This window comes from Rhizorhabdus antheiae (genome assembly GCF_049889055.1).
Lineage (GTDB): Bacteria > Pseudomonadota > Alphaproteobacteria > Sphingomonadales > Sphingomonadaceae > Rhizorhabdus.
In genome coordinates this window covers 169,453-222,852 of record NZ_JBLTWO010000008.1, presented here as the reverse complement: position 1 = coordinate 222,852, position 53,400 = coordinate 169,453, and the positions used below count along the sequence as shown (strand labels likewise).

At 65.2% G+C, this 53,400-nt stretch carries 59 protein-coding genes and 1 pseudogene (1 of these 60 only partly in view); 27 read left to right on the top strand and 33 right to left on the bottom strand.

Annotated elements, in window-relative coordinates:
* Window positions 1–118: 118 nt before the first annotated feature.
* The 3 genes from ACNI3R_RS15975 to ACNI3R_RS15965 all read right to left on the bottom strand — a co-directional run bounded on the left by ACNI3R_RS15975 (window position 119) and on the right by ACNI3R_RS15965 (window position 3,456).
* On the bottom strand, window positions 119–2,491 hold the full coding sequence (locus tag ACNI3R_RS15975) for an HAD family hydrolase (protein ID WP_426185107.1): 2,373 nt from the start codon (window positions 2,489–2,491) through the stop codon (window positions 119–121).
* A gap of 75 nt (window positions 2,492–2,566) precedes the next feature.
* On the bottom strand, window positions 2,567–3,040 hold the full coding sequence (locus ACNI3R_RS15970; protein WP_426185105.1) for an NUDIX domain-containing protein: 474 nt from the start codon (window positions 3,038–3,040) through the stop codon (window positions 2,567–2,569).
* A complete protein-coding gene (locus ACNI3R_RS15965; RefSeq protein WP_426185103.1) occupies window positions 3,037–3,456 on the bottom strand; it encodes a secondary thiamine-phosphate synthase enzyme YjbQ in 420 nt (139 codons plus the stop codon). The genes ACNI3R_RS15970 and ACNI3R_RS15965 overlap by 4 nt, the downstream gene beginning before the upstream one ends.
* A gap of 201 nt (window positions 3,457–3,657) precedes the next feature.
* Between ACNI3R_RS15965 and ACNI3R_RS15960 the strand changes: the two genes are divergently transcribed.
* Together ACNI3R_RS15960 and ACNI3R_RS15955 are read left to right on the top strand one after the other, a co-directional pair.
* The gene (locus ACNI3R_RS15960) at window positions 3,658–4,551 is read left to right on the top strand and encodes an iron-containing redox enzyme family protein (RefSeq protein WP_426185101.1); all 894 of its coding nucleotides are present in this window, start codon (window positions 3,658–3,660) and stop codon (window positions 4,549–4,551) included.
* Between the two features lie 255 nt (window positions 4,552–4,806).
* On the top strand, window positions 4,807–5,064 hold the full coding sequence (locus ACNI3R_RS15955; protein ID WP_426185099.1) for a hypothetical protein: 258 nt from the start codon (window positions 4,807–4,809) through the stop codon (window positions 5,062–5,064).
* Window positions 5,065–5,093: 29 nt separating this feature from the next.
* On the opposite strand, the gene ACNI3R_RS15950 is transcribed toward ACNI3R_RS15955, so the two are convergent.
* Both ACNI3R_RS15950 and ACNI3R_RS15945 read right to left on the bottom strand, forming a co-directional pair.
* On the bottom strand, window positions 5,094–5,561 hold the full coding sequence (locus tag ACNI3R_RS15950; RefSeq protein WP_426185097.1) for a MarR family winged helix-turn-helix transcriptional regulator: 468 nt from the start codon (window positions 5,559–5,561) through the stop codon (window positions 5,094–5,096).
* Window positions 5,558–5,983: an organic hydroperoxide resistance protein gene (locus ACNI3R_RS15945; RefSeq protein WP_426185095.1), complete on the bottom strand. Its 426-nt coding sequence runs from the start codon at window positions 5,981–5,983 to the stop codon at window positions 5,558–5,560. The genes ACNI3R_RS15950 and ACNI3R_RS15945 overlap by 4 nt, the downstream gene beginning before the upstream one ends.
* A gap of 167 nt (window positions 5,984–6,150) precedes the next feature.
* Here ACNI3R_RS15945 and ACNI3R_RS15940 point away from each other — a divergent pair, with 167 nt between their 5' ends.
* Complete coding sequence (locus ACNI3R_RS15940; RefSeq protein ID WP_426185093.1) at window positions 6,151–7,380, top strand: threonine synthase; 1,230 nt, start codon at window positions 6,151–6,153, stop codon at window positions 7,378–7,380.
* A 14-nt stretch (window positions 7,381–7,394) separates the two neighbouring features.
* On the top strand, window positions 7,395–9,212 hold the full coding sequence (locus ACNI3R_RS15935; RefSeq protein ID WP_426185091.1) for a gamma-glutamyltransferase family protein: 1,818 nt from the start codon (window positions 7,395–7,397) through the stop codon (window positions 9,210–9,212).
* Between the two features lie 30 nt (window positions 9,213–9,242).
* On the opposite strand, the gene ACNI3R_RS15930 is transcribed toward ACNI3R_RS15935, so the two are convergent.
* The 3 genes from ACNI3R_RS15930 to epsC are packed head-to-tail and all read right to left on the bottom strand — an operon-like array spanning window position 9,243 to window position 12,244.
* Entirely contained in the window at window positions 9,243–10,616 is a 1,374-nt protein-coding gene (locus ACNI3R_RS15930; protein WP_426185089.1) for an alanine/glycine:cation symporter family protein, read from the bottom strand.
* 31 nt (window positions 10,617–10,647) lie between these two features.
* On the bottom strand, window positions 10,648–11,280 hold the full coding sequence (locus ACNI3R_RS15925; protein WP_426185087.1) for an RBBP9/YdeN family alpha/beta hydrolase: 633 nt from the start codon (window positions 11,278–11,280) through the stop codon (window positions 10,648–10,650).
* Window positions 11,270–12,244, bottom strand: a complete 975-nt coding sequence (epsC, locus tag ACNI3R_RS15920) for a serine O-acetyltransferase EpsC (protein ID WP_426185085.1) — start codon at window positions 12,242–12,244, stop codon at window positions 11,270–11,272. Before epsC ends, ACNI3R_RS15925 begins: the two co-directional genes overlap by 11 nt.
* A 146-nt stretch (window positions 12,245–12,390) precedes the next feature.
* Here epsC and ACNI3R_RS15915 point away from each other — a divergent pair, with 146 nt between their 5' ends.
* From ACNI3R_RS15915 to ACNI3R_RS15900, 4 genes are read left to right on the top strand one after another with little or no spacing between them, the layout of a single operon-like run.
* A complete protein-coding gene (locus tag ACNI3R_RS15915) occupies window positions 12,391–12,771 on the top strand; it encodes a winged helix-turn-helix domain-containing protein (RefSeq protein WP_426185083.1) in 381 nt (126 codons plus the stop codon).
* A gap of 59 nt (window positions 12,772–12,830) precedes the next feature.
* Entirely contained in the window at window positions 12,831–13,583 is a 753-nt protein-coding gene (gene modA, locus ACNI3R_RS15910; RefSeq protein WP_426185081.1) for a molybdate ABC transporter substrate-binding protein, read from the top strand.
* Window positions 13,584–13,586: 3 nt separating this feature from the next.
* Window positions 13,587–14,252, top strand: coding sequence for a molybdate ABC transporter permease subunit (gene modB / locus ACNI3R_RS15905; protein ID WP_426185079.1), 666 nt, complete (start codon window positions 13,587–13,589; stop codon window positions 14,250–14,252).
* Window positions 14,249–14,884, top strand: a complete 636-nt coding sequence (locus tag ACNI3R_RS15900) for an ATP-binding cassette domain-containing protein (RefSeq protein WP_426185077.1) — start codon at window positions 14,249–14,251, stop codon at window positions 14,882–14,884. Before modB ends, ACNI3R_RS15900 begins: the two co-directional genes overlap by 4 nt.
* On the opposite strand, the gene ACNI3R_RS15895 is transcribed toward ACNI3R_RS15900, so the two are convergent.
* Window positions 14,885–15,568 (bottom strand): GntR family transcriptional regulator, encoded by a 684-nt coding sequence (locus ACNI3R_RS15895; protein WP_426185075.1) that lies wholly within the window; start codon window positions 15,566–15,568, stop codon window positions 14,885–14,887.
* A gap of 103 nt (window positions 15,569–15,671) precedes the next feature.
* On the opposite strand from ACNI3R_RS15895, the gene ACNI3R_RS15890 reads away from it, so the two are divergent.
* The 4 genes from ACNI3R_RS15890 (at window position 15,672) to ACNI3R_RS15875 (ending at window position 19,794) form a co-directional block, all read left to right on the top strand.
* Entirely contained in the window at window positions 15,672–17,270 is a 1,599-nt protein-coding gene (locus ACNI3R_RS15890) for an FAD-binding oxidoreductase (protein WP_426185073.1), read from the top strand.
* A gap of 10 nt (window positions 17,271–17,280) precedes the next feature.
* Window positions 17,281–18,084, top strand: a complete 804-nt coding sequence (locus tag ACNI3R_RS15885; protein ID WP_426185071.1) for an alpha/beta fold hydrolase — start codon at window positions 17,281–17,283, stop codon at window positions 18,082–18,084.
* A gap of 124 nt (window positions 18,085–18,208) precedes the next feature.
* The gene (locus tag ACNI3R_RS15880; RefSeq protein WP_426185069.1) at window positions 18,209–19,393 is read left to right on the top strand and encodes a class I SAM-dependent methyltransferase; all 1,185 of its coding nucleotides are present in this window, start codon (window positions 18,209–18,211) and stop codon (window positions 19,391–19,393) included.
* A 32-nt stretch (window positions 19,394–19,425) separates the two neighbouring features.
* Window positions 19,426–19,794 carry a hypothetical protein gene (locus tag ACNI3R_RS15875; RefSeq protein ID WP_426185067.1) on the top strand — a complete coding sequence of 123 codons (369 nt, stop codon included), beginning with the start codon at window positions 19,426–19,428 and terminating at the stop codon, window positions 19,792–19,794.
* A 37-nt stretch (window positions 19,795–19,831) separates the two neighbouring features.
* Here the strand turns inward: ACNI3R_RS15875 and ACNI3R_RS15870 are convergent, their stop codons facing one another.
* The 3 genes from ACNI3R_RS15870 to ACNI3R_RS15860 all read right to left on the bottom strand — a co-directional run bounded on the left by ACNI3R_RS15870 (window position 19,832) and on the right by ACNI3R_RS15860 (window position 22,942).
* Window positions 19,832–20,581: an SDR family NAD(P)-dependent oxidoreductase gene (locus tag ACNI3R_RS15870; protein ID WP_426185066.1), complete on the bottom strand. Its 750-nt coding sequence runs from the start codon at window positions 20,579–20,581 to the stop codon at window positions 19,832–19,834.
* A 158-nt stretch (window positions 20,582–20,739) separates the two neighbouring features.
* Window positions 20,740–20,934, bottom strand: coding sequence for a hypothetical protein (locus ACNI3R_RS15865; protein ID WP_426185064.1), 195 nt, complete (start codon window positions 20,932–20,934; stop codon window positions 20,740–20,742).
* 334 nt (window positions 20,935–21,268) lie between these two features.
* Window positions 21,269–22,942 (bottom strand): MFS transporter, encoded by a 1,674-nt coding sequence (locus tag ACNI3R_RS15860; protein ID WP_426185062.1) that lies wholly within the window; start codon window positions 22,940–22,942, stop codon window positions 21,269–21,271.
* Between the two features lie 156 nt (window positions 22,943–23,098).
* Here ACNI3R_RS15860 and ACNI3R_RS15855 point away from each other — a divergent pair, with 156 nt between their 5' ends.
* The gene (locus ACNI3R_RS15855; protein ID WP_426185060.1) at window positions 23,099–23,638 is read left to right on the top strand and encodes a PilZ domain-containing protein; all 540 of its coding nucleotides are present in this window, start codon (window positions 23,099–23,101) and stop codon (window positions 23,636–23,638) included.
* Window positions 23,639–23,747: 109 nt separating this feature from the next.
* A complete protein-coding gene (locus ACNI3R_RS15850; RefSeq protein ID WP_426185058.1) occupies window positions 23,748–24,098 on the top strand; it encodes a PilZ domain-containing protein in 351 nt (116 codons plus the stop codon).
* Window positions 24,099–24,105: 7 nt separating this feature from the next.
* Here the strand turns inward: ACNI3R_RS15850 and ACNI3R_RS15845 are convergent, their stop codons facing one another.
* Genes ACNI3R_RS15845 through ACNI3R_RS15830 form a run of 4 tightly spaced genes read right to left on the bottom strand, consistent with a single transcriptional unit; the run spans window position 24,106 to window position 27,673 of the window.
* Entirely contained in the window at window positions 24,106–24,804 is a 699-nt protein-coding gene (locus ACNI3R_RS15845; RefSeq protein ID WP_426185056.1) for a 2OG-Fe(II) oxygenase, read from the bottom strand.
* A gap of 27 nt (window positions 24,805–24,831) precedes the next feature.
* The gene (locus ACNI3R_RS15840; RefSeq protein ID WP_426185054.1) at window positions 24,832–26,250 is read right to left on the bottom strand and encodes an amino acid permease; all 1,419 of its coding nucleotides are present in this window, start codon (window positions 26,248–26,250) and stop codon (window positions 24,832–24,834) included.
* Window positions 26,247–27,209 (bottom strand): prolyl aminopeptidase, encoded by a 963-nt coding sequence (gene pip / locus ACNI3R_RS15835; RefSeq protein ID WP_426185052.1) that lies wholly within the window; start codon window positions 27,207–27,209, stop codon window positions 26,247–26,249. Before pip ends, ACNI3R_RS15840 begins: the two co-directional genes overlap by 4 nt.
* Window positions 27,206–27,673, bottom strand: coding sequence for an Lrp/AsnC family transcriptional regulator (locus ACNI3R_RS15830; protein WP_426185050.1), 468 nt, complete (start codon window positions 27,671–27,673; stop codon window positions 27,206–27,208). Before ACNI3R_RS15830 ends, pip begins: the two co-directional genes overlap by 4 nt.
* Window positions 27,674–27,834: 161 nt before the next feature.
* Here ACNI3R_RS15830 and ACNI3R_RS15825 point away from each other — a divergent pair, with 161 nt between their 5' ends.
* The 5 genes from ACNI3R_RS15825 to ACNI3R_RS15805 all read left to right on the top strand — a co-directional run bounded on the left by ACNI3R_RS15825 (window position 27,835) and on the right by ACNI3R_RS15805 (window position 34,104).
* The gene (locus ACNI3R_RS15825; RefSeq protein WP_426185048.1) at window positions 27,835–28,581 is read left to right on the top strand and encodes a tryptophan 2,3-dioxygenase family protein; all 747 of its coding nucleotides are present in this window, start codon (window positions 27,835–27,837) and stop codon (window positions 28,579–28,581) included.
* Between the two features lie 87 nt (window positions 28,582–28,668).
* Window positions 28,669–29,931 carry a M24 family metallopeptidase gene (locus tag ACNI3R_RS15820; RefSeq protein ID WP_426185046.1) on the top strand — a complete coding sequence of 421 codons (1,263 nt, stop codon included), beginning with the start codon at window positions 28,669–28,671 and terminating at the stop codon, window positions 29,929–29,931.
* An 18-nt stretch (window positions 29,932–29,949) separates the two neighbouring features.
* Window positions 29,950–30,918 carry a DMT family transporter gene (locus ACNI3R_RS15815; protein ID WP_426185044.1) on the top strand — a complete coding sequence of 323 codons (969 nt, stop codon included), beginning with the start codon at window positions 29,950–29,952 and terminating at the stop codon, window positions 30,916–30,918.
* 67 nt (window positions 30,919–30,985) lie between these two features.
* On the top strand, window positions 30,986–32,449 hold the full coding sequence (locus tag ACNI3R_RS15810) for a CYTH and CHAD domain-containing protein (RefSeq protein ID WP_426185042.1): 1,464 nt from the start codon (window positions 30,986–30,988) through the stop codon (window positions 32,447–32,449).
* A gap of 59 nt (window positions 32,450–32,508) precedes the next feature.
* Window positions 32,509–34,104: an NAD(P)/FAD-dependent oxidoreductase gene (locus ACNI3R_RS15805; protein ID WP_426185040.1), complete on the top strand. Its 1,596-nt coding sequence runs from the start codon at window positions 32,509–32,511 to the stop codon at window positions 34,102–34,104.
* Here ACNI3R_RS15805 and ACNI3R_RS15800 read toward each other — a convergent pair.
* Window positions 34,029–34,406, bottom strand: coding sequence for an NAD-binding protein (locus ACNI3R_RS15800; protein WP_426185137.1), 378 nt, complete (start codon window positions 34,404–34,406; stop codon window positions 34,029–34,031). The two genes, ACNI3R_RS15805 and ACNI3R_RS15800, sit on opposite strands and share 76 nt — an antisense overlap.
* Window positions 34,407–34,559: 153 nt before the next feature.
* On the opposite strand from ACNI3R_RS15800, the gene ACNI3R_RS15795 reads away from it, so the two are divergent.
* Window positions 34,560–35,489: a DUF808 domain-containing protein gene (locus ACNI3R_RS15795; protein WP_426185038.1), complete on the top strand. Its 930-nt coding sequence runs from the start codon at window positions 34,560–34,562 to the stop codon at window positions 35,487–35,489.
* Between the two features lie 109 nt (window positions 35,490–35,598).
* Window positions 35,599–36,009, top strand: a complete 411-nt coding sequence (locus ACNI3R_RS15790; protein WP_426185036.1) for a response regulator — start codon at window positions 35,599–35,601, stop codon at window positions 36,007–36,009.
* Between the two features lie 290 nt (window positions 36,010–36,299).
* Here ACNI3R_RS15790 and ACNI3R_RS15785 read toward each other — a convergent pair whose 3' ends face one another.
* Both ACNI3R_RS15785 and ACNI3R_RS15780 read right to left on the bottom strand, forming a co-directional pair.
* Window positions 36,300–37,397, bottom strand: coding sequence for a PQQ-dependent sugar dehydrogenase (locus ACNI3R_RS15785; protein ID WP_426185135.1), 1,098 nt, complete (start codon window positions 37,395–37,397; stop codon window positions 36,300–36,302).
* A gap of 73 nt (window positions 37,398–37,470) precedes the next feature.
* Window positions 37,471–37,905 carry a hypothetical protein gene (locus ACNI3R_RS15780; RefSeq protein WP_426185034.1) on the bottom strand — a complete coding sequence of 145 codons (435 nt, stop codon included), beginning with the start codon at window positions 37,903–37,905 and terminating at the stop codon, window positions 37,471–37,473.
* A gap of 128 nt (window positions 37,906–38,033) precedes the next feature.
* On the opposite strand from ACNI3R_RS15780, the pseudogene ACNI3R_RS15775 reads away from it, so the two are divergent.
* A pseudogene (locus ACNI3R_RS15775) lies at window positions 38,034–38,177 on the top strand (PEPxxWA-CTERM sorting domain-containing protein); the annotation flags it as partial.
* A gap of 61 nt (window positions 38,178–38,238) precedes the next feature.
* On the opposite strand, the gene ACNI3R_RS15770 reads toward ACNI3R_RS15775, so the two are convergent.
* The 3 genes from ACNI3R_RS15770 to ACNI3R_RS15760 all read right to left on the bottom strand — a co-directional run bounded on the left by ACNI3R_RS15770 (window position 38,239) and on the right by ACNI3R_RS15760 (window position 41,635).
* Complete coding sequence (locus ACNI3R_RS15770) at window positions 38,239–40,062, bottom strand: DUF885 domain-containing protein (RefSeq protein WP_426185032.1); 1,824 nt, start codon at window positions 40,060–40,062, stop codon at window positions 38,239–38,241.
* 81 nt (window positions 40,063–40,143) lie between these two features.
* On the bottom strand, window positions 40,144–40,926 hold the full coding sequence (locus tag ACNI3R_RS15765) for a transglutaminase-like domain-containing protein (RefSeq protein ID WP_426185030.1): 783 nt from the start codon (window positions 40,924–40,926) through the stop codon (window positions 40,144–40,146).
* Between the two features lie 61 nt (window positions 40,927–40,987).
* Window positions 40,988–41,635, bottom strand: coding sequence for a hypothetical protein (locus ACNI3R_RS15760; protein WP_426185028.1), 648 nt, complete (start codon window positions 41,633–41,635; stop codon window positions 40,988–40,990).
* A gap of 83 nt (window positions 41,636–41,718) precedes the next feature.
* On the opposite strand from ACNI3R_RS15760, the gene ACNI3R_RS15755 reads away from it, so the two are divergent.
* Window positions 41,719–42,225: a hypothetical protein gene (locus tag ACNI3R_RS15755; protein WP_426185026.1), complete on the top strand. Its 507-nt coding sequence runs from the start codon at window positions 41,719–41,721 to the stop codon at window positions 42,223–42,225.
* A 189-nt stretch (window positions 42,226–42,414) separates the two neighbouring features.
* Here the strand turns inward: ACNI3R_RS15755 and ACNI3R_RS15750 are convergent, their stop codons facing one another.
* A complete protein-coding gene (locus ACNI3R_RS15750) occupies window positions 42,415–42,651 on the bottom strand; it encodes a hypothetical protein (protein WP_426185024.1) in 237 nt (78 codons plus the stop codon).
* A 232-nt stretch (window positions 42,652–42,883) separates the two neighbouring features.
* On the opposite strand from ACNI3R_RS15750, the gene ACNI3R_RS15745 reads away from it, so the two are divergent.
* Window positions 42,884–43,147, top strand: coding sequence for a hypothetical protein (locus ACNI3R_RS15745; RefSeq protein WP_426185022.1), 264 nt, complete (start codon window positions 42,884–42,886; stop codon window positions 43,145–43,147).
* Between the two features lie 18 nt (window positions 43,148–43,165).
* On the opposite strand, the gene ACNI3R_RS15740 is transcribed toward ACNI3R_RS15745, so the two are convergent.
* The 4 genes from ACNI3R_RS15740 to purT form a co-directional block, all read right to left on the bottom strand.
* Window positions 43,166–43,960 (bottom strand): sulfite exporter TauE/SafE family protein, encoded by a 795-nt coding sequence (locus tag ACNI3R_RS15740; protein ID WP_426185020.1) that lies wholly within the window; start codon window positions 43,958–43,960, stop codon window positions 43,166–43,168.
* A gap of 216 nt (window positions 43,961–44,176) precedes the next feature.
* On the bottom strand, window positions 44,177–44,491 hold the full coding sequence (locus ACNI3R_RS15735) for a UrcA family protein (RefSeq protein ID WP_426185018.1): 315 nt from the start codon (window positions 44,489–44,491) through the stop codon (window positions 44,177–44,179).
* Between the two features lie 162 nt (window positions 44,492–44,653).
* On the bottom strand, window positions 44,654–45,040 hold the full coding sequence (locus tag ACNI3R_RS15730) for a RidA family protein (protein WP_426185016.1): 387 nt from the start codon (window positions 45,038–45,040) through the stop codon (window positions 44,654–44,656).
* Window positions 45,037–46,224: a formate-dependent phosphoribosylglycinamide formyltransferase gene (gene purT / locus ACNI3R_RS15725; protein ID WP_426185133.1), complete on the bottom strand. Its 1,188-nt coding sequence runs from the start codon at window positions 46,222–46,224 to the stop codon at window positions 45,037–45,039. Before purT ends, ACNI3R_RS15730 begins: the two co-directional genes overlap by 4 nt.
* Before the next feature lie 151 nt (window positions 46,225–46,375).
* Here purT and ACNI3R_RS15720 point away from each other — a divergent pair, with 151 nt between their 5' ends.
* On the top strand, window positions 46,376–47,545 hold the full coding sequence (locus ACNI3R_RS15720) for a GGDEF domain-containing protein (RefSeq protein ID WP_426185014.1): 1,170 nt from the start codon (window positions 46,376–46,378) through the stop codon (window positions 47,543–47,545).
* Here the strand turns inward: ACNI3R_RS15720 and ACNI3R_RS15715 are convergent, their stop codons facing one another.
* The 6 genes from ACNI3R_RS15715 to ACNI3R_RS15690 all read right to left on the bottom strand — a co-directional run bounded on the left by ACNI3R_RS15715 (window position 47,546) and on the right by ACNI3R_RS15690 (window position 51,390).
* Window positions 47,546–47,893, bottom strand: coding sequence for an ArsC family reductase (locus ACNI3R_RS15715; RefSeq protein ID WP_426185012.1), 348 nt, complete (start codon window positions 47,891–47,893; stop codon window positions 47,546–47,548). It abuts the gene before it with no gap.
* A gap of 73 nt (window positions 47,894–47,966) precedes the next feature.
* The gene (hslU, locus tag ACNI3R_RS15710; RefSeq protein WP_426185010.1) at window positions 47,967–49,268 is read right to left on the bottom strand and encodes an ATP-dependent protease ATPase subunit HslU; all 1,302 of its coding nucleotides are present in this window, start codon (window positions 49,266–49,268) and stop codon (window positions 47,967–47,969) included.
* Between the two features lie 41 nt (window positions 49,269–49,309).
* A complete protein-coding gene (gene hslV, locus ACNI3R_RS15705; RefSeq protein WP_296625184.1) occupies window positions 49,310–49,861 on the bottom strand; it encodes an ATP-dependent protease subunit HslV in 552 nt (183 codons plus the stop codon).
* A gap of 61 nt (window positions 49,862–49,922) precedes the next feature.
* Window positions 49,923–50,264, bottom strand: coding sequence for a DMT family protein (locus ACNI3R_RS15700; protein WP_426185008.1), 342 nt, complete (start codon window positions 50,262–50,264; stop codon window positions 49,923–49,925).
* A gap of 39 nt (window positions 50,265–50,303) precedes the next feature.
* Window positions 50,304–50,567 carry a PEP-CTERM sorting domain-containing protein gene (locus ACNI3R_RS15695; RefSeq protein ID WP_426185006.1) on the bottom strand — a complete coding sequence of 88 codons (264 nt, stop codon included), beginning with the start codon at window positions 50,565–50,567 and terminating at the stop codon, window positions 50,304–50,306.
* A gap of 103 nt (window positions 50,568–50,670) precedes the next feature.
* The gene (locus ACNI3R_RS15690; RefSeq protein WP_426185004.1) at window positions 50,671–51,390 is read right to left on the bottom strand and encodes a cistern family PEP-CTERM protein; all 720 of its coding nucleotides are present in this window, start codon (window positions 51,388–51,390) and stop codon (window positions 50,671–50,673) included.
* Between the two features lie 326 nt (window positions 51,391–51,716).
* On the opposite strand from ACNI3R_RS15690, the gene ACNI3R_RS15685 reads away from it, so the two are divergent.
* Together ACNI3R_RS15685 and ACNI3R_RS15680 are read left to right on the top strand one after the other, a co-directional pair.
* Window positions 51,717–53,210: an FAD-linked oxidase C-terminal domain-containing protein gene (locus ACNI3R_RS15685; protein ID WP_426185002.1), complete on the top strand. Its 1,494-nt coding sequence runs from the start codon at window positions 51,717–51,719 to the stop codon at window positions 53,208–53,210.
* Window positions 53,210–53,400 carry the start of an FAD-binding protein gene (locus ACNI3R_RS15680; protein ID WP_426185000.1) on the top strand. The gene runs 985 nt beyond the window's last position, so the window shows 191 of its 1,176 coding nt (coding positions 1–191); the start codon lies at window positions 53,210–53,212; its stop codon lies beyond the right edge, outside the window. Before ACNI3R_RS15685 ends, ACNI3R_RS15680 begins: the two co-directional genes overlap by 1 nt.

The window sequence follows — 53,400 nt, the reverse complement described above, 5'->3', positions numbered from 1 at the left end:
GCTTGCAATAGGAAAGGAGGCTCGATCAACCAGCTAAGGTCGACGCAGCAGCCCCACCGTGTTTTTGTGCATATCCGAACGAGTCGGCGAAGTCAAGAACAAAATAAGAACATAACGATCAGGCCGCCTTGCGCTCCGCCTGCGCATCCGCCCGGCGGACCACCGGCCTGAACGCGATGCACAGTTTGTAATCCCCCTGGGCAACGACCGGCAGCGGCGGGATCAGCAGCGCCGCCGACGGTGAGCACCGGAAGAGATCGTCGACCACAGGCTCCAGCCCTTCCTGCACATAGGGCGCCTCGATGTCGGGGCGCTCGATCCGCCCCGCCTCGGCGCTCGGCAGCTCAATCGGCTGGAAGCTGACATCCTCGATCTGCACGGCTTCATAGGTGGTGCCGATCAGCACGGCGACGGTCAGGTCCTGTCGGGCCGGGACGATCATCCGATAATAGCCGTCATGGGTAGGATAGGCGTCGATCTCGACCATACAATCCTCGCGGGCATTCGCCAGGATCACCGGCAGCTTGATGCCGCCGGCAAGAAAATCGCTTTCGCGGACATCCAGCGCGCCGCGAACGATCTCGAAAAGCGCCAGATTCATCGCCAGTCCCTGTTCCTGCAGTTCGCCGGGCAGGAACATGCGCGCGGTGCCCTGAAGATAGTGAAGGCCGCGGCGGCGCAATCCGCGGACGGAACGCGATTTGTCCAGCATCTTCATGTGGCTCGACGACCCGAGATTGGCATCATGCGTGAAGTCGCCGATGGTGGCGACTTCGGAGGCGGTCGGGAAATACATCAGGCGCGCCAGGATCGCGGCGGCGACCTTGCGGCGGCAGTCGCCATCGTCCGACTTCGCCGTTCTGCCGAGCGCGGTGGCGGCCACGCCAAAGGCTATCGCCCCGGCCTGGATTCGGTCTCGCGTCTCGCTCTGCCCGCCCTTCTCACCCGCCTTTTCGTGGATCGGCTTGCCATTGGGATGATAGTCGACAACCGACCCTTTGGTTTGGGTGCAGATCTGCTCGATCACGGCGATGGACGAACCCAGAACGGACAGAATCTCACGGCTGTAGTGCCGCTTGTCGAACCATCCCTTCTTGTCGAGCCCCGTCGGCTCGTTCTCGCGCAGCAGCAGGTAGCGGCCGGCGACGTCGACGTTCATCCGCGCCTTGAGCAGCGGCACGACCCGGTCTTGCACCGTCCCGTGATAGCCGAGATCGACCAGCATCAACAGGTCGCCGTCCTCCACCCCTTGCTTGCGCACATGGGCGATCAACCGGTCTGCATAGCGGGCCGACCGGCGCACCGCCTTCTGCGCGGCCTCCGGCTGGCAGATGTTCCGCTCGAACGCCGAGACCTCGCCCGAAGGCCCCGCGATCTTGCGGGCCTCGTGCGGCTCAAGCAGCAGCATCCCGCCAATCACGTCAAGTCGCTGTTTTCCGGCCTCGCGCGCGACGAGGGCCTCGACTGCCGCCTGGTCCATCAGGCTGGCCCGCCCCGCAGTCAGGCGGCTGATCGAGAGTTCGCCAATGGTGCGCCCCGTTCCCAGCGTCTCGAACAGCTTCATGGGCAGGAAGCCGTCACGCATGAGGAACATCATCTTCACGGGCCGGCCATAAAGCTCGGACAAAAGAGCGACCTCCTCGTCCAGCCACTCGGAAAAGCCATGCAGCAGCGGCCCGATGACGTCATGCCCCATCAGAAAGGCGATATCCTGTTCGCTGCGCATCGACAGGAGCGGGCGATGCGGCTGCATCGCGGCTTCGGTCTGCCGAGTCGCGGGCTCCAGCAGGACGGCGGCCATGGCTTCCAGCCGCAGCCGCGTCTCTGCTTCCGTGTCGAACTGCACGAAGTGGGCGGTGGCGATGCCCAGTGCCGATGGCGCCTGCTGGTCGGCAACGCTGTTGTCACCCAGGTGGAAAACCGCCTGCGGGCGCACGCCCAGCGCGTCCAGCACCGGCTGAAACAGCCCTTCGGCCTTGCTGAGCCCATATTCGGAAGAGGTGAAGATCATATCGATCAGCCCAGCCACTTCGACGCCGGCGGCCGCCTCAACCAGCGATCGGAGTTGCTTGCTGCTGAAATAGGTATCGCTGACGAGAACTGTCCTGAGCCCGCGCGCCTTGGCCGCGCGCATGAGCGCGACGACGGGTTGGAACGGGTAACAGTGCCGCGCCTCTGCGGAGATCTCTGCCGCGACGGAAGCCGACACCTGCTGCGCCTCTGCGCCAGGAAGGATGCGAGCGTGGATCGTTTCGATCGCGACTTCCCGCCGTCCCGACCGATAAGCCTCGGCCTTGCGCGCCTCGCGCTCGGCGATCACGCGTTGCTCGATCGCACCGCCCTCGATCGGCAGGTCCGCGAACACGTCCGATGGCGCCTGACAGTTCCGCCACAACAGGGTGTCGAAACAGTCGAGCGACAGAATGGAGACGGTCGGCGGAACCCGGTCGAGCAAGCCGGCGATGTCCTGCGCGGTCACGGCGATCTTCATGCTAATCCTTCCGGCGGAATGTGACGCCGGTATCGCGCGCGAACCCTAAGATCGCGTTAACCATGATCGAGCCAGTCAGCGCGGGGTTCTGCTCAGCACATCCAATAGCCGGGCGATGAACGGTCGCTGGCTCTCCAGCATCTGCCCCATCGCCTCCTCGGGCGAAAACCATCGTCCTTCCGCCACTTCCGGAAAGCTCTGCAGACGCCCGCTATGGCGCGGCCATTCGAGCTCGAACAAATTGCTGCGGATGTCTGCCGGATCGATGTCCATTTCCACCCCGAACGCCTCGACCTCCTTGCCCGCCTTCTGACGGACCGAGCCCAGCGGCAGAAGCGTAGCAGGCACCTCCACGCCAAGCTCTTCCTGCGCTTCGCGACGGGCGGCTACTTCGGGGGTCTCGCCTTTCTCTATGGCCCCTTTGGCGATCTGCCAGGCGCCGGCGCCCCGGCTGCGCCAATAAGGGCCGCCCGGCAGTACGAGCAGAATCTCGATCCGCCCGCCAGCGCGGCGATAGGGCAGCACGCCAGCGCTTCGTGGGCGCATCATTCCCCGACCATGTGCAGGATCAGCGTCCGCCGCTGCGGGTGCCGCCGATGTTCGAACAGGAATATCCCCTGCCACCGCCCCAGCGCCAGCCGCCCATCTATCAAGGGAATGGACAGATGCGTCTGCGTCAGCGCGGCCCGCAAATGGGCCGGCATATCGTCCGGGCCTTCGTCGTCATGGGCATAAGCGGAAGAATCTTCGGGAGCGATCCGTGCGAAGTATCGCTCGATGTCGGCACGCGCCTCGGGCGCGGCATTTTCCTGTATCAGCAGCGACGCAGAACTGTGCGCGCAGAACAGCGTGATAAGTCCGGCTCGCATGCCCTGCGCCTCCACCCAACCGATCACCTCGGCGCTTATCTCGATCAGACCCTGCCGGGGGCTGTCGACGATCAGCGGGTACTGAACCTGACGCATCCTTCCTCCCAATGCGGACCGCCACGGCGATCTCGTTCTCGCTGCATCCCCCAACTGCCGCCCCACCGTCAATCGTACCGCGTCATCGCTCGCCGACGAGCCGAGACCTGTCTCGACCTGTCTGCGAGCCGGGCCCGTCACAATAGGAACTCCCCTCTCCGGCCTTCGTTCATCGGGCATATTTCTTTTGAAGGCAGATAGATGGCTACCCCTCACAAGAGCATGCGGGAAGATCATGGATCCCAATTCCTGACCGAGACCTTTCAGAGGGGCCTGGCGCACTGGAACCGAGAGCGCTTGTCTCCGCGTCATCCCGATGGTGGCAGCGAGATGTTCGAGCGCACCGTTCGCATGCTGCGTCTGGAACGCGCCTTCCTGGCCCATCTGCGCGCGAATGTAATGGTCGAAGCGAGCCGGGTGCCGCATGACGCCAACGGCTTTATCACTTGGTTCGAAGATTTGAAGGCCGTCGGCCCCGGCCAGGGCGATCCGCTCTTCTCTTGGCTGGCCGAACAGGCTGACCGCGACCAGTTGCGCTGGTTCTTCGAACAGGAGGCTGCCGGCGAAGCCGGTTTCGACGATCTCGTCGCCCTGACACAGATAAAGATGCCTGCCCGTGCAAAGCTCGAGCTGGCACGCAACTATTGGGACGAAATGGGCCGCGGCAATCCGGCCGGCATGCACGGTCCGATGCTCGACGTGCTGGTCGACGTACTTGAAGTCGAACCGACGATCGACGGCACCGTCTGGGAAAGTCTTGCCTTGGCCAATGCGATGACGGCCATGGCAACCCACCGCGATTATGCATGGCACTCCGTTGGCGCCCTCGGCGTGATCGAGTTGACCGCGCCCGTCCGCTCCGCGCTGGTCGCCAGGGGCCTGCGCCGGATCGGTCTAAGCGACCGCGAGCGACGATATTTCGACCTGCACGCCGTTCTCGACGTCAAGCACAGCGCCGACTGGAACAGCGAAGCCGTCCGGCCCCTGCTTGAGGAAGACCCGTCGCGCGCCACCGCCATGGCGGAAGGTGCGCTGATACGCCTTCGCTGCGGAGCTCGCTGCTTCGACCGCTATCGCGCCAAATTGTGGAAATGACGAGCGCCGGCACGCCTCGACCAGTTGCTCGTATTAATACCTAGGGTAAATCGGCAGTTCGGGTCCAGCGTGTGAGGATCTCGACACGTCGATATTTCAGACGTCGTCTTTTCAAGGAGATGGCGGGAACGCCGGCATTGATGATGCTGATACCATGCACCGCTTTCCGCAACTGTAGTTAGACCATCGTATATTGGCTCGTTAACCATTTGTTTGCCGCACATTGGCGATGTTGCTCCCAGAAGGAGTTTGGCCATGGGAACCAATATCGCTAGTGCGGCGGTACTGACCGCCACGGACACGGAAAATATGCTGGACCTCGGCTTCGCCTATTCGACCGGCGCCGACGGCTTCCCGCTCGACCTCGTCACGGCCCACCAGTGGTTCAATCTGGCGGCGCTATCCGGTTCGGCAGAGGCGCAGCACTGCCGCGCGGACATCGCCCACCAGATGAGCCGACAGGAAATCGCAGAGGCACAGCGCCGCGCCCGCACCTGGCTGGCAGCGCACTAAGGGCAAGGCATAAAGGTCCATGGTCGCGGTCAACCTTGCGGGCGGTGTTCCGCAAGCATCGCGACCAGGCCCCGCACGCTCTCGCGCAACTCCTCGAGACCCTCGGGCGTGCGCCCACCGGCGATCGTGGCGGGCACATGCACCGCGCGATCCCGCAATATCCTGCCTTGTTCGGTCAGGCTGATGACAACGCGACGCTCGTCCGCCGGATCGCGCGCTCGGGTCACCAGCCCCGACGCCTCCATTCGCTTCAACAGCGGCGTTAGCGTCCCGCTGTCGAGATAGAGGCGCGCACCCAGCGTGCCGACCGTCTGCGGCGCTTTCTCCCACAGCACCAGCATGACCAGATATTGGGGATAGGTCAGCCCCAGTTCGCGCAGGACCGGTCCATAGAGGCGGTTGAGCAAATTGGTGGCAGCGTAGAGCGGAAAACAGACCTGCCGGTCGAGCAGCAGGGGATCCTGTTCTCCGTCGATCGCTGCCACCTCATTCGTCATTGCGTGAAAACCTTGAACTTGACGTCGACATTCCCACGGATCGCGTTGGAATAGGGGCACACGCCGTGTGCAGCCGCGACGATCTCTTCGGCCTTTGCCTGGTCGACACCGGCGATTTCGACATCGAGCGCGACGGTTAGGGTAAAGCCGCCCTGCCCGTTCGGCAACAGACCGACTTCGCAGGAAACCTCGATGTCGTCATCCGTCACCTTATCGGCCTGACTGCGGGTGACATGGATGACCGCATTCTCGAAACAGGCTGCATAACCGGCAGCGAACAGCTGTTCGGGGTTCGTGGCACCGCCCTTGCCGCCAAGCTCCTTGGGCAGAGCGAGCGGCAGATCGAGGATCCCGTCCTCGCTCTTGATCGCGCCGCTGCGGCCGCCATGCGCATGCACCCGGGTCGTGTAAAGTTGGCTCATTTCACCGTCCTTCTTCCTGTGGCGATAACCATGTAGGAACAATTATATTGCGCGCAACTATATTGTAGAAATTTTAAATGCGCAATCGACCCAAGAATGACCCAAAGGGCTGTCCGTCCACGGCCTCAAGGCTTTGCGCGTTGAAATTCTATCGATAAGACAGATGGATGGAGAGAAATGCCAACCTGATCGAAGCGCGGCCCAGCTTCGTCACCCATCTCGAATGCTCGCTCACCGGCGAGCTTTATCCCGCCGATCAACTCCATGGTCTCTCGGCAGCGGGCCGGCCCCTTCTCGTCCGCTACGACCTGCCCGCCATCGGCAGGCGACTGTCCCGCACCGATGTCGAGCGCCGGCCGACCGACATGTGGCGCTGGCGCGAATTGCTGCCCGTTCGCCGGAGTGAGGACATCGTCAGCCTTGGCGAGATCGAAACGCCCCTCATTCCGCTGCCTCGCTCGACCGGACGGGCGGTGGTCGTAAAGGACGAGGGCAGACTCCCCACCGGCTCGTTCAAGGCGCGCGGCCTGGTCATGGCCGTGTCGATGGCGAAGGCCCTCGGCGTCACGCGCATCGCCATGCCGACCAATGGCAATGCGGGCGCCGCGCTCGCCGCCTATGCGACACGATGTGGGATCGAGACGATCGTCTTCTGCCCGGAGGACACGCCAGAGATCAACGTCCGCGAGATCGCCATGCAGGGTGCCCGCGTCTGGCGGGTCAACGGTCTGATCGACGATTGCGGCGCGATCGTCGGCGAAGGCGCGCGGCAGGGTCGCTGGTTCGACTTCTCCACCCTCAAGGAGCCCTATCGGATCGAAGGCAAGAAGACGATGGGGCTCGAACTCGCCGCGCAGCTCGGCTGGGAACTGCCCGATGCCATCTTCTATCCGACCGGCGGCGGCACCGGTCTGATCGGCATGTGGAAGGCATTCGACGAGCTCGAAGCGCTCGGCTGGATAGGGTCCACGCGCCCGAAGATGTTTGCCGTGCAGGCGGCCGGTTGCGCGCCGATCGTGAAGGCCTTCGATGACGGCGTCGAACATGCCGAGCGTTGGGAAGGTGCCCACACGGTCGCTGCCGGAATCCGCGTGCCGCGTGCGGTCGGCGACTTCCTGATCCTCCGCGCCGTGCGCGCCAGCGGAGGCCGGGCCATTGCGGTCGAGGACGACGCCACCCTCCAGGCGGTCGAGGACGCCGCCCGCAAGGATGGACTGTTGTTGTGCCCCGAGGGCGGCGCCACGCTCGCCGCCTATCGCCTCGCGCTGGCTCGGGGCTGGGTGTCCGAAAGCGACCGTGCCGTCCTGTTCAACTGCTCGACGGGACTGAAATATCCGATGCCGCCTGCCCCCCGGACATTGGACCGCACCCAAGCCATCGACTTCGACTCGCTCTGAAAAGGACCGCAGCCATGGACCGCCGCCTCTTCCTCGCCTCCCTCCCGGCCGCGGCTCTTGCGGCACCGGCTCTCGCTGCACAGGCGACCGGTCCCCTGCCCCCTGCGCCCCGCTGGCACGACGGTGAGGATCGCTTCGACAGGAACGACGTCCATGCAGGCGACCGCCCGGTGGGTGCGAGCTTCGCCAGCCGAACCGCCGCCTATGGCATGTCGGGCGCGGCCGGCACCGCCCATCCGCTGGCGACCCAAGCCGGAATCGCTATCCTGCGCAAGGGCGGTTCGGCCGTCGACGCAGCCATCGCAATCAACGCCTGTCTCGGATTTCTCGAACCGACCTCCTGCGGCATCGGCGGCGATTGCTATGCCATGCTCTGGGACCCGAAGGCCAAGGCGATCATGGGTCTGGCCGGCTCGGGCGCCTCGCCGCGCGCGCTCTCTTTGGAAACGGCCCGCGCCCGCGCGGTGAACGGCGCCCTGCCGCCGCTCGGCGCAGTCACCGTGTCGGTGCCGGGCACGGTCGACGCCTGGACCATGATGCACCAGCGCTATGGCCGCCTGAAATGGGCGGAGCTGTTCGAGCCTGCGATCGATCTGGCAACCAACGGAGCCCCCGTCCCCGACATCATCGCTTATTATATCCGCCGCGCCCTCGTGAACTTCCGCAGGCCGGGCAATGGTATCGAGGAGACCGACAACGCCTTGCGGACCTGGTCGATGGGCGGCACCGGCCCGCAGACCGGCAGCATCTTCCGCAACCCCGATCTTGCTCGCACCTACAGGATGATCGCCGAGGGCGGGCGCGACGCCTTTTACAAGGGCGAGATCGCGAAGACGATCGACGCCTATTTCCGGCGGATCGGCGGCTGGCTGCGCGCTGAGGACCTCGCCGCGCACAAGGGCGAATGGATCACGCCGCACAAGACCGACTATCGCGGCGTCGGCGTTCATGCTCTGGGCGCCAACACGCAGGGCATCGCAACGCTGCAGATGCTGAACATCCTGGAGAATTTCGACATGGAGGGCGCCGGCTTCCAGTCGGCCCTGTCGATCCACCTCCAGGCCGAGGCCAAGCGCCTCGCCTATGAGGATCGCTCCCGCTATTACGCCGATCCGAACTTCTCGAAGATCCCGGTCGAGTGGTTGATCTCGAAGGACTATGCCGCCCAGCGCGCCCGCCTGATCCGGCCCGACCGGATCAGTCCGGACGTTCGGCCGGGCCAGGCGCCCTCGCGGGGCGACACCACCTATTTCACCTGCGCCGACAAGGACGGGATGATGGTGTCGATGATCCAGTCCAATTTCCGGGGAATGGGATCGGGGCTGGTGGCCGACGGGCTCGGCTTCATGTTCCAGGACCGGGGCCAGCTCTTCTCGCTGAAGGATGGCCATCCCAACATCTATGCGCCGGGCAAGCGCCCCTTCCAGACGATCATTCCCGGTTTCGCGACGCGCGGCGACAGCCCGTGGATGAGCTTCGGCGTCATGGGCGGCGACATGCAGCCCCAGGGCCAGACCCAGATCATCGTCAATCGCCGCGACTATGGCCTCGATGTCCAGGCGGCCGGCGACAGCCCGCGCTGGCATCATGAAGGCTCGTCTCAGTCGATGGGCGAGGATTCGCCAGGCCTCCCCGCGACCGGCCTGCTTCGCCTCGAAAATGGCGTCCCGGCCGCAACGCGCGAGGGGCTCACGTCGCGGGGCTGGACGCTCGGCGAATCCGACGCCGCCTTCGGCCGCTATCAGGCGGTCGAACACCGCATGGACGGGCAGGAACGCGTCTATGCCGCAGCGAGCGAAATGCGCGCCGACGGCTGCGCTCTCGCCTATTGACGGATCGGGCGGCTCCGGCCGCCCGGTCGATCAGATGCGGATCTGGTCGCGATAGGCCCTGACGTCGCGGCGCAGTTCGCCCGCGCACAGGAACAGCGCAAGGACATTGGGTATCGCCATCAGGAAGAAGCTGCTGTCGATGATGTCGATCACGCGCCCAAGGTCGATCACCGCCGCCGGCGGCAGCGCCACGATGTAGAGGATCTTGTAGCTCCACTGCGCCTTCGGCCCGTGCCCGAACAGATAGCCCCAGGCCTGCAGACCATAGAAGCCCCAGGCGACCAGCGTCGAATAGGCGAACAGCACCACGACGATCGCGAGCAGAAGCGGGAACCAGCTCGACACATGCGCGAAGGCAGCGCTCGTGATTTCGATCCCCTTGAGGCTCGGATCGGTCCATGTCCCCGCCACGACCATCGCCAGCCCGCCGATGCCGCACACGATCATCGTGCCCAGCAGCGGCTCCAGCAACGCTACCATGCCCTCCGACACCGGATGCTCGGTCCGCGCGAGGCTGTGCGCCATCACCGCCGATCCCACGCCCGCTTCGCTCGCGAACACAGCCCGGCGCATGCCCGCCACGAAGGCGCCCACCGCGCCACCGGCCGCCGCGTCGAGGCCCCAGGCTCCGCGCCAGATCGCCGCGAGCGCCGCCGGGATGGCATCGGCATGCAGCACGAGGATGGCGACGATACCCGCCAGATAGACGCCGACCTTCAACGGCGTCAGCCGCTTCGATACCTCGCCCAGCCAATGCGCACCGCCGAGCGTCACCAGCGAAACCGCGAAGGCCAGGCCGATGCCGTAGATCCAGCCATTGGTGAAGCCGGTGACGACGCTGACCTGCGCAAAGCTCTGGTTAACCTGCACCATCGGAATGGCACCGAACAGCGCGAAGAAGGCATAGAAGCCGCCGAGGACGACGCCCAGGCGCGGCAGCCCACGCCGCCCCAGCACCGCCTTCAGCACATACATCGGTCCGCCATGGACATGGCCATATTCGTCGGTGACGCGATATTTCAGCCCCAGCGTGACCTCGGCCATCTTCACCGTCATCGCGAACCAGCCGATCGCGAACATCCAGAAGATCGCACCCGGCCCGCCCATCGTCAGCGCGACCGCCACGCCGGCGATATTGCCCAGCCCGATCGTGCCCGACAGCGCCGTCGTCAGCGCGGCGAACTGGCTGACGTCGCCCTTCGCCTCGCCTTCGCGCGGCTGGTTGCGCAGGATGCGGAACGCATGCCCGATGCAGCGGACGTTCGGAAAGCCCAGCCAGACCGTGAAGAAGAGCATCGGCACGGCCAGATAGAGCACGACCAGCTCGATCTGCGTGCCCAGCAGCGGAATCTTGAAGAAGACCGCGCCGGTCAGCGCGTCGACGATGCGATTGAAACTCTCCATCACCGAACGCTAGCCCGGTTGTTCGACCTTGTCATTGCCAAGTCCGCGTCCGGTCATTGCGATCCGTCGCCGCCTGCGGCCTGCCGGTTCCGACATCCGCGATGCGCCGCTCGCCCGCAATCAGCTCTTCGAGCAACACCTCGCCGTCCGGCCAATATCCAAGATCGGACTGCGCGTTGATGTGCCCGCAATGGCCCGCATCGACGAACCGGCTGCCCCACGCCCCGGCCAGCCGCTCGAGCCGGTCGAAGGTCGCATAGCGGTCGTTGCGGCTCGCGACGAGGATCGAGGGAAAGGGCAGTTGCCGCCCCGGCGACGGCGAAAAACGACGGACCAGCGCATGGGCATCCGCCGCATCGACATCGGGGGGCGCAACCAGCAGCGCGCCTTTCACCCGGCCGAGGTTCGCCGTCTCGAACGCCTGAGCCCACCAGGCGATCGTCAGGCAGCCCAGGCTATGCGCGACCAGCACCAGCGGGCCGTCGGTCATCGCCACGGCCGCGTCCAGCCGCTCGGTCCAGATGCGCCGGTCCGGCTCCGACCAGCAGCCGAGATCGACCCGGCGGCAGTCGTCGCGGCGCGCCTGCCACAATGTCTGCCAATGGTCCGGTCCCGAATTGTCGAGCCCCGGCACGATCAGGCACAGCGGACACTCACTGCTCATCGCCCGCTCCCGCCAGAAGTGCCGTACGCTCGCCCGCATCCCGGTCCGCGCGCGCCTGGTGCACCATGCTGCCGGGCGGCACGCTCGACGTCAGCCACACATTGCCGCCGATCGTCGAACCCGCGCCGATCGTCACCCGACCCAGGATCGTCGCGCCCGCATAGATCACGACATCGTCCTCGACGACCGGGTGGCGCGGCTGTCCGCGCTTGATCGCGCCGTCCTCATCTGCGGGAAAGCTCCGCGCACCGAGCGTCACCGCCTGATAGAGGCGGACGCGATCGCCGATCACTGCCGTCTCGCCGATCACCACCCCGGTACCATGATCGATAAAGAAAGACTCGCCGATCGTCGCGCCCGGATGAATGTCGATCCCCGTCCGCGAATTGGCGATCTCGGAAATGATTCGCGCCACCAGCGGGGCCCCGAGCCGGTGCAAAAGATGCGCTAGCCGATGGTGGACGATGGCGATCACGCAGGGGTAGCAGATCAAGACCTCGTCGACGCTGCGCGCCGCCGGGTCGCCCGCATAGGCAGCCTCTATATCCTTGTCCAAAAGCCGCCGCAGCGACGGCAGCGACCGGGCAAAATGGGCGATGATGCGCCCGGCCTCGTCGTCGACACGGTGCGTCCCCTCCCCGTCCCGCGAATAGCCCAGTTCGAGCCTGATTTGCCCATAGAGCCGGCTGAGCGCGGTCTGCAGAGTCTCGGCGACATAGGCCTCCTCATTCTGCAAGCGAACGAAGCTCGGGCCGAGCCGCAGCGGAAACAGCGCGCCGCACAGCGCCGACATGATCTTGTCGAGCACATGGCGCGACGGGAAGCCGACCGCGCCGAGTTCCGCGTGCCGGCGATGCGCATTGCGCCAATCGTCGCGTGCGTCGCGCAGCTCGGACGCGATCAGGTCGATGTCCCAATAATGGCCGGGCGGTATGTCCAGACCGTCGTCGATAGCGTTCGTCATCAGGGCCTCTCTTGCTCGACGCAGGGATAGCCGCCCGCCTTGGGAGGGAAAGCAATTTTTCTCTACTGTTTTGATAGGAAATATATCGCCCGCCCCCGATCGCCGTCGCGCGTGACGAGGTTCTGACGCGATGTTAGACTCCTTCCATGGTTCCCCGTCTCGGTCCCCTCAAGCTCAAGGCCCAGCTTTATGCCGGCGATGAGCCCGCCATCGGCCCCGGCAAGGCCGCGCTTCTCGAAGCCATCGACCGCGAGGGTTCGATCTCTGCGGCAGGGCGTGCGCTGGGCATGAGCTATCGCCGCACCTGGCTGCTCGTCGACAGCCTCAACCGCTGCTGGCAGGAGCGGGTGGTCGACACCACACCCGGCGGCGGGCGTGAGAAGGGCGCTCGGGTGACCGACTTCGGTCATCGCATTTTGAGCGCCTATCGCAGGCTCGAACGCAGCCTGCTCGATGCGGCGGAAGGCGATGACTTCCGGGCGCTGGCAGCAATGATGCGGAACGAGCCTCTGCCGCCTTCACACTGAAGGCTTGCCATATACACACTGATATAGCATCCGGAGAGCGATCGTCCGGGAGTTCCAGCATGACCTTGCGCCATCGCCTCTGCCTGGGGCTCCTGCTGCTTCTCGGTTGCACCGCCGCTCCCGCTTTGGCCGCCGAAACTACCGTCGCCGTCGCCGCGAATTTCACCGAGCCGGCAAAAGAGATCGCCGCCGCCTTCGCCAAGGCCACCGGCCACAAGGCGCAACTCGCTTTCGGCCCGTCGGGCGCCTTCTATACCCAGATCAGCCATGGCGCGCCGTTCGAGCTGTTCCTGTCCGCCGATGCCGAGCGCCCAGCGAAGATCGAGCAGGAGGGACTTGGCGTTGTCGGTACCCGCTTCACCTATGCCGTGGGCAGGCTGGCGCTCTATTCCACAACGCCCCGCCTCGTCGACGGGGCCGGCGCGATCCTCCGGACCGGTCGCTTCGAACGGATCGCCATCGCCGATCCCGCCAGCGCGCCTTATGGGCAGGCCGCACTGGAGGTGATGCGGAAACTCGGCGTCGAGGCCAGGCTGAAGCCGCGCATCGTCACCGGCACGTCGATCGCACAGGCCTATCAGTTCACCTCCACCGGCGCGGCCGAACTAGGCTTCGTGGCGTTGTCGCAGATCGTCGACGTGAAGGGCGGCTCGCGCTGGATCGTCCCCGCCCGCCTCCACCAGCCGATCGAGCAACAGGCGATCCTGCTGAAGACCGGCGCACACAATCCCGCCGCCCGCGCCTTCCTGAAGTTCATGCGCAGCGGCACCGCGCTGCGCATCATCCGCCGCTATGGCTATGCGCTGCGCTGATCGATGACGCTTGTCCTGCTGACGACCCTCGAACTGGCGCTCGTCACCACCCTCTGGCTGCTGCTTCTGGCCACCCCGCTCGCCTGGTGGCTCGCCCGCTCGCGCCATTGGGCGAAGGAGATTGTCGGCGCCGTCACCGCCCTGCCGCTGGTCCTCCCGCCCACGGTGATCGGCTTCTACCTGCTGATCGCGCTCGGTCCGGACAGTCCGCTGATGGCATTACTCCAGCCTTTCGGGGTCAGGACGCTCGCCTTCACCTTCACCGGCCTCGTCATCGGCTCGATCTTCTATTCGCTCCCCTTCGCCGTGCAGCCGCTCCGCACCGCCTTCGAGGCGATCGGCGACCGGCCACTGGAACTGGCCGCCACCATGGGCGCCGGTCGCTGGGACCGCTTCATCCATGTCGCGCTCCCGCTCGCCCGGCGCGGCTTCCTGTCGGCTTCGATCCTCGTCTTTGCCCATACGATCGGTGAGTTCGGCGTCGTCCTCATGATCGGCGGCAACATACCGGGCCGCACCGAAGTGCTCTCGACCCGCATCTTCCAGCTCGTCGAAAGCCTGCAATTCGGCGAAGCGCACCGCATTGCCGTCTGGCTGGTCGCCTTCTCCTTCGCCGCTCTTCTGGCCCTGCTGCTGGTCGACCGGCGGATCGGAACGCCCCGGCCATGACCATCGCGATCCGATTGCAGGGACGGCGCGGCCCGCGCTTCCTGCTCGATGTCGATATCGACATCCCCTCGACCGGCGTCACCGCGCTGCTCGGTCGCTCGGGCTCGGGCAAGACCAGTCTGCTGCGCGCGCTGGCGGGCCTCGATTGCCATGCCGGCGCCATAAGCTTCGGGTCGGACATCTGGCAGGACGAACAGCTCTTCGTGCGCACCGAGCGGCGCCGCATCGGCTATGTCGTCCAGGGCGAAGGCCTGCTCCCCCATCTCTCGGTTCGCCGCAATCTCGATTTTGCCGAACGCCGCGCGCTGGCGGGGCCGTTCGACCGTGACGAGATCATCGCCCGGACCGGCATCGCCCCTCTGCTCGACGCGATGCCGCGCGACCTGTCCGGGGGCGAAATGCAGCGCGCCTCGATCGCACGGGCGCTGCTCGGCCAGCCCCGCCTGTTGCTGATGGACGAGCCTCTGTCCGCGCTCGATGCTTCCGCGCGCGCGGCGATGGTCGACTGGCTCGGCGACCTCCTCCCCCAGCTTGCCCTGCCGGTCATCTATGTCACCCATGACGAGGCCGAAGCCGGGCGGCTGGCTTCTACGACCCTCGTCCTGCACGATGGGCGATTGATCGGCGGCTGATCAGGCCTCGTCGGTGGCCAGCGCCTCGCGCATGTTGCGGAGCACCCAGCGGATGTGGCTGGAGAAGGTGACGACCGCCGAATGGGCGTCGCCCGTCAGGATCGTCTCGTGGATCAGCCGGTAGTTGATCAGATACTGGTCCCAATGATCGCCCGGCGCGAGTTCGGACAACAGCGTCGTGAAGAAGCGCATATAGGGCCGGCTGTAGAAGAACTCGACATAGCGGTTCCCCGACAGCCGGTTGAGCTCGATATGATAGCGGTAGAGCGAATCGACGAAGTCGCGCGCGCTGCGGCGCACCGCATTGTCCTCGATCGGTTGGAACGCCGCGATCACCGCATCGCGTATCTCCGGGTCGCCCACCTTGCCGGCGGTCAGACGCACGCCCAGCACACATAGGGCCTCGGTAAACTCCAGGAAGTCGATCCGGTCCTTGACCGACAGGCGCCGGATTCGCGCGCCCCGGTTGGCGATCAGTTCGACCACCCCCTCGCCCGCCAGCATATGCAGCGCCTCGCGAACGGGCGCCCGGCTCACATTATATTCCTCCGCCAGATCCGCTGCGATCAGGCGCTGACCCGGCGCATAGCGTCCGGCCATCACGCCATCGACAATCGAATCAACCACATGGGAGACGAGGGACGCGCCGTTTTCCTCGTCGCGGTCGGATGCTTTGCTGGCCATGCGCTGCCCTTATCCCAACACCTTCATCGCGCCAAGCATGACCGCTTGTTTGATCCTCTATTTTTGCATACACTTTTGTCGACTCATCGGAGAGGGTGTTGGGATGGACGACGTCGCGGAACGGATCGATCGCACGAATGCGCAGCTGCTGGACGCACTCCGGCAATTGCTCGGCCCTGACGACCTGCTGGTCGGCGACGCCGACCGTCGCTTTTTCTCGACCGATCTCAGCTGGCGGCCGGGCGAGACAGCGATGTGCGTGGTTCGTCCCCGCTCGCTCGAACAGCTGTCCGCCTGCGTGGCCCGCGCGGCCGAGGCCGGCTGCGCCATCGTCCCGCGCGGCGGCGGCATGTCCTATACCGGGGGCTATGTCCCCGCGCGCGATCGTTCGATCCTCGTCGACATGCGCGGCATGGACGAGATCGTCGAGATCAACGCCGACGACATGTACGTCCTCGTCCAGGCTGGCTGCACCTGGAAGAAGCTCCACGAGGCTCTGTCGCCGCTCGGTCTCAGCACACCTTATTGGGGGCCGCTATCGGGTGCCTATGCCACGGTCGGCGGGGCGCTTTCGCAAAACAGCCTGTTCCATGGCTCGGGTGTCGGCGGGACTGCGGCCGAGAGCGTGCTCGGCCTCAAGGTCGTGCTCGCCGACGGCTCGGTGGTCACGACGGGTTCCTGGGCGCACCGCCATTCCAACCCCTTCTGGCGCCATTTCGGCCCGGACATCACCGGCATCTTCACCGCCGACAATGGCGCCATGGGGGTCAAGGCAGTCGCCGCGCTGCGGCTCGTCCCCGCCCCGCGCCATACCGGCTTTCTGTCCTACCGCTTCGGCACGCTGGACGCGATGCTGTCGGCCCAGGTCCGCATCGCCCGGCTCGGCATCGCGTCGGAATGCTATGGCTTCGATCCCTATTATAATGCGGGCTTCGAGAAGCAGGGCATAACCTTCGAGGAAGGCCTGTCGCTCGTCGGCAAGATCGCGCGCAAGGGCGGGATCAGGGGATTGAAGCAGGCCGCGCGCGTCGCGCTCGGGGGCAAGCGCATCCTGCGCGACGTACCCTACTCGCTCCACATGACGCTCGACGGACTTACCGAGGGCGTCGCCGCCGAACATACCGATCTGGCCGCCGAGATCTGCGCCGAGGAAGGCGGGACGGAGATGACCAACGCCATCCCCACCGTATTCCGCAACGCCCCCTTCGGCGGCGTCCGCACCATATTGCTCGGGTCGGAAGGCGAGATCTGGATCCCGGTCCACGGCTATTTCCCGCTGTCCCGCGCAGTCGATGCGGCGCGCGCCACCGAGGTCTTCCTCGCCGAGCGCGCCCCGCTGATGGAGCATTGGGGCATCAAGACCAGCTATCTGACCTGCTTTTCCGGCCCGGAATTCGTCATCGAGCCGAGCTTCTACTGGCATGACGAACTCGGCCCCTTCCGCCTTTCGCTGATCGAGCCCGAATTCGCCGACAAGTGGAAGGACATCCCGCCGAACGAAGCGCGCCGCGCCGTGGCTCTGCAACTGCGCGACGAACTGCGCGACCTGTTCGATCGGCTGGGCGGCCTGCACCTGCAGATCGCCAAATATTACCCCTATGAGCCGATGATGGAGGACCCCGGCCTCGCCCGGCTCGCCGGCCGGATCAAGGCCGCGATCGACCCCGACAATCTCATGAACCCCGGCTGCCTGGGCCTGTGAGGGGAACGCCATGACCGACATCATCCGCAAAGCCTATGTCGACTGCTCCGCCGGGCAGATCCACCTCTCGCATGTCGACGGCGCGGGCACACCGGCCGTGTTTCTCCACCAGACCGCCAGCTCGGGCAAGATGTGGCACAAGGTCATGCGCACGCTCGCCGGTTCGCGCGCGCTTTACGCCCTCGACACGCCGGGCTTCGGCGGCTCCTTCGATCTGCCGCAGGACGCCTCGCCCGCTATCGGCGACTATGCCCGCTGGTTCCTGGAGACGCTCGACGCGCTGCGCATCGACAGCCTCCACCTTGCCGGCCACCACACCGGCGCCTGTATCGCGGTCGAACTCGCCAGCCTCGCGCCCGACCGCATCGCCAGCATCAGCCTGATCGGTCCCGTGCCGTTGACCGCCGAGGAGCGCGTCGAATTCTCCCACCATTTCGGAACGCCCTTCAAGCCCGTCGTCAGCGGCGCCTATCTGCTCGACAACTGGGAATATCTGCGCAATCTCGGCGCGCATGCCGATCCGCTGCTGATCCACCGCGAAATGGCCGACCAGTTGCGCGCCTGGTGGGGCCGGGTCCAGTCCTACCGGGCCGTGTGGGACTATGACTTCACCGCGGCTTATGTTGCTTTGTCCTGCCCGGTCATGATCGGCGCCGCACCGACCGACGTGCTCGCCGCCTATCTGGACCGGGCGATCTCGCTCCGTCCCGATGCGCGGGTCATGGCGCTTGAGGGCGCCAATTTCGAACCCGACCTCGACACCGACAACGTCGCGCGGGAGTTGCGCAGCTTCTTCTCGGCCTGCGAGCCGTGACAAACTTCTGCCAATCTCAGCCTGAGCTTGACCATCTCGCGGAAATGCCATGTATTTTGCATGCAAAATCGGGGAGAGCGAGTCGCCCTTTTCTCACCATGTCACCCCCTGCGGAGGCCCTGCCATGACCGAAGACATCGACCTGAAGACGCAGTACCCCCATGCGATGCTGCCCGAAACGAGCGCCGACGAGTTCGCGCGCCAGGAGTTCGTGAAAAGCCTCAAATTTCATCTCGCGAGTCAGGTGTCGCCCGGCAACAAGGACGCTTTCGAGGCCCGCGCCAAGCCGCGCTTCGAGCGCTCCGCCAAACGCCCGCCCGAGACGATCCACGATGTCCGCAAGGCCATGGCGGAAGAGCCCTTCTTCAATTTCTGGAGCGCCCTTCAGCGCAACAGCCAGGAAATGATGTGGAAGTCGGTCCAGCTTTCGGTCGAGCGGCAGTTGCCCGACCTTATCGACGCCACCAGGGCCGACCTTCCCGAAACCGGTGGCACGCTGCGCCTTGATCCCGATCTGGAAACCCCGCGCTATCACAAGGCGGTCGACATCCACTGCATGCCCGGCGGCTATCATTCGGAATTCACCACCGACGATGTCGCCAATGGCGCGACCTACGACCGGGCGGTGTACATCTACGCCATGGGGCGCATGGGACCGTTCAATTCGGACATCGGCGACACCACCATCGCCTGGATCAAGGCCAACCATCCCGATTTTCGCCCACGCCGCATCCTCGACATGGGCTGCTCGGTCGGTCACTCGACCCTGCCCTATTGCGATGCCTTTCCCGAGGCGGAGGTTTACGGCATCGACGTCGGTGCGCCGATGCTCCGCTATGCCCATGCCCGCGCCCGCGCGCTCGGCAAGGCGGTCCACTTCAGCCAGCAGAATGCCGAGGCGACCGATTTCCCCGACGGCCATTTCGACCTGATCGTCAGCCACATCCTCGTCCACGAGACCAGCCATGTCGCGATCCGGCGGATCATGCGCGAGGCCAATCGACTGCTCGCGCCGGGCGGGCTCGTCGTCCATGCGGAAACCCCGCCCTATCGCGATCTCCCGCTCTACGACGCCTTCATGCTCGACTGGGATACGCGCAACAACAACGAGCCCTATTGGGGCGCCAGCCACGAGTTGAAGGCTGCCGAGGTCGCCGCCGAAACCGGCTTCGATCCGGCGCTCGCCTTCGAAGCCTATCAGCCGAGCGCCTTCGAGGCGGAGGAAGCCCGTCGCACGCGCGTTTTCCAGGGTGGCGATTTTGGCGGTGGCGGGGCCTGGTGGGTCTGGGGCGTGCAGAAGGCCGCCTGATCCTCCTCCTCCCAGCGTACACGGAGCATAAGATGACCGACACCACCATCGAACTGCGGAAAAAGGCCAAGGGCGAGCGGCCGCAATATTTCCAGGATCCGGCGATCGATAAGGTCCTCGCCATCACCATGGCGCTCGCCGGAGAGGTCGCGGTTCTGCACGACCAGCTCGATACGATGCAGCGGCTCATGGAAAAAGGCGGCACGGTGACGCGCGCCGACGTCGCCTCCTACATTCCCGATCTGGAGGTGCGCGAGGAACGTGATGCCTGGCGGCAGACCTTCCTCGCCAATGTCCTGCGGATTGTCCACCAGGAGCGCGAGGAACTTGCGCTCGAGGCAGGCAAGCTGGCCGAAAGCTATGAAGCGGCGGTCGAGCTGGTAACGTCCGAAGCCGCCTGACCTTCGGGACGGGGTGGCTACAGCCACCCCGCATCCCTCATGCCATGAACACGCCGCCATTGACGTGGATGTTCTGGCCGTTGACGAAGCTGGCCGCATCGCTCGCCAGGAACAGCGCCACGCTCGCGACCTCCTCGGCTGTCCCCATGCGCTTCGCCAGCGTTCCCTTGACCAGTTCGGCCAGTTGCTCCTCGCTATAGCCTCCGCGCGGCTGGGCCGTGTCGATCACGCCCGGCGAGATGCAGTTGACCCGCACCTTATGATCGGCCAGCTCCATCGCCAGGGTCCGCGTCAGCGCGATGATCCCGCCCTTCGAGCTCGTATAGGCCGAAGAATTGGGCCAGCCCTGCGCAGCCAGCGAGGCCATGTTGACGATCGAGCCCGGACGCTTCGCTTCGATCATGTAGCGGGCGAAGGCCTGGGCCATGAAACAGCTGGCCTTGAGATTGGTGTCGAGGGTCCGGTCCCAGAGGTCGGACGACATGTCGAGCAACGACGCGCGCGGGTAGATGCCGGCATTGTTGACCAGATGGTCCAGCCGCCCCAGCCCCTCGACCGCAGCGGCGACCATCGCACCATGGCTGGAACTGTCGGCTACGTCCCCCTGGATCAGCACTGCCTTCCGTCCGGCCGATCGCACAGCGGCGGCGACCTCTTCGGCTGCATCGAGGTCATCGAAATAGTTGATCGCCACATCCGTCCCAGCTTCAGCAAAGGCTATGGCCACTGCCCGTCCGATGCCCTGCTGGGCACCCGTTACCAGAACCGCCTGACCCTCTATCTTCATGCGATGCTCCCTCGTGAATGCGGGAGAGGCTAAGAGATGGCGCTTACTCTGTACACGGAAAATCGTAACCTGCTTGGAAATAGGCGCTCCAAGCAACCACTTCGTGCTATTTTGGATACCATTTTACAGATTGAGCTTGAATGCCCATGGCCGCCCCATCATGCGCGGCGTTCGTCACCCTGCCACTGCGCCGTTCGCCGCCTGGCTTCCAGTTCGGCCAGCATCGCTTCGCGCTCGAGGCTTGAGGCGACCTGCTGCAGATGCTGCCGCTCGCCCTCGGTGAAGGCATTATTCGCCAGGGTGCGGGCCTTTTCCGCTTCGCGGCGGAGCTGATGGACATTGCTGTGGGGCACTTTGGAATCTCTGCTACCCGTTACCGAAAACGCCCTGATGTCCGATGCTTACACTAGGCAATCTGAATGGCATGTGACTAAAGTCGTGAGTTTACCTTTGTTTACCGCCGTCGCCCGTCAATGCTGTTATTGCGATCGTCGAAGGACCTCCAACGGTTCCAGGGCGATGATCGAAATAAACGACTCAAAACTGACGCACTATGCGCAGCGCATCGAGCGCGCTCGTCTTGCCGCTGAGCAAGCACAGAGCGAGACCGCGCGACAACTCCATATGAAGATATTGGAGATGTACGAACGCGAGGCTGCCCTTTTGCGCTCGAAAAGCTGACCGGCCTCAACCGGCCGGATCGTTCATCCGCGCATCCATGGTGACGGGATCATGGCGCCGGGCATGCGGAAGCGAGCCCGTCTGACGTTCGATCATCCGATGCACCCTTATCGGTACGCCCTCCTGCTGCAACCCGCCCAGCACCGCGCTGTTCTCGGCATCGGCCTGGGTACGCCGCTGATTGTGGCGGACATAATCGTACCAGGTCGCGACATGGTAGCGCTCGACCCACAGCTGCGGTTCGTTGAGGTCGCGTAGCAGGGACCAGCCCCGCGCACCGTCACGCCGCCTGATCCGCCGCCTTTCGGTCATCGCCGCAAGGAACGGCGCGATATCGCTGTCGGCGATGCGATATTCGATCGTCACCACGACCGGCCCGCTGCGCGGCTCGATCGGCAGCGCGACCTCGGGCTCGCTCCACTGGCTCAGCGGGTCGAGATTGACATTCTCTACCTGCGGCAGGGGCGACAGGACACCGAAGAGCAGCACGATCCCCTGTCCCGCTGCGGCGACCAGCAGGCTGATGGCGACGCCATGCTGCTCCGCGAGCATCCCTAGCAGCCATGCCCCGACCGCCATGCCCCCGAACGCCATCATCTGATAGACCGACAGCGCCCGTGCCACGACCCAGCGCGGCGAGGCGAGCTGGACCGAGATATTGAAGGTGGAGAGCGCCAGAACCCAGCTCGCCCCGCTGAGCATCAGCGCCGCGAAGGTCAGCGGCAGAAGCCCGCTCACCGCCGTGATGGCGGTCCCGACGGCGAGCCCCACCGAAGCGATTCTCGCAATGCTCTCGGTCGAGGCATGGCTGCGCAGATAGCCCGATCCCAGCCCGCCGAAGACCGCTCCGACGCCGAAGGCGCCGAGCAGCGATCCGAAGATCAACGCGCCGCCCTGGACGAGATCGCGGGCGATCAGAGGCATCAGCGCCGAGACTGCGTTGGCCGACAATCCGAACAATGTGGCGCGCATCACCACGACACGCAGGTTCGGCGACATGGCGACGTAGCGAAGCCCTGCCCCCATCGCCACCCACAGGCCTTCCGGCGGCAACACCCGCTCTGCCACCGGACGCCGCCAGCGCAGCAGGACGACGATCAGGCCCAGATAGGACAGGGCATTGATCAGGAAGGTTGCAGCCGCGCCGGCCGCCGCGACGATCGCTCCGCCCAGCGCCGGCCCGGCCGTGCGCGCCAGGTTGAAGGCCGTCGAATTGAGGGCAACCGCCTTGGGGAGCAGCGGCCGGGGAACGATGTCGCCGACGGTCGCCTGCCAGGCGGGTCCGGCCATCGCCGTCCCGCACCCGATCAGGAAGGTGAAAGCCAGCAGCAGCCAGGGATCGAGCCAGCCTTGCCAGGCGAAGACCGCGAGCAGCGCCGACAACACCAGCATCGCTGCTTGGGCCACGAGCATGACTTTGCGCCGGTCGAGATTGTCCGCGACCGCGCCCGCCAGCAGCGAGAGCAGCATGAAGGGCAGCACCGTCGATGTCTGCACCAGCGCGATCATCTTCGCCGATCCCGACAAAGAGGTCATCATCCACGCCGCCCCGACCGACTGGATCAACCCCCCGAAGTTCGATGCCATGGAGGAGATCCAGATCGCCCGGAAGATCGGTATCCGCAGCGGCGAGGAGGCGGGCGATGGCGTCTCGACGTCGGCGGGGGGAGCGGGACTCATGGACATAGCCATGCCGCAGCGGGGCCGCACTGCCAATAGCCCGCCCAGTCTCCCGACTAGGGGAAAACCCCGGCTCGGCGGAAAACCGTGCCTGAACTAGTGTTGCGCTGCGGCATCGGGGGCTGGTGCGCAGGCGTTATCGACTCAGGGAGCCCTATGAACCGCTTCGAATCCTATCCGGCCGAACGACGTCAGAAGCGCCGCATCGCCATCCAGCAGCAAGCACGGATACGCATGACCCTCGACGGTGCTTCGGCCGACGGGGACAGCATAGAGGGGGTAACCCTCACCGACATATCCCAGGAAGGCCTGATGGCCTCGAACGCCGGAGACCTTGTTCCCGGCGCGCAGATCATTCTGGAAGTGCCGCTGGTAGGATGGCGTGAGGCCGAGGTCATGTGGATCGCTGACAACCGGGCCGGATGCCGTTTCACGAGCCCGCTCAGCATCGAGGAATTGGGCATGGCGGCCGCCAGCAGCCACCGGCTGGCCGCCGAATGCCCCGCTCTGGTCTCGGCCATCGCCGACATTCTTCACGCCGAAGACCCGGCGCCGACCTTTGCCGAACGGCACGAATCATCGGATGGGCTCGCCCTGTCCGAGGAAACCGTTGCCGGACGAAGAACGCGGTGGATGCTGGTGTCCGGACTGCTGATCGTGGCCCTGATCGGCCTCACGCTGCTGGCGATAGGTTGAAAAAGCGTTAGCGCGGCGTTCACCAGATACACTAACGCCCTGCTACCGGCAGACCGCTACGCCCTTACATGCCGCCATCGCTCCCGGCGGCGCGTAAGGAATGCGTACCATGTCTCTAGCCACCGCTCTGGGGTTTCGAGGACGGCCCGATGCGCGACAGGATGCGCGCACCAGAGTCTATCTGAAGGCAACCCTGCTGGCCAATGGCCGGCCGATGCCGATCCACATCCTCGACCTGTCGCGCAAGGGTGCGCTGGTTCACGCCGACGATCCGCCCGATCCCGGTGAGATCGTCTGGGTCGTCTGCAAGGGCAACGAGTTGCTCGGTCGCACCGCCTGGGTGAAGGGCAGCCGCTTCGGTCTTGCGTTCGACTCCGGGATCCCCTCGGCGCGCCTCGACATATTGCTGACCGAAGGCCGCCGCGCCCTCGCATCGGCTGAGCCGATGGGGTTTCGCTGATCGCGCCTCAGGCGGCGTCGTGGAATATGATGCCCAGGCAGTAGCGCGTGCCGCTTCCGATCGTGGACACGCCGTGCCGCATGACCGCGCCATAGTGGCCCCGCATCCCGGCAACAGGGCGGCGCGATACGGCGAAGACGACCGCGTCGCCCTGCTTCAGCTCGACCACATCGACACGCGACTGCATGCGGGGCCGCTGCTCGGTCAGAACGAACTGCCCCCCGGTAAAGTCCTCGCCAGGCCGCGACAGCAGGATCGCCACCTGCAACGGAAAGATCTCCGCGCCATAGATGTCCTGGTGCAGCCGGTTATAATCCCCGGCCTGGTAGCGCAGCAGCAGCGGGGTCGGCCGCATCTGGCCGAGCCTATGGCATTGCGCCAGATAGTCGCTGTGATCGTCGGGGGAGCAAGGCCGCCTTTCTATCTCCGCCCAGCGATTGGCAATGGGCAGCAGCTGACGATAGAGCGCCGACCGCAACTCGGCGACGACCGCCGGCAGCGGATAGCCGAAATATCTATATGCCCCCTGGCCGAAGCCGTGCCGCTGCATGACAACCGTGGACCGGAAGAGGTCCGGTTCTTCATATCCTGCCGCCAGCGCTTCGCAACACGCAGCGTCCAGTAATCCGGGCAGCCTGGCCCACCCGCGATCGTCGAGCGCCCTACAGTGCGCCTGCCAGTCCTGACCGTTGTTCACCTTGTCCATGCGGCCATGGCTGGCAGACCGACCTTGTCAGGCGCTTCCTGCTTCTTGCTCGCTTTGCCCCAGCACGCTGTGGCGGCGGGCATAGCCGACATAGATCAGCACCCCGATCGCATTCCATACGAGGCACCACAGCAAGGTCTGCAGCGGCAGGCTGATGAACAGATAAAGGCAGCCGAGCACCGCACCCAGCCCGATCAGTTGGCCGGCAGGCGTCCGGAATGGGCGCTTCAGGTCCGGGCGGCGGCGGCGCAGCACGATCAGGCAGGCGCCGACCGCCATGAAGGCGATCAGCGTCCCCGCATTGGCCAGCGCTGCAATCTCGCCGATCGGCAGCAATCCGGCCAGGATAGCGACCAGGATCGCCGTCGCCGTCGTGATCCGGGCCGGTGTTCCCCGGCGCGATATCTTCGCCAGCGACGTCGGCAGGAAGCCGTCGCGTGCCATCGCCAGGAAGATCCGACTCTGCCCATAGAGGAATGCGAGCAGGACGGTCGGCAGCGCAATCACCGCTGCGGTCGCAACGATCTTGGCAACGCCCGGACGGCCGAGTTCGCGCAGGATCAGGGCCAGCGGCTCGGGGCTGTCGGCAAAACCCTTGAACGGAATCGCGCCGATGGCAGCGGCGGCCACCAGCACATAGATCAGCGTGCAGATCAGCATCGACCCGACGATGCCGATGGCAAGGTCGCGCTCGGGGCGCTTGGTTTCCTCGGCCGCCGTCGAAATCGCATCGAAGCCGTAAAAGGCGAAGAAGATGATCGCGGCGGCGGCCATGACGCCGCGCTGGATGCCGTCGGGCCCCGGCGAAGCGCCGAAGCCGTAAGGCATGAAGGGGCTTAGATTGGCGGCATCGAACTGGGGCAGCGCGACCGCCACGAACAGCGAAAGCGTCGCGATCTTCACGGCCACCAGGATCGTGTTGATCCGCGCGCTCTCATGCGTGCCGAGCAGCAGCAGCCCGGTGACGACCGCGATGATGAAGATCGCCGGCAGATTGATGATCCCGCCCATCTCCGGCCCCTGCGTCAATGCCATCGGGAAGCCCAGCCCGCCGAGCAGCGGAGACGCATAGCCCGACCAGCCGACCGCCACGGTCGACACGACCAGCGAATATTCGAGGATCAGGCTCCACCCGACCACCCAGGCGAATATCTCGCCCAGAGCCGAATAGCTGTAGCTATAGGCGCTGCCCGACGCGGGAAGCATCGCCGCCAGCTCGGCATAGGCCAGAGCAGCGCAGGCACACACCGCGCCCGCTATGCCGAAGGACAGCAGCACCGATGGCCCGGCGCGATCCGCGCCGACGCCGATCAGCGTCAGGATGCCCGTACCGACGATCGCCCCCACGCCCAGCGCGACGAGATGCGGCCAGGACAAGGACGGCGGCAGGCGATCCGCCCGCTGTATTTCCCCGCCGATCGGCTTGCGCCGCATGAAACCGCTCATTCCCTCTCCTTGTTCGCAAAGCAATCGGTCGCCCGGATCAGCTTGTCCAATATGCCCGGCTCCGAATAAGCGTGCCCCGCCCCCTCGACCAGGTGGAACTCCGCATCGGTCCAGATCTTGTGCAACGCCCAGGCGTAGCGCGCAGGACAGGGCATGTCATAGCGGCCATGGACGATCAGGCCAGGAATGCCGCGCAGCCGGCTCGCGTCGCGCAGCAACTGCCCCGGCTCCAGCCAGCAATCATTATGGAAATAGTGATTTTCGATCCGCGCAAAGGCGATCGCGAAATGATCGTCGCCATGCTGCGCGTCGAGCGCCGGGCTGGGCAACAGGGTGATGGTCTGTCCCTCCCACAGGCTCCACGCCCGCGCCGCCCGCAACTGCTCGACGGGATCGACGCCCGTCAGCCGGCGATTATAGGCCGCGATCAGGTCGCCGCGTTCCTGCTCCGGGATCGGCGCGAGGAAGCCCTCCCATTTGTCGGGGAACATCTGCGACACGCCGAACTGATAATACCAGCGTATCTCCTCGGGCGTTGCGGTGTAGATCCCTCGCAGGATCAGCTCGCTGACCCGCTTGGGGAATTTCTGGGCATAAGCGAGCCCGAGGGTCGAACCCCAGCTGCCACCGAACACCATCCACTGTTCGACGCCAACCAAAGCTCGCAAGAGCTCGATGTCGGCGACCAGGTGCCAGGTCGTGTTGGCATCCAGGCTTGCATGCGGCGTGGACCGGCCGCACCCGCGCTGGTCGAACAGCAGCAGATCGTAGCGCGCGGGATCGAACAGCCGCCGATGATCGGGCGAGCACCCGCCGCCGGGGCCGCCGTGCAGAAACACCGCCGGCTTCCCGCCCGGCGTACCGACCCGCTCATAATAGACCTGATGCCCGTCGCCGACGTCGAGATGGCCGCTCGCATAGGGCTCGATCGATGGATAGAGGCCGCGCAATTCGCTCATTTCTTCCTCGCCGCATTGGCCGCCAGCGAACCGGCTGCCTTGATCTCGCGCATTGCGATGGTGGTAGTGAACCGCTCGACCCCCGGAAGCCGCCACAGTTCGGCCCGCAGGAACTCGTCGAGGTCGGTCATGTCGCGGGCAAGGATGTGCGCCAGATAGTCGGTGTCGCCGACCGTAGCATGGCAGGACAGGATCATCGGGTGCGCCTGCACCGCTTTCTCGAACTCGGCATGTTTGTCGAAGCGCACGCTGATCCGCACGAAAGCCGCCGTTCCCAGGCCCAGCGCATCAGCGTCGAGCGCCGCATGATAGCCGCGGATCGCGCCCGCCTGCTCCAGCGCCTGGACGCGCTTCCAGCACGGCGTCTTCGATAGGCCCACCATCTCGCCGAGACTGGCGAAGGACAGGCGGGCATCGCCTTCAAGCGCGGCCAGCAGCCGGTGATCGACCTGATCCAGTGCCACTATTCCTCCCCCGAATCATGAGCAGCTTAGGACGATAGGCAGCCGAATGGCGCGATGGAAGGGCCATTGTTCTCCAGCTTCGCCATAAGCGGAGGATTATGCGGACAATGTCCCCTCTCTCTGCTGCTACACTGCGGCACCGGCGCAGGAGGGACGACGCGATGGATCGTGAGAAATATTACGGGCTCATGCAGGCGCCCGAGGCTCTGGATTATGAGCTCTATCTGAAGACCGGTTCGCTGCTTGCCTGTCAGAAGCCGTTCGACGAGTTGTGCAACCGCGACGAGCTTCAGTTCCAGGTCGTCCACCAGGTCGAAGAGCTGTGGATGAAGCTCATGGCTTATACGCTGCTCGACGTGGACGACTATCTCAAGGCAGGCGAGACGCACCGCGTCGTCACGCTGCTCGGCCGTTGCCACCGGATCATGCGGATGATGACCGACCAGCTCGATCTGCTCGAGACCATGTCGCCCAAGGAATATCAGGAAATCCGTCTGCAGCTCGGCAATGGCAGCGGTCAGGAATCCCCCGGCTTCCGCATTCTGCTCAAGATGGTGCCCGAGCTGTGGCGCAGCTTCGAGCAGCGCTATCTCATCGCCGAGGGCCGCACGGTCCGCTCGATCTATGACGAGGATTATCGCCACGACGCGGCCTATGCGGTGGCGGAGGCGCTGATCGAGTTCGACGAGCTGTTCGGCAAATTTCGCTGGCACCATCTTTTCCTGATCCACCGCTCGATCGGCATGGGCGCGGCGTCGCTCAAGGGCCGCTCGGTCGACCTCTTGCAAGCCGGCGCAAAGCACCGCTTCTTTCCCGAACTGTGGGACGTGCGCGTCGCCATGACCGACGACTGGGGCGGTCAATATGGCCGCGTCCGGGACAGCATAGGTCACAGCGAAGCCCCCTGACGCCGCGCCTGCGCTGACCTTCTCGCTCACCCCCTCGCCTTGCGCGCCCCGGCTCGCTATCACCGCTGTGTTTTCAAGGGGGTAAGCATGCAGCTGCGCGCCAATCGTCGGCAATTCCTGCTCGGGTCCGGGCTCCTCGGCCTGTCTGCGCTGGCGGCCCTTCCCGCCTGGGCGAAAGACGTTGCGCAGGGCCTGACGCCGATGACCGCCAATGCCCGGCCGATCCAGCCGGAGGAGCATCGCGCCCGCCTCGCCCAGGCACAGCGTCTGATGCAGGCGCAGGGCATCGGCGCCATCCTCGTCGAGGCGGGCTCGTCCCTGCTCTACTTCACCGGGATCGACTGGTGGCGGAGCGAAAGGCTGACCGCTGCGGTGATTCCGGTAGAAGGCGATATCCTCGTCGTCACGCCGGCTTTCGAGGAGCCATCGATCCGCGAAAGCCTGGTCGTGCCCGCCGACGTGCGCGTGTGGCAGGAAGATGAAAGCCCGAGCGCCCTCATCGCCGGTTTCCTGCGCGAGCGGAAGCTCGACAAGGCGACCATCGGCGTCGAGGAGACGGTGCGCTTCTTCGCGGTCAACGGCCTGCGGCAGGCAGCGCCCGACGCGCAGATCGTCTCCGCCAACCCGGTCGTGCGCGGCTGTCGCATGATCAAGTCGCCGGCCGAGCTCGCTTTGATGCAGCTGGCCGCCGACGTGCAGGTCGCCGCCTATCGTCACATCGCGCCCCGGATCGAGCGCGGCATGAGCCAGCAGGATCTGCGCGCCATGCTGCTCGCGACAGTACGCGCGCTCGGCGCGACCGCCGACGAGGGTCTGGTGCTGATCGGCGAGTCCAGCGCCTATCCCCACGGATCGGCCACGCCGCGCCGCGTCGCCGAGGGTGAGGTCATCCTGTTCGACGCCGGGCTCAGCATCCACGGCTATCAGGCCGACATTTCGCGGACGATGGTCTTCGGTCGCCCCGCCGATAAGCGGCAGCGCCTGCTGTTCGATCAGGTGCGGAGTGGCCAGGAGATCGCGATGCAGGCCGCGCGGGTCGGTGCACCGGCCGGATCGGTCGACGATGCCGTGCGCCGCCATTATGAAAGCCTCGGCTACGGCCCCGGCTACAAGCTGCCGGGCACCTCGCACCGCACCGGCCATGGCATCGGCATGGACGTGCATGAGCCGGTCAATCTCGTCCATGGCGAGACGACGGCGCTGGCGCCTGGCATGTGCTTCTCGAACGAACCCGGCATCTACATACCCGGCGCGTTCGGCGTCCGCATCGAGGATTGCTTCTACATGACGGTGGACGGCCCCCGCTGGTTCTCGAAGCCGCCCGCGTCGATCGACCAGCCCTTTGCCTGATCCCGACAGGCACAGGCGTTGATCTCCGGCTCCACCTTGGCGGGCACGCTCTATGGCGTGGCGGCGGGCGCCCTGTGGGGCCTCGTCTTCGTCGCGCCGGAGATCTGCGGCGACTTCGGTCCCTTCCACCAGTCGGTCGCGCGTTACCTGTTCTACGGAGCGATCGCCGTGCTGCTGATCGCGCCGCGCTGGAAACGACTGCGCCCGCATCTGGGTCGCCGCGAATGGATCGGCCTGCTGTGGCTCTCGCTCGCCGGGAACATCGTCTATTATATGCTCCTCGCCACGGCGGTGCGAACAGCCGGGATCGCGCTGACCTCGCTGGTCGTCGGCTTTCTGCCGGTGACGATCACCATCGTCGGCAGCCGTGACAAGGGTGCGGTCCCGCTGACCCGCCTCGCGCCCTCGCTACTGCTTTGCGTGGCCGGGGCCGCCTGTATCGGGTGGGAAGCCATGCTGCCCGCCGGCGACACAAACGGCGCCATCCGCTGGCTGGGACTGCTCGCCGCGATCGGCGCGCTGCTCTCATGGACCTGCTTCGCGGTCGGCAATGCCCGCTGGCTGAGCCGGCTGGAGCATATCACCGAGCATGACTGGTCGCTGCTGACCGGCGTCGCTACCGGCGGGATCGCGTTGCTCGCCGCGCCGCTGCTGCCGCTGCTCGAGAACACGTCGCACAGCGCCGACGCCTGGGCACGCCTCGCGCTCGTCTCCGCCGCTATAGCTCTCTTCGCCTCGGTCATCGGCAATGCACTGTGGAACCGGATGAGTCGGCTTCTGCCCCTTACCCTGGTGGGCCAGATGATCCTGTTCGAAACGCTGTTCGCGATCTTCTATGCCTGTCTGTGGGAAAGCCGACTGCCCACCTTCCCAGAAGCCGCCGCTTTCGTTCTGCTGGTCCTTGGCGTTGTCGCCTGTCTCGCCGCCCATCGCCCGAGGAACCCCAGCGAGGTCGACCCGCTCGAAACGACACACCCGCCCCTTTGATCTGTCGCAATGCGATGACAAGTAACGCCGCGACTGGTAGCTTCGGGCGTCACAAAGAGAAGAGCGCATGATCGAGGTGGAACTGAAACTCGAATGCGATCCTTCCGACCTTGGACTATTGGCTGAGGATGGCTCGATCGTGAGCGCGGACGGATGGACCGGCCGACAGCTGCGCGCGACCTATTTCGACACTGTCGAACGCCGCCTGGCCGGGGAAGGCTTCGTGCTGCGCATCCGCTCGGAGGACGGTCGCCTCGTCCAGACCGTCAAAGCAGCCTCGGGTCCGTCCACCGGCCTGTTCGCGCGCGGCGAATGGGAAAAGCCGCTCAGCGAGGAACGGCTCTCGCTGACCGAAGATGCCGGCCCGCTCGTCAGTCTGTTCAGTTCCGACGTGCTCGATCGCATCGGCCCGCTGTTCACGACCGACGTCACGCGCCAGATCGCCCGATGCGCTGTCGATGGCACGCAGATCGAGATCGCAGCCGACCACGGCACTGTCCTGTCGGGGGAGCGGCGGCTTCCGCTCTGCGAGATCGAACTGGAACTGGTCGAGGGCGAACCCTCCGCCCTGTTCACACTGGCCCGCAGGATCGCCGAACGCTGCAGCATTCGTCTCGGCGTGGAATCGAAATCGGATCGCGGCTTCCGGCTGATCGACCATAAGCTTGATGGCGCCATTCGTGCGGAGCCCATCCGGCTGTCGCGCGACATGGCCCCGAACGACGGCTTCGCGACGATCGCCGTGTCCTGCCTGCGCCTCTATCGGCTCAACGAGAGCCGCTTCCTCGCGCAGGGTGCGGCCGACCATGTCCACCAGGCGCGCATTGCGCTGCGTCGCCTGCGTAGCGCCTTCTGGCTCTTCTCGCCGCTGCTGCGCGACGATGCGACCGGCGCGCAACTGGCGGAGGACCTGCGCTGGCTCACGGCGCAATGGAGCGATCTGCGCCAGATCGACGTGCTGCTGCCCCGGCTCGACGAAGCCGATCGCATAAGGCTGACGGCACTACGGACAGAGAGCGCGGCAAGCCTCCGAACCGTTCTCGACGACAGCCGCGCGCGCCTGCTGCCCCTGCGGCTGGTCGAATGGCTGACCATCGGCGACTGGCGCTCCGATGCGGCCGGCTCCACAGCCGAAGCGATCGCCCTTTTCGCCGCCGAACGTCTCGACAAGCTGCGGCGGCGGATCAAACGCCGCAGCAAGGGCCTCGCCCGACTCGCCCCCGAGGACCTCCACCAGCTGCGCAAGGATGGCAAGAAGCTGCGCTATGCGAGCGAGTTCTTCGTCGCGCTCTATCCGGGACGCAAGGCTCGTACCCGAATGGAAGACATGCTCGCCGCGCTGGAGGACATCCAGGATCTGCTCGGCGCGTTGAACGACGAAAGCGACGCGCAGGAGCTTGCCGAGCGCTGGGACATCGCCTGGACTGGCGTCGTCAGGAGCCCGGACTGGCGCCGCAAGAAGCTGTCCAGGGCGCGCAAGGCGATCGCCCGCCTGCTCGACACGAAGCGCTTCTGGCGCGCCGCCGACTGACCAGGCCCGTTCCCCCCTCCGCCGTTGCCGCCGCCTTCCGGGCCGCGTAAAGGCGCTCCATGCTCCGCATTTCCGAAATCAAGCTGCCGCTCGACCATCCGGCCGAGGCTCTTCCCGCCGCGATCCTCCAGCGGCTCGGCATCGCGCCCGACGAACTGCTCGGCTGGACCCTCGCCCGCCGCGCCAATGACGCGCGCCGCAAGTCGGCCATCCAGATGGTCTATTCGGTCGACGTGACACTGGCCGACGAAGCGGCGGTCCTTGCCCGCTTCGCCGGCGACAACCATGTCCGCCCGACCCCGGACACCGATTATCGCCCCGTCCGCACCGCTCCTGCCGGCGCTCCGCGCCCCGTCGTCATCGGCGCAGGGCCCTGCGGCCTGTTCGCGGGGCTGATTCTCGCCCAGATGGGTTATCGCCCGATCATCCTGGAGCGCGGCAAGATCGTCCGCGAGCGGACCAAGGACACCTGGGGCCTGTGGCGTCGCAGCGTGTTGACCCCGGAATCGAACGTCCAGTTCGGCGAAGGCGGCGCCGGCACCTTCTCAGACGGCAAGCTCTACAGCCAGATCAAGGACCCGCGTCATCTGGGCCGCAAGGTCCTCGCCGAGTTCGTCAAGGCCGGCGCCCCCGAGGAAATCCTGACCGAAGCGCATCCCCATATCGGCACTTTCCGACTCGTCTCGATGGTCGAGAATATGCGCGCGACCATCGAGGATCTCGGCGGCGAATATCGCTTCGGCGAACGCGTCGTCGACTTCGAGATCGCTGACGGCCGGTTGCGCGGCCTGCACCTCGATGGCGGCGAGTATATCGAGACGCGACATGTCGTGCTCGCCGTCGGGCACAGCTCGCGCGACACCTTCCAGGCGCTCTACGATCGTGGCGTTTTTGTCGAAGCCAAACCCTTCTCGATCGGCGTCCGCATCGAACATCCGCAAAGCTGGATCGATCGCGCGCGCTTCGGTACCTGCGCCGGCCACCCCGATCTCGGCGCCGCAGCTTATGCGCTGTCGCACCACTGTGCGAACGGCCGGACCGTCTACAGCTTCTGCATGTGCCCAGGCGGCCGCGTGGTCGCCGCGACGTCGGAGGTAGGGCGCGTCGTGACCAACGGCATGAGCCAATATTCGCGCAAGGAGTTCAACGCCAATTCGGGCCTCGTCGTCGGCATCTCGCCCGAGCGCGACTATCCGGGCCACCCGCTCGCCGGTATCGCGCTGCAGCGCCGGCTCGAGGAAATGGCCTTCGTCGCCGGCGGCTCCAACTATGATGCGCCCGGCCAGAAGGTCGGCGACCTTCTGGCGCAGCGCCCGTCGACCGAGTTCGGCGAGGTTATCCCATCCTATAAGCCGGGCGTGAAACTGACCGACCTGTCCGCCTGTTTGCCCGACTTCGTGATCGAGGCCTTCCGCGAGGCGCTGCCCGTCTTCGGCAAGCAGATCGCCCGCTACGATCACCCGGACGCGATCATGACCGGCGTCGAGACGCGCACCTCCAGCCCGATCCGGATCACGCGCGGCAAGGACTTCCAGAGCCTCAACGTCGCCGGCCTCTTCCCGGCGGGCGAAGGTGCAGGCTATGCAGGCGGGATCCTGTCTGCCGCCGTGGACGGCATCAAGGTCGCCGAAGCAGTGGCGCTCTCCATCGCCTGACGGGATGCGTCATCGCTGGGCCAGGCGCGGAACGACCTCCACGATCTGGTCGCCATCGCGCAACGGGCGGCTCTCCGGCTCCCAGAATCCAGAAGCGCGCTCACTGCGATAGATGCGCAGGCCCCGGCCTGCCGGGCGAGCGCCTTATTGTCCTCGGACCGGATGGCGACGCTGATAGGGACGTCCGGCGCCAGGCCGCGCGCGGTCAACACGATCAGGATCGAGATATCGTCGCGCCCGGCCGACACGATGATCGATCGCGCCCGCTGAACATGCACCGCCTCCAGCGTCGCATTGCGCATTGCATCCCCGTCCAGCACGTTGACGCCTTCGGCTTCGGCGGCGCGAGGCAAAGGCGCTGGGCGTTCCATCCTGTGCGATGGAGCGACCAGGGGGCTGGCGCGCCTCTCGATTGACTCTATGAATGCCAGCAAAGACATAGCGAAGGGACGAACATGGCCTCGGGCTTGGTTGCGCTGCTGGACGATATTGCGGGACTGACCAAACTTGCGGCGGCATCGCTCGACGATGTCGGGGCCGCCGCCGGAAAAGCCGGCACCAAGGCGGTCGGCGTGGTGGTCGACGATGCCGCCGTCACGCCGCGCTACGTCACCGGCCTCTCGCCGAGCCGCGAACTGCCGATCATCGGCAAGATCGCCCTCGGATCCCTGCGCAACAAGATGCTCTTCCTGCTGCCGGTGGCCCTCCTCCTCAGCCGTTTCGCGCCTTGGGCCGTGACGCCGCTGCTGATGCTCGGCGGTGCCTATCTCTGTTTCGAAGGCGCGGAGAAGGTGATCGAGGCCGTCATGGGGGGTCATGAGGACGAGGATCGCCTGATGACGGTCGATGCCGAAACGCTGGAGAAGCAGCAGGTCTCTGGCGCGATCCGGACCGACCTCATCCTGTCGGCCGAGATCATGGCCATCGCACTTGCCGAGGTCGCCTCGCTACCGATGACCACCATGGCCGCCGTCCTCGCTGCCGTCGGGATCGCGATCACGGTGGGCGTCTATGGCGTCGTCGCGCTGATCGTGAAGATGGACGACATCGGCCTGCACCTCGCCAAGTCGGCGAGCACGCGCACCATCGGATGCGCGCTGGTTCGCGGCATGCCGGTCGTCATGCGCGCCCTGTCGATCATCGGCACTGCAGCGATGATCTGGGTCGGCGGCGGCATCCTCGTGCATGGGATGGAAAGTTTCGGGATCACTGCGCCCGCCCACCTCATCCATCATGCTGCGGAAACGACCGGTGCCATGGCGCCCGCACTCGGCGGCGCCTTGCAATGGGTCGTCACCGCTGTGGGATCGGGAGCGATCGGTTTCGCAGTTGGCGGAATTCTGGCGGGTGTCGTCCATGCGATCAGCGGGATGCGAAAGTCCTGACAGCCGGTCCTGAAACGGGAATGCCTCCGCAGAGACCCGGAGTCGATTTCCCTGGCGTAATGATTTATCCACAGGCTTCCATCTGTTGTGGAAGAGTGTGTTGCGAACCATGCGTACCCCGCCGGCTTCCGACCGCCGACCGGTCATACTCGTCGTCGAGGACGAAGCGATCGTTCGCCTTCTTGCGGTAGAGGCGATCGAAGAGGCCGGCTATGCCGCCGTGGAGGCTGAGGATGCGGAAGAAGCCTTGCGCATGCTCGAAAGCCGCGAAATCGACGCCGTCTTCACCGATGTGAGAATGCCCGGCGCGATGGACGGGCAGCAACTCGCGGCACATGTCCGCCGGGACCACCCCGATCTTCCAATTCTGGTGACCTCGGGCCATCGGCGGGAGGAATGCGCATCGGCGACCCCCGGCGTGCTGTTTCTCCAAAAACCGTATCGGGCTGCGATACTGATCGCCACGCTAAACGCACTGCTCGCGTCTCGTGCCGCTGCAGGGTACTCCGGCCCTTCCTAGAGCGTGTTCGAACCAGATGGAATCATCTGGTGACTCCGAAAACGCGGTAAAACAATAATTTAGAGCGATCTGTCGGATGCAATCGGAACGGATTTCGCTATAGGGCAGCAGGACCTGATAGCTATGGGCAGCGGCTCTCGAGGGTCGATGATCGCGCTCGCGATCCCGCGTCGGATTTGCTATGCGAACGGTCAGGGCATAATTCCGCACATATGGGGGCGGCTTGTGCTTGAGCGTGCCCCGCCCCGCCGTCCTCCAGGGCGGGGCGTCACCTCCCCCCTTCAGATTGGTCATTTCGCGGGCGTCAGGCGTAGCAGTCTTGCGTCCTTGCCGTCTTCCAGCACATAGACCGATCCATCCTGCGCTTCCGCCACGGAGCGGATGCGCTCGCCCATCGGGTAGCGCGCGACCTCCATCGAGCTATCGGTTCCCAGGTCGATCAGCAGCAGCATCTTGCCCGACAAGGCCGTGACCAGCGCCTTGCCGCGCCAGGACGGAAACATCTTGCCGCGATAGACGATCATCGACGACGGCGAGATCGACGGGTTCCAGCTGACCCTTGGCGCCTCCAGATCGGGGCGGGTCGGGTGATCGGGTATCGGGCGCCCATCATAATGGTCGCCATTGGAAACGATCGGCCAGCCATAGTTGCGCCCCGGCAGGACCAGATTGATCTCGTCGCCACCCTTCGGGCCCATTTCCACGTCCCACAGCCGACCTTCCAGATCGAAGGCGAGGCCGAGGGGATTGCGGTGACCATAGCTCCAGACAGCCGGGTCGAAGCCCTTGCCCGCAAGCGGATTGCCGGCTGCGGCACGCCCGTTCCGGTCGAGCCTCAATATCTTGCCGAGCACGCCCGTCGGGTCCTGCGCAGGCGTGAACTTCTGCCGTTCGCCGAGCGACAGGAAGAGCTGCCCGTCAGGACCGAAGGCGATGCGCCCGGCATAATGCCCGCCGCTCAGCTGCGGATGGGCCTTGTACAGGATCTTCGGCTCCGTCAGCCGGCTCCCCACAAGGCGCGCGCGCATCAATTCGATGCCGTTCGGCGACCCTGCCGACGAGTAGCTGATATAGATCAGGCCATTGCGGGCGAAGTCGGGATCGACGGCGACCTCGCCCAGCGCACCCTGGCCGTCCGAATTGACGGCAGGCACTCCCGAGACCTCGGCGCGCTCGCGCCCTCCGTTCGAGAGCAGCAGCAGCCGGCCCGTCTTCTCCGTCACCAGCATGCGGCCATCGGGCAGAAAGGCGATCGCCCAGGGGCGATCGAACCGTGCGACCTCCTTCGCGACGAAGGACTTGGTCGAGAAGGGACGTTCGCCGGTGATCGGGGCCTGCGCCGCACCGGCCGGCACGGCCATGCTTGCCACGGAGAGGCCGGCGGCCATGAACAAGGTCTTCACATATGCCTCCTGTTTTCGGTCTCAACCCGCGATCGCGCCGCAAGTTGCCGATGCCGGCCTACCGCCGTGCTTCTCCGGGCTTCAGCGCCGGCGACTTGCCCGTCTGCTCGGCCGGCGGGACATTGGTGATGGTCGCGGCATATGCGGCGAACAGGACGAGCAGCCAGGTTTCCACGCCGCGCCAGTGACCACTAAACAAGCTTGCCCCCACGTCGAGCATCAGCAGTACCAGCGCTAGCATACGGAACCAGCGCGCGCTGAAAGCCGAAGTGAGAGCAAGGAACGACGCCGGGAACATCATAAGGACGCTAATTACCCCGGCGATGATCTGCGCCGTCAACGTCGTTGCGATGCGAAGCTGGTCCAGCGCGGTGGCAAACCAGAACAACTGCGACACCGCATATTGGGACTGCCGGGTCATCTGGCACAGCTTGATGATCGGCGGGACGAAGAGGGTCTTGCCGATCCAGACGTCGAGATCGATCACGGTCATAAGGCGCCTATAGCAGGACTTTGCGATGGCGCCACCCGGCCGCGCCGGGCATCCATAGCCCGACTGGCCCTTGTGCTGCCGAGTTCTCCGCTGTGTATGCGATGGCGCATCTCGGGGTGTAGTTGCTTATGGTCAGAAGCGGAGTTCTGTCGCGTGCGGCCTTTCTCGGAGCCGCGTCGGCACAGGCCGCCATCGTAGTCAGCACTGCGCCCGAGCCTGGTACCTGGGCGATGTTCCTGACGGGCTTCGGCCTCGTCGGCGCCTTCCTGCGGCAGCGTTGCGACCTGACAGGACGAGGAGGCCGCCGACGCGGCCCCCTTGCTCCTTTTCGGTTCAGCCTGCTGCGGCTTCGCTGCGCCGTTCGACGAGCTTCTCCATCACGGTCAGCGGCATGGCGCCACTTTTCAACACATCATGAAACTGGCGGATGTCGAACTTGCCGCCCAGCCGCGCCTCGGCCTGCTTACGGGCACGCACCCAGGCCATATGCCCGACCTTGTACGAGCAGGCCTGCCCCGGCTGCGTGCAATAGCGTTCCACCTCGCGCTGCGAACGGGGCGCGGCAAAGCCGGTCGTCTCCACCATATAGGCCGTCGCCTTGTCGCGGTCCCAGCGCTTCACATGGATGCCGGTGTCGACCACCAGCCGGGCTGCACGGAACAGGAAAGACTGCAGATAGCCGGCCCGTTCGAGCGGATCGGCATAGCCGCCAAGCTCGTCGGCCAACTGCTCGGCATAAAGCGCCCAGCCCTCGCTGTAGGCGCCGAAGAAGCTGATCTTGCGCAGCGTCGGAATGTCCTTCGATTCCTGCGCCAGGCTGATCTGCAGATGGTGGCCGGGGACGCCCTCATGATAGGTCAGCGCGGGCAGGCTGTATTTCGGCCAGTCGCCGACATCCTTCAGGTTGATGAAGTAGATGGCGGGCCGGGAGCCGTCGAGCGTCGCCCGCTTGTAATAGCCGTTGGACGCGCCGTCCTGGATCTCGACCGGCACCGCCCGGATTTCGAGCGCCGCCGTCGGCACATGCGAGAAATAGCGGCCGAGCTTCGCATACATGCCCTTCACGCCTTCGTTGAGCGAAGCGATCAGTGCCGCACGCCCGGCCGCGTCATTGGCGTAAAGCTGCCGAGGATCCTTGTTCAGCATCGTCAGCCGCTCGCCGACGCCGCCCTTGGTGAAGCCCTGCGACTTGAGGATCGCGTCGAGTTCGGCGCTGATCTCCGCCACCTGCTCCAGCCCCATGCGGTGGACCTCGTCGGGCGTGAAGCTCGTCGTCGTCGCCTGGGCGAGCGCCGCCGCGTAGATCGCGTCGCCGTCCGGCAGCCTCCACACGCCCGCTCCGGGGCGCGTCGTCCGGCGCAGTTCGGTCATCAGCGCAATCTGCCGGTCCAGTGCCGGATAGACGCTCTGCTCCACCAGGCGCGCCGCCGCCGGACCGAAATCGCCGCCGATGCCCTTCTCCGCCGCCCGACGCTTCAGCGACAGCACGAGCGGGCTTTGATCGGCAGGGACGTCGCGCAACTTGCGAAGTTGCCCCAGGGTCAGGTCCACCGAGAAGTCGGGCGCCGTGAAGCCGCGCTCGGAACGCGCCCGCTGTACTGCGCTGTCGGTATCGAGGACCGGACCGAAGGCCTCCAGCCGGGCAAGATAGGCGTCGCAATCGGCTCGGTCCGCAATCACATGGGCGTCGTTGAGAAAATCGGGGACGCTGAAATAGGCGCCGCCCTGCTGGAAGATGCGATAGGGGCGAATCACGCTGTCGATGCCGAAACGCTCGGGTGCCACCGCGGAATTGCGCAGCGAATAGAGAACGATCTCACGGTTCAGCGCCGCCGCCTCGGACAGCTTGTCCACCGGAAAGGCTTCGAGCTGCGCCAGACGCCGCTTGGTCCGCACAAGATCTCGCCGCATCTCCTCGTCGCTATTGTCGTCGAGCCGGCTCTTCGCCGCCGCGCGCGGGCCTTTGTCGAAACCCAGCCCGGTGCAGAACTCGGGCGACGCATCGAGCGCTTCGGCGAAAATCTCGTCGAACAGCGCGTTCAGCCTGGCATCATCCGGTCCGGCCGGCGCATCCGTGGCTGCCGAGACCGCCCATGAGTGGAGCCCGGCCACCAGAGCGGCCACGCCTGCCGATGCGATGAACGAGCGACGATCCATGAAAAATCCTCTCCAGAACAAGGTACTGACAATGTTGTAGAGAGCGCTTTCGCACTTTGCCAGCCACCGGCCGCAGCCCGCTCAGCCGTCGATCCGGACCACCGAAACGCTTTGCTCCACCATCTCGGCGCTGCCGAAAGCCGTCATGAACGCGATGTCGGTCGCGTCACGCCCAACGGCGATGCGCGCCAGCCCGTCGAGCGGCGCAAGGCCAGTGGGATCCACCAGATACCATTCCCCCGCCAGCCAGACTTCGACCACGGCATGGAAATCCGGTGGATCGAGGTCCAGCGCATAAGCGGACACCAGGCGGGCCGGAACGCCGGCGGCGCGCGCGAAGGCCGTAAGCAGATGGGCGAAATCGCGACAGACACCCTGGCGCGAGACGAAGCTGTCCACTGCGGTGGTGGTGCCGTCGCTCGAACCGATCCGGTAATCCAGATTGCCGCGCACCCATTCGGTCATCGCGACGATCTTGGCGCCATGCGGGTCGCCGGAAAAGCGGCGCTCGACAAAGGCCTCGAGCCGATCGGATTCGCAGTAGCGGCTTGGCCAGAGATAGGGGATTACGCCCGGCGGCAGCTCCCGCCGGGGCGTGATCGGCAGCGCCTCGATCGGCGAATTGCGCCGGAGCAGCTCGACCTGCGCGGTATAGCGCGCCTCGAACTCGGCTTCGGCCCGCATCCATGTGCGCCGACCGATGCCCTCCTCGCCCGCAATCGGACGAAGCTCGCCGCTGCCGGAAACAGTCAGCAGATCCTCGATCAGCCGCTGGTCCTCGAGTTGGGCGACCTCGACGCTCAGCAGGACGTCGGTCGGTTGCGCGAAACGGTAATGAAGATGGGAATCGATCCGGACGCGCATGCGTTCTCCAGGCTGGAATTACAGTATCAGGACACCGGGCGGACCGCAAAGTTCCGGACCATCAGCAGATCGCTTCCAGCCCGATGACTGCCGCCAGGATCCTTCGGCGATCCTCCTCGCTCGCCGCCCCTCGGCCACACCCCGCCGCGAGCAGCCGATCGAGCCAGAGCGGACCATATTCGAAATGATGGTCGATGCAGAGACTCTCGACGGCCTTGCGCACGTCCCGCCCGCACGCGTCCAGACTCGCGAGCCGACGATTGAGCGCGGTCTCCAGCTGCGCCGAACGGTCGGTCTCGGCTTCAACCGGCCGGCCGACCGCTCCTCGCCCGACCAGTTCGCGATATAATCCCCCGCTGGGCGCCAGTGCGGCATAATGCACCCAATAGAGTTTGAAGAGCGACCGACCGGCATCGCGCAGCGCCTCGGCTGGGCGATTTCGATGGTCGAGCAACCCGCCCAGATAGGCGCGACCGATCGCATCGACCGCCTGCCCATGGTCGCGCCCGCCGCGCAGGGATGCGGCCGCCTCCTCCGCCTGGCCCCTGCGCCATAGCCGCGCAGCCACCGGATCGAGGACTCCCGCACGGTCCGCGCGATGCAGGCGAAGCTCGGCCGTTCCTCTGTCGATACCCGGCTGCGCGCTCGCCTTGAGCCGCCCACCCGCCGTACGTGCACCCGCCAGCCTCTTACGCCCCGGCCTTCCCATCCCGCATCTCCCAGCTAGACAAAAAACTTGCACTCATCGGTTCAAAAATTACTGATCGCGTCCTCCAGCCTGCGAGAATCGACATGCTCCGCCCCCACGAACGCCTCCGCTCGCTGCGAGCCCGCTCGGGCCTGTCGATGCGCGCCTTCGCGGCGACGCTCGGATCCCCGCTCGACAAGCGCTACGCCTATTATGAGGAGAAGCGGTTCACCGGCCCGCTGCCGATCGACGCCGCCCGCCGGATCGCTGCAGTTCTCCTGCCTTTCGGCGTCGACAGTGCGGAGATTTTCGCACTGGCCGGTCTCTCGCCGGACCAGAGCGAAGCAGAGGCCACGATCGAGCCCGACGTTCAGCAGATCCTTCTGCCGGTAGCGCTGCCTAATGCGGCAGCACTGACCCGCATGTTCGAGACCCTGCTCGAGGACCATGTGCCGATGGAAGGCCGCGCCGGGCTCGCGCGAATGCTTGCCTTGCGGCTGCCAGGCGCGCTGCAGCGCGCAGCCTCTTCCACGCCAGTTCGGGCCCGGCTCCCGCGCGGCGGAGATGCTGCACCTCCCGCCAGGCATCGTCCGCCTCACCCGCCCGAATAGCGCAACCGATCTCGCAGGAGGGACAACCAAGGCTGCAGGCCGGGGACGATCGAAACACGCCTTGCTTCATCGACTCGCTCCTCACATGTTCTTTTTTTGTTCTATTTTCGCGGCGCGAGATTGTCTAGGATTTTTCCTATCTGCCGGACAAAAAAATGCCCGGACGGGCCGGGCACTGGTTCGAAGGGATCAGAAGCCGCGCGGGACTTCGCGCAGCGAGCGATAGGGGGCACTGCTCGCTGCATAGACAGCCTGTGCTTCCGCGACCATCAGTGGATCGTGCGCCGGCTGCGGGCGGAACACTGGCGCGATCAGCCAGTTGGGCGGCGTCGGCCGGGCAGCGACGGATGGCGCGACGTCATTGGAGAACGCGCCGGAGATCAGAAGCTCCGCCTGCGCCATCATATCGCCCGTCATCATGTTCATTGCGACTCACCATCCCGATCGATGTCCTGACGACCTGATGCTCCTGTCGGTCGCTCAAGAAAATAGGACTCAGCCATATGTTACAATTGTTGACAGCTTCCTAATTTCTGCCCGGCGTTCCGCCATTGCGGCTGTCCGCAGGAAGATCGGCGCCGATCGCAAGAATCAAGATTCTGATTGATTTTTGTACAATATTATTGTACATCCTTATCGGTCTTGCGGAGATTTCGACTTGCTTGAGCCCAGACTGACTCAATCGAGGACGGAGGTTGCCCGCATCGACTCCCTGATCCGGGCGCTGGACGATCTGCGCCATTGGACCGAGGCTGTGGAAAAGCGCCGTCCGTTCCGCGACGTTCGGCAGCAGCGTCTGGCGGTCAGCGATGCGCGCCTACGGGACGAGGCGTGGGGCCACAGCCTGCTCGCGGCGCATGATCTGTTCCAGATCGACGGGCTTCACGCGGCCTGGAGCGATATGGCGGGCGGAAGCGCTTGAGCGACGCCTGCGGACGGCTCAGGAGGTGATGAGCTTCAACCCTGTGATGAACAGGATCACCGCCAGCGCCCGCTGGACGAATGTCTCGTTCAACCACATCGTCAGACGCGCGCCGATGACGATCCCCGGAATCGATCCGATCAGCAGCATCGCGAGCAGGTGCAGGTCGACCGCTCCGGCGATCATGTAGCCGAGCCCGGCGACCAGCGTCAGCGGCACGGCATGCATGATATCGGTGCCCACCAGCTTTCGCGCGGTCAGCCGGAGCGGATAGAGCATGAGCAGCATCGTCGCCCCCAGCGCCCCGGCGCCGACAGACGTCAGCGTCACCAGCGTACCGAGCACCGCGCCCCCCAGCACCGTCAGTACCGGCTGCCAGCGCACGAACCGCTTGGCGCGCGCTTCGTCGTCGACATCGATCATCGCGGTGACGAGCTGACGCCGGAACAGTGTGGCGACCGAGGTGGCGATCAGCATTCCGCCGAGCATGGTCACGACCATCCCATGCTTTACCTGATGGGCGCCCGACGCGAACAGGAACAGCAAAGTCAGGACCGCAGCGGGTATGCTGCCCAGCGCCAGCCAGCCGACGATCTTGACGTCCGCGCTCTCCTGACGGTGGTGGACGATCGAACCGGCGGTCTTCGTTACCGCTGCGAACCAGAGGTCGGTGCCGACCGCCGTCGTTGGGGCGACGCCGAACAACATGATCAGGATGGGGGACATCAGCGAGCCGCCCCCCACGCCGGTTATCCCGACGATGATACCGACGAGCAATCCGGCCAGAGCATTCAACCAGTCGATATTGATCATGATGCCCCGGCTCTGTTCACGTCCCCCTATCGCCGGACGTCAGAGCACGGACAAGAAAGCCTTTCTTGCTCGACTGCAAGCGATCACGCGGCATCCTCGCGCGCCCACGCAACCGCTCGCGACAGAGAACCGCTCCCACCGGAAACGGCAAAAGGCCGCCAGGATGGGCTGGAGCCTCCTGGCGGCCTTCGTCGGCCATGCCGGTTCGCCGAAGGATCAGCGGGCGGCGAGCTTGATGTCGGCAGCCGGCGCAGCCTGAGCCAGGCGTGCCTTGGCGCCGACGATCGCCTTCTGACGGCAGGCGGCGACTTCGATGCTGGTGCGGACGTCGGGGCGACCGCAGACATTTTCGGCGGCGCGGCGGATCCGCGCGTCGAGCTGCGAAGCGCCGGCCACGCTGGCGAGGTCGAGGTCGCCATAAGCGACAGCGACACGGACGGGTTCGGCGCGGAGCGGGGTGGCCGCAGCGATGGTAAGGAAGGTGGCGACGATCGCGAAAGTGCCGGCGACGGTGTTGTTCAGCTTGGTCATTTTCAGGTCCCTTTTACTAAGCGTTGTGGATGCCACATGCTCAGCAGGAACCGTGCCAAGTCGAACACTGCAGAAAAATCAGCGATTTTCCTGTCAGAGCAGCAATGTCTCCCGCCACATATTGGGGAAAATTACCATCCTGCGGTCAATATCGCGATTTCGTCACGACCAACGCCGTAACGCCGTCACCTCGATCTCGATTTTCATCTCCGGGCGGATCAACCCGACGATCAGCGCAGTCGCTGCGGGCCGGATCTCTCCGAAGCGCTCGCCCAGCACCGGGGCGACCTCCTCCCACCACGCGGCGTCGGTCAGATAATAGGTCGCGCGGACCACATCGGCGAGCGCGAAGCCCGCTTCCGATAAGGTTCGCTCGATGAGGTCCAAGGCATTGCGGGTCTGATCGGCCACCGCGTCTGGCATGATCCGCGTGACCGGATCATAGCCCGTGGTGCCCGCAACGAACGCCCAGTCGCCGTCGACGATCGCCCTGCTATAGCCGGCCTGGCTTTCAAAGGGAGAGCCCGAGGATATCCGGGTGCGCGTCATTCCTTGCCGTCGGCATAGACGATGCGGACCTTGGCCGCAGCCGCGCGCGCGGCGGCTCTTGCCGCGTCGCTCGTCCCATCGCGCGCCAGCGCCAGAGCGACGCCCATACGCCGGTTCGGGCGGGTTACGGGCTTGCTGAACAGCCGGATATCGGTCTCCACCCCGTCCATGGGCGCCAGTGCGCCTTCCAGCCCCTCGAAGTGGAAATCCTCGGCATTACGGTCCGCGAGAATGACTGCGGACGCTGCGGCGCCATTCAGGTGGATGTGCGGGATCGGCAGGCCCAGGATCGCGCGGGCGTGCAGGTCGAATTCGGTCAGGTTCTGCGAAATCAGCGTTACCATGCCGGTGTCGTGCGGCCGTGGCGACAGTTCGGAGAAGATCACCTTCTCGCCGGCCACGAAGAACTCGACCCCGAACAGTCCATAGCCGCCCAGATTGTCGACCACCTTGCGCGCCATGTCCTGCGCGGCGGCCAAGGCCTTCTTGGACATCGGCGTCGGCTGCCAGCTCTCCTGATAGTCGCCACGCTCCTGCCGATGTCCGATCGGCTCGCAGAAGAGCACGCCCTGCCGGGTGCGGATCGTCAGCAGGGTGATCTCATAGTCGAAGGCGATGAACGCCTCGACGATCACGCGCTGCCGGTCGCCGCGCATCCCGTCGACAGCATAGTCCCAGGCCGCATCGATCGCGCCCTCGGCAGTGACGATGCTCTGCCCCTTGCCCGATGAGGACATGACCGGCTTCACCACGCAGGGTATGCCGATCTTGGCAACCGCCGCGCGCATCTCCTCGCGGCTTTCGGCGTAGAGAAAGCGGGACGTGACCAGCCCAAGCTCCTGCGCAGCCACGTCACGAATGCGGTCGCGGTTCATCGTCAGTTGCGTGGCACGGGCCGACGGCACAACCGAAAATCCGCGATCCTCATAGTCCTTCAGCACCTCGGTGCGGATCGCCTCGACCTCGGGCACGATATGGTCCGGGCGGTGCTTCTCGATGACGGCGGCCAGGGCCTCCCCATCGAGCATCGAAAAGACTTCCGACGCGTCGGCCAGCTGCATGGCGGGCGCGTCTGCATAGGAATCGCAAGCGATGACATAGGCGCCCAGTCGCTTGGCCGCGATCACGAACTCCCGGCCCAGTTCGCCGGAGCCGAGCAGCAATATCTTCGCGATCGGGGTCATCATGGTCTCCTTGCTGCCGCCGATAGAGCGTCCCGGCCGCCAGATAAAGCGCCTGCGGCATATCCCTAGGGGAATTTACATAAGTTCATTTTGTATCGGCAGCCCGATCCGCTACTCATTGTTCCAAACCGCTAAGGGGGCGAGGCGGCAAGTGTCTGTAGACCTGTTCATTTTTGCCGTGCTTCTGCTCATCAACGCGTTGATGACGATCGCGATGCTGCTAGCGTCGCGCACGCTGGGTCAGCCGCGGATGGCCAAGATGCTGGCCGCCGCCTTCGGCTGCAACGTCCTGCTCTATATCGCCGATCCGATTTATTACTTCTATTTTCGCGGCAATCCGTGGGTCAATCTTCTGGTCAGCATCTTTGCGACGACGACCCCGGTTCTCGCCGCCATGGCCTATCGCATGCGATCCGGCCTGCCCCACAAGACCGGCTATTTCCTGACGAGTCAGGCGATAGCACTGCTGACGATCTTCATCGTCAGCAGTGGCTATCCCGACCGCGGCGTGTCCGGAGCGATCGTCCCCTTCTATGCGGCGGCCGTGCTGCTGTTCGGCGTGACGAGCGCCCTGCTCCGCCCCGGACGCCAGCTGCTGCTGGGCGAACGACCGATCATCTTCACCTGTATCGGCATGGCGGCGGTGGAAACCGCAGGCGGGCTGACGCTGGCCCTGATCCCGCCGCAGGGGTCGGAACTGCTCGACAAGACCTATACGATCATCGTCTTCCTCGGTCTGCCCGCAATGACCGTCGCCGCGGGGATTTTCTCGCTCTATCTGATGGGCGGCGACCTTGCCGAACGGCTGCGCCTAGCCGCAGATACCGACTCGCTGACCGGCGCGCCGAACCGTCGGGCGATCGAAGCGTCGGGAACGCGCCTGATGCAGGAGGCCAATGCCTTCGGCCGCCCGCTCACCGTCGCCATCTGCGACGTCGATCATTTCAAGGACATCAACGACCTGTACGGCCACAGCCATGGCGACGCGGTGCTCTGCCAGATCACGGCGCTGTTCCGCGAGACACTGGTCGAGCCGGAGCAATATGGGCGCTTCGGCGGGGAGGAGTTCGTTCTCTTCTTTCCAGGCGCGGACACAGACCGAGCCCGGGAGAAGGTCGAGGATCTGCGGCTTCGCATTGCCCGCCTGCGCATCGGCGACCTGCCGCTGCGCCTCACCGCCAGCTTCGGCATCGCCCCGATGAGCGCCTCGGACCAGATATTGAGCGACGTGATCAAGCGCGCCGATCGCGCGCTCTATGCGTCCAAGGAAGCGGGCCGTAACCGCACGACCGTCGACCGTCAGGTGGCCGCCGCCTTCTGATCAGCCGAACCTGGCCGCATAGAGATCGGGCTTGAAACCGACGAGCAACTGACCGCCCACGTCCAGCACCGGCCGCTTGATCATCGACGGCTGCGCTTCCATCAGCCCGATCGCCTTGGCCTCGTCGATGTCGGCGCGATCCGCATCGGGCAGCTTGCGGAAGGTGGTGCCGGCGCGGTTGAGCAGCACCTCCCAGCCCAGTTCGCCGCACCAGCGCACCAGGGTATCGCGGTCGACGCCCGCCGCCTTATAGTCGTGAAAGCGATAGTCGATCCCGCGCTCCTCCAGCCAGGTCCGCGCCTTCTTGATGGTGTCGCAATTCTTGATGCCGTACATGGTCACCGTCATCGTCTTCCCCTCTTGCGGCCGGGCGCCCCCTGCCCGGCCGGCGGCCGGTTGGCAGGGGGCACGGGCACCTTACTCACAGAACATATTTGGAAAGATCGGTGTCGCGGGCGACCGCGCTCAGCTGGCCGTCGACATAGGCGCGATCGATCGTGATCGTCGTTCCTTTACGGTCCTCGGCGTCGAAGCTGATCTCCTCAAGCAGCTTCTCCATCACCGTCGACAGGCGCCGCGCACCGATATTCTCGATCTGCCCGTTGACCTCGGCCGCGACCTTCGCGATCGCAGCGATGCCGTCGTCGGTGAAACCGATCTCGACACCCTCGGTACCGATCAGCGCGCGATATTGTTCGGTCAGACTCGCGCGCGTGTCCGATAATATTCGCACGAAATCCTGTTCGGTCAGCGCCTTCAGTTCGACCCGGATCGGCAGGCGGCCCTGCAATTCGGGCAGCAGGTCCGACGGCTTGGCGACATGGAAGGCGCCCGACGCGATGAACAATATATGGTCGGTCTTGAGCGGACCATATTTGGTCGAAACGGTCGTTCCCTCGATCAGCGGCAGCAGATCACGCTGCACGCCTTCGCGGCTGACCGAACCGCCGCGCACGTCGGACACCGCGATCTTGTCGATCTCGTCGAGGAAAACGATGCCATTCTGCTCGGCATCCTGAAGCGCGGACCGGCTGACCTCGTCCTGATCGAGCCGCTTGTCCGCCTCTTCGTCGACCAGCTTCGACCACGCGGCGCGGACCGTCATCTTGCGGCGCTTGGTGCGCCCCTGGCCCATGGCCTTGCCCATCATGTCGCTGAGGTTGATCATGCCGACCTGACCGTTCATGCCGGGCAGTTCGAACGGCATGCCGCCCGAATCCTCGACCTCGATCTCGATTTCCTTGTCGTCGAGCTGATGATCCTGGAAGCGCTGACGGAAGGCCAGCCGCGTCGCCTCGCTCGCATCCTTGCCGACCAGCGCATCGAGCAGGCGAGCCAGAGCCGCCTCCTCGGCCTTGTCCTTGACCGCGCTGCGGCGGCGCTCCTTTTCGAGGCGGACGGCTTCCTCGACCAGATCGCGGGCGATCTGCTCGACGTCGCGGCCGACATAGCCGACCTCGGTGAATTTGGTCGCCTCGACCTTGACGAAGGGCGCGTCGGCGAGCTTCGCCAGGCGGCGGCTGATCTCGGTCTTGCCGCAGCCGGTCGGGCCGATCATCAGGATGTTCTTCGGCGTGACCTCGTCGCGCAATGTGTCGGGCAGACGCTGCCGGCGCCAGCGATTGCGCAGGGCAACGGCGACGGCGCGCTTGGCATCGGCCTGGCCGACGATATGCGCGTCGAGCGCGGCGACGATCGCCTTGGGAGTCAGTTGGTCGTTCATAAATCCTGCTTTCGCTTGGGCTTGTCGGGAGCGGGAACCGCTCAGGCGGCGCTGTCGAGCGCCTCGACCGTCAGGCTGTCATTGGTGAAGACACAGAGTTCGGCCGCGATCGCCATCGCCTTGCGGCACAATGTCTCGGCATCAGGCTCATAGTCGACCAGCGCGCGCGCGGCCGACAAAGCGAAATTGCCGCCTGATCCGATCGCGGCCACCCCGCCGACCGGCTCGAGCACGTCGCCATTGCCCGTCAGGATCAGCGTCACGTCCTTGTCGGCGACGATCATCATCGCTTCGAGGTTGCGCAGATATTTGTCGGTCCGCCAATCCTTGGCGAGTTCGACCGCCGCGCGCAGCAACTGCCCGCTATACTGCTCCAGCTTGCGCTCGAGCCGGTCGAACAGGGTGAAGGCGTCGGCGGTTGCGCCGGCAAAGCCGCCGATTACCGATCCGTCGCCCAGCTTGCGGACCTTGCGGGCGTTCGGCTTCATCACCGTGTTGCCCATCGAAACCTGGCCGTCGCCGATCACGACGACCTTGCCATTCTTGCGCACCGACAAGATCGTGGTGCCATGCCATTTGGGAAGTTCGCTCATATCCGTCCTGATGCTTTGCGGAGAGCGATATGGGAACGGCGCGGCGGTTGCGCAATCGCGCTCAGCTCTTGCCGACGAACATGAAGCAGGCGGCTCCCACCATGCAGGCAAAGGCACCGAGATGGCGCCAGCCGAGATGCTCGCCCAGCACGAAGACGGCAAACAGCGCGAACACGACCAGGGTCACGATTTCCTGGGTGATCTTGAGCTGACCGGCGCTCCAGCCATGGAGATAGCCGATCCGGTTCGCGGGCACGGCAAAACAATATTCGACGAGGGCGATGCCCCAGGACGCCAGGATGACGATCCACAGCCGCGCATCCGCGAATTTAAGGTGCCCGTACCAGGCGATCGTCATGAAGATGTTGGAACAGACGAGGAGAATGAGGGGTGCGAGCGTCATGCGACGCTCCATAGGACTCCCGCCATCGGGAGAAAATGATCAAACCAGCTGGCGGCGATCCAAAGCCCGGTTGCGGCGCCTGAGCGTGCTCCCGATCAGACCAATGCCGCCGAGCAGCATCATCCAGGTCTCGGGTTCGGATGCGGCCAATCCCATATTGGCTTCGGCAACCCATTTCAGACTGCCGCTGGCGATAGCGTAAAGCGCTTCGCCGCCAAGGGACGAGGGAACGCCAGCCGCCACAGGGACGGCCATCAGTATCACCGTGACCGCCATCACTGCCACTCTGCGAAAATCGCGCATGCTGCCCCCCGCCGGATCGGCTCGACGGGAGCAGTCCTAACTGATCCGCGCGCCCATCGTTACGGTAATCGGGGGTAACCGACCATGGTTTACGATTGTTTACTTAGCGACCAGCCGCATCGAGACGAAGGCCTGACAAGCCGGACCTGTTGCGGCGCATGACGCCGCCAATCAGCAGGAAGCCGGAGATCAGCATCATCCAGGTCGCCGGCTCGGGCGCCACGATCGGATTGCCTCCGCCGCTGGAGCTGATGACCGAGCCGATGCCCACGCCGGAGCTTGAGCCATTGATCTTGGGGTTGATCGATTGGAATCGAGTCACGAAGCTGTCGAGTGATACCGAGGCCATCACTTGCGAAAAGGTCAGCGCGAACGAGCCCGTACCTGTCTGATTGGCCGTCAGGCCTGCCGACCCCCCTGCGCAATTGCCGTTGCTATCGGCCTCGAAGCAGACATCGACCGTTCCCACACCGCTTGGGAAATTATTGTTCAGATTGGCACTGGCATAGGTGCCAGTCGAGAATGCCCCGCTGACGTTGGGATCTACATCGAAGCCGAACGAGGTCAGCCTCGACGTTACGGAAGAGTCGTTGGTGATCGAATAGTTGAAATTATAGGTAAGCCCGCTGTTGCTCAGTCCCGTAAAGGTAAACGTGCTGAGACCGCCGACCAGCGCCGTGCTTCCGCCCCCTACGAGGCCCGTATAATCTGTCGTGAACGAATAGCCGACGTTGGAACTGTTGATGAGAACCGCCGCTGGAGAGGGACCGGCGATCACCAGCGCCGCAGCAACTGCAACGATCGATCCGAACAGATTACGCATGACGCTTACACCCAGCTAAGCCGTCGAGCCCCCTCGACCGCTATGCCCGCCCAGTATCATGTTACGGCGGCGGATGCCATTTTCACGATTGCCGGATTCCCGCAACGGCCAAACGTCGTGGAATCTCGTCCGGCTCACTCGGTCATGGCAGGATTTCCGCCATTTTTTGCCAATCAACGCAAGGGCTTCGCGGCGATCAGCAAGAGGCACGACCAATTCCAGCCCGCCAAAGCAGCAGCTTGGCACTGTCCGGATCCGGGGATATCGCGAATCGGACGTCGACGGGTGCGCTTCTGCGTTCCGGCAGCGACGGCAGGGGAGAGCGGATGTCTTTGAAAATGCCGGAGCCCGACAGCCGGACGCTGCAGCAACGCGGCACCATCGTCGCCGCCCTGCGCGCGATCGTCCCCGGCGAAGGGGTGATCGACGATCCCGCCGAACTCCGTCCCTATGAGAGCGATGGGCTGACCGCCTATCGCCAGCCCCCGTTAGCCGTCGTGCTGCCCAAAACCGTCGACCAGCTCTGCCGGGTCTTGCGCTACTGCCATGCCGAAAATGTCAAAGTCGTCCCCAGGGGTGCCGGCACGTCGCTTTCGGGCGGTGCGCTCCCGCTGGCCGACGCCGTGCTGGTCGGCATGGCCCGCTTCAACCGCATCCTCGACGTCGACTATGTCGACCGGATCGCCGTCGTCCAGCCGGGTGTCACCAATCTGGCGATCACCCGGGCGGTCGAAGAGCGCGGATTCTATTATGCGCCAGACCCGTCCAGCCAGATCGCCTGCACCATCGGCGGCAACGTCGCCGAGAATTCGGGCGGGGTCCACTGCCTCAAATATGGCCTGACAACGAACAATGTCCTCGGTGTCGAACTGGTGACGATGGAGGGTGAGGTGCTCCGGCTCGGCGGCCGCCATCTCGACCCCGCCGGGCTCGATCTCCTCGGCGTCGTGGTCGGCTCCGAAGGCCTGCTCGGCATCGTCACCGAAGTCACCGTCCGGATCCTGCCGCGTCCGCAGACCGCGCAGGCGCTGCTGATCGGCTTCCCGTCGGTCGCCAGCGCCGGTCAATGCGTCGCCGACATCATCGCCGCCGGCATCATCCCGGCCGGCATGGAGATGATGGACCGGCCCGCCATCCACGCCGCCGAGGCCTTCGTCAACGTCGGTTATCCGCTCGATGCCGAGGCGCTGTTGATCGTCGAACTCGACGGCCCGGAAGCCGAATGCGGCCATCTGGCCGAGGAGGTAGCGAAGATCGCCGCCGGCCATGACGCCTCGTCGATCCGGGCGTCACGCGACGAGGCCGAACGGCTGGCCTTCTGGGCGGGACGCAAGGCCGCCTTTCCAGCGGTCGGCCGGCTGGCCCCCGATTATTATTGCATGGACGGCACCATTCCCCGCCGACGTCTCCCCGAGGTGCTCGAGCGGATGGCCGCTTTGTCCGAGCGCTATGGCCTCGGCGTCGCCAATGTCTTCCACGCGGGCGACGGCAACCTCCACCCGCTGATCCTCTACGACGCCAATGAGCAAGGGCAGCTCGAACGCGCCGAGGCCTTCGGCAACGATATCCTCCGCCTCTGCGTAGAGATGGGCGGCGTTCTCACGGGCGAACATGGCGTCGGCGTCGAGAAGCGCGACCTGATGCCCGAGATGTTCAGCGAGGTCGATCTCGCCCACCAGCAGCGGGTGAAGTGCGCCTTCGATCCCGCCCTGCTGCTCAATCCGGGCAAGATGTTCCCGACGCTTCACCGTTGCGCCGAACTCGGCCGGATGCATGTCCATCGCGGCGCCCTGCCCCATCCCGATCTGCCGCGCTTCTGATGCCCCTCACCCACCGTCCCACCGATGAAGACCAGCTGGCGGCGCTGTTCGTCGACGCCGCCGCGCATCATCGCACGCTCGAACTGCGCGCCGGAGGCACCCGCCGCGTCATGGGCGCGCCGCGCGAGGCGGACATCGTCGACCTCACGGCGTTCACCGGCATCGTCGACTATGACCCGCCTGAACTCGT

Excerpts from the sequence above, each read along its gene's own strand:
- ACNI3R_RS15785 (WP_426185135.1), bottom strand. The coding sequence starts at position 37,397 with ATGGCCGCCGGCCTCTCCGTGGCAAGCATGGCCGTGCCGGCCGGTGCG.
- ACNI3R_RS15825 (WP_426185048.1), top strand. The coding sequence starts at position 27,835 with ATGGATCGTGAGAAATATTACGGGCTCATGCAGGCGCCCGAGGCTCTG.
- epsC (WP_426185085.1), bottom strand. The coding sequence starts at position 12,244 with ATGACGAACGCTATCGACGACGGTCTGGACATACCGCCCGGCCATTAT.
- ACNI3R_RS15750 (WP_426185024.1), bottom strand. The coding sequence starts at position 42,651 with ATGAACATGATGACGGGCGATATGATGGCGCAGGCGGAGCTTCTGATC.
- purT (WP_426185133.1), bottom strand. The coding sequence starts at position 46,224 with ATGACCCCGATCGCGAAGATATTGCTGCTCGGCTCCGGCGAACTGGGC.
- ACNI3R_RS15880 (WP_426185069.1), top strand. The coding sequence starts at position 18,209 with ATGACCGAAGACATCGACCTGAAGACGCAGTACCCCCATGCGATGCTG.
- ACNI3R_RS15850 (WP_426185058.1), top strand. The coding sequence starts at position 23,748 with ATGTCTCTAGCCACCGCTCTGGGGTTTCGAGGACGGCCCGATGCGCGA.
- ACNI3R_RS15730 (WP_426185016.1), bottom strand. The coding sequence starts at position 45,040 with ATGACGCGCACCCGGATATCCTCGGGCTCTCCCTTTGAAAGCCAGGCC.
- ACNI3R_RS15740 (WP_426185020.1), bottom strand. The coding sequence starts at position 43,960 with ATGATCAATATCGACTGGTTGAATGCTCTGGCCGGATTGCTCGTCGGT.
- ACNI3R_RS15870 (WP_426185066.1), bottom strand. The coding sequence starts at position 20,581 with ATGAAGATAGAGGGTCAGGCGGTTCTGGTAACGGGTGCCCAGCAGGGC.
- ACNI3R_RS15960 (WP_426185101.1), top strand. The coding sequence starts at position 3,658 with ATGGCTACCCCTCACAAGAGCATGCGGGAAGATCATGGATCCCAATTC.
- ACNI3R_RS15810 (WP_426185042.1), top strand. The coding sequence starts at position 30,986 with ATGATCGAGGTGGAACTGAAACTCGAATGCGATCCTTCCGACCTTGGA.
- ACNI3R_RS15895 (WP_426185075.1), bottom strand. The coding sequence starts at position 15,568 with ATGGCCAGCAAAGCATCCGACCGCGACGAGGAAAACGGCGCGTCCCTC.
- ACNI3R_RS15975 (WP_426185107.1), bottom strand. The coding sequence starts at position 2,491 with ATGAAGATCGCCGTGACCGCGCAGGACATCGCCGGCTTGCTCGACCGG.
- ACNI3R_RS15935 (WP_426185091.1), top strand. The coding sequence starts at position 7,395 with ATGGACCGCCGCCTCTTCCTCGCCTCCCTCCCGGCCGCGGCTCTTGCG.
- ACNI3R_RS15780 (WP_426185034.1), bottom strand. The coding sequence starts at position 37,905 with ATGACCGTGATCGATCTCGACGTCTGGATCGGCAAGACCCTCTTCGTC.
- ACNI3R_RS15885 (WP_426185071.1), top strand. The coding sequence starts at position 17,281 with ATGACCGACATCATCCGCAAAGCCTATGTCGACTGCTCCGCCGGGCAG.
- ACNI3R_RS15685 (WP_426185002.1), top strand. The coding sequence starts at position 51,717 with ATGTCTTTGAAAATGCCGGAGCCCGACAGCCGGACGCTGCAGCAACGC.
- modA (WP_426185081.1), top strand. The coding sequence starts at position 12,831 with ATGACCTTGCGCCATCGCCTCTGCCTGGGGCTCCTGCTGCTTCTCGGT.
- ACNI3R_RS15795 (WP_426185038.1), top strand. The coding sequence starts at position 34,560 with ATGGCCTCGGGCTTGGTTGCGCTGCTGGACGATATTGCGGGACTGACC.
- ACNI3R_RS15695 (WP_426185006.1), bottom strand. The coding sequence starts at position 50,567 with ATGCGCGATTTTCGCAGAGTGGCAGTGATGGCGGTCACGGTGATACTG.
- ACNI3R_RS15735 (WP_426185018.1), bottom strand. The coding sequence starts at position 44,491 with ATGACCAAGCTGAACAACACCGTCGCCGGCACTTTCGCGATCGTCGCC.
- ACNI3R_RS15700 (WP_426185008.1), bottom strand. The coding sequence starts at position 50,264 with ATGACGCTCGCACCCCTCATTCTCCTCGTCTGTTCCAACATCTTCATG.
- ACNI3R_RS15925 (WP_426185087.1), bottom strand. The coding sequence starts at position 11,280 with ATGAGCAGTGAGTGTCCGCTGTGCCTGATCGTGCCGGGGCTCGACAAT.
- ACNI3R_RS15965 (WP_426185103.1), bottom strand. The coding sequence starts at position 3,456 with ATGCGTCAGGTTCAGTACCCGCTGATCGTCGACAGCCCCCGGCAGGGT.
- ACNI3R_RS15765 (WP_426185030.1), bottom strand. The coding sequence starts at position 40,926 with ATGCGCGTCCGGATCGATTCCCATCTTCATTACCGTTTCGCGCAACCG.
- ACNI3R_RS15940 (WP_426185093.1), top strand. The coding sequence starts at position 6,151 with ATGGAGAGAAATGCCAACCTGATCGAAGCGCGGCCCAGCTTCGTCACC.
- ACNI3R_RS15930 (WP_426185089.1), bottom strand. The coding sequence starts at position 10,616 with ATGGAGAGTTTCAATCGCATCGTCGACGCGCTGACCGGCGCGGTCTTC.
- ACNI3R_RS15820 (WP_426185046.1), top strand. The coding sequence starts at position 28,669 with ATGCAGCTGCGCGCCAATCGTCGGCAATTCCTGCTCGGGTCCGGGCTC.
- hslV (WP_296625184.1), bottom strand. The coding sequence starts at position 49,861 with ATGAGCGAACTTCCCAAATGGCATGGCACCACGATCTTGTCGGTGCGC.
- ACNI3R_RS15875 (WP_426185067.1), top strand. The coding sequence starts at position 19,426 with ATGACCGACACCACCATCGAACTGCGGAAAAAGGCCAAGGGCGAGCGG.
- ACNI3R_RS15890 (WP_426185073.1), top strand. The coding sequence starts at position 15,672 with ATGGACGACGTCGCGGAACGGATCGATCGCACGAATGCGCAGCTGCTG.
- ACNI3R_RS15900 (WP_426185077.1), top strand. The coding sequence starts at position 14,249 with ATGACCATCGCGATCCGATTGCAGGGACGGCGCGGCCCGCGCTTCCTG.
- ACNI3R_RS15860 (WP_426185062.1), bottom strand. The coding sequence starts at position 22,942 with ATGAGTCCCGCTCCCCCCGCCGACGTCGAGACGCCATCGCCCGCCTCC.
- ACNI3R_RS15945 (WP_426185095.1), bottom strand. The coding sequence starts at position 5,983 with ATGAGCCAACTTTACACGACCCGGGTGCATGCGCATGGCGGCCGCAGC.
- ACNI3R_RS15805 (WP_426185040.1), top strand. The coding sequence starts at position 32,509 with ATGCTCCGCATTTCCGAAATCAAGCTGCCGCTCGACCATCCGGCCGAG.
- ACNI3R_RS15955 (WP_426185099.1), top strand. The coding sequence starts at position 4,807 with ATGGGAACCAATATCGCTAGTGCGGCGGTACTGACCGCCACGGACACG.
- ACNI3R_RS15855 (WP_426185060.1), top strand. The coding sequence starts at position 23,099 with ATGAACCGCTTCGAATCCTATCCGGCCGAACGACGTCAGAAGCGCCGC.
- ACNI3R_RS15950 (WP_426185097.1), bottom strand. The coding sequence starts at position 5,561 with ATGACGAATGAGGTGGCAGCGATCGACGGAGAACAGGATCCCCTGCTG.
- ACNI3R_RS15845 (WP_426185056.1), bottom strand. The coding sequence starts at position 24,804 with ATGGACAAGGTGAACAACGGTCAGGACTGGCAGGCGCACTGTAGGGCG.
- ACNI3R_RS15970 (WP_426185105.1), bottom strand. The coding sequence starts at position 3,040 with ATGATGCGCCCACGAAGCGCTGGCGTGCTGCCCTATCGCCGCGCTGGC.
- hslU (WP_426185010.1), bottom strand. The coding sequence starts at position 49,268 with ATGAACGACCAACTGACTCCCAAGGCGATCGTCGCCGCGCTCGACGCG.
- ACNI3R_RS15840 (WP_426185054.1), bottom strand. The coding sequence starts at position 26,250 with ATGAGCGGTTTCATGCGGCGCAAGCCGATCGGCGGGGAAATACAGCGG.
- ACNI3R_RS15790 (WP_426185036.1), top strand. The coding sequence starts at position 35,599 with ATGCGTACCCCGCCGGCTTCCGACCGCCGACCGGTCATACTCGTCGTC.
- ACNI3R_RS15915 (WP_426185083.1), top strand. The coding sequence starts at position 12,391 with ATGGTTCCCCGTCTCGGTCCCCTCAAGCTCAAGGCCCAGCTTTATGCC.
- ACNI3R_RS15755 (WP_426185026.1), top strand. The coding sequence starts at position 41,719 with ATGCTCCGCCCCCACGAACGCCTCCGCTCGCTGCGAGCCCGCTCGGGC.
- ACNI3R_RS15715 (WP_426185012.1), bottom strand. The coding sequence starts at position 47,893 with ATGACGGTGACCATGTACGGCATCAAGAATTGCGACACCATCAAGAAG.
- ACNI3R_RS15770 (WP_426185032.1), bottom strand. The coding sequence starts at position 40,062 with ATGGATCGTCGCTCGTTCATCGCATCGGCAGGCGTGGCCGCTCTGGTG.
- ACNI3R_RS15690 (WP_426185004.1), bottom strand. The coding sequence starts at position 51,390 with ATGCGTAATCTGTTCGGATCGATCGTTGCAGTTGCTGCGGCGCTGGTG.
- modB (WP_426185079.1), top strand. The coding sequence starts at position 13,587 with ATGACGCTTGTCCTGCTGACGACCCTCGAACTGGCGCTCGTCACCACC.
- ACNI3R_RS15760 (WP_426185028.1), bottom strand. The coding sequence starts at position 41,635 with ATGGGAAGGCCGGGGCGTAAGAGGCTGGCGGGTGCACGTACGGCGGGT.
- pip (WP_426185052.1), bottom strand. The coding sequence starts at position 27,209 with ATGAGCGAATTGCGCGGCCTCTATCCATCGATCGAGCCCTATGCGAGC.
- ACNI3R_RS15800 (WP_426185137.1), bottom strand. The coding sequence starts at position 34,406 with ATGCGCAATGCGACGCTGGAGGCGGTGCATGTTCAGCGGGCGCGATCG.